49 protein-coding genes (2 of these 49 only partly in view) are annotated in these 57,671 nt (G+C 59.7%); 23 read left to right on the top strand and 26 right to left on the bottom strand.

The window, feature by feature from the left end; genetic code table 11:
* A protein-coding gene (locus tag CKW16_RS04460; RefSeq protein WP_095127387.1) for a dermonecrotic toxin domain-containing protein crosses the window boundary here: on the bottom strand, positions 1-1,015 show its start. It extends 2,960 nt beyond the left edge of the window; 1,015 of the gene's 3,975 nt are visible here — the first part of the coding sequence; its start codon is at positions 1,013-1,015; the stop codon falls past the left edge of the window.
* Positions 1,016-1,240: 225 nt separating this feature from the next.
* On the opposite strand from CKW16_RS04460, the gene CKW16_RS04455 reads away from it, so the two are divergent.
* The 4 genes from CKW16_RS04455 to CKW16_RS04440 all read left to right on the top strand — a co-directional run bounded on the left by CKW16_RS04455 (position 1,241) and on the right by CKW16_RS04440 (position 10,610).
* Entirely contained in the window at positions 1,241-3,544 is a 2,304-nt protein-coding gene (locus CKW16_RS04455) for a YgiQ family radical SAM protein (protein ID WP_095127386.1), read from the top strand.
* A 325-nt stretch (positions 3,545-3,869) separates the two neighbouring features.
* A complete protein-coding gene (locus CKW16_RS04450; RefSeq protein ID WP_095127385.1) occupies positions 3,870-7,145 on the top strand; it encodes a DUF2126 domain-containing protein in 3,276 nt (1,091 codons plus the stop codon).
* A gap of 88 nt (positions 7,146-7,233) precedes the next feature.
* Positions 7,234-9,720, top strand: a complete 2,487-nt coding sequence (locus tag CKW16_RS04445) for a circularly permuted type 2 ATP-grasp protein (RefSeq protein WP_095127384.1) — start codon at positions 7,234-7,236, stop codon at positions 9,718-9,720.
* A complete protein-coding gene (locus CKW16_RS04440; RefSeq protein ID WP_095127383.1) occupies positions 9,720-10,610 on the top strand; it encodes a transglutaminase family protein in 891 nt (296 codons plus the stop codon). Before CKW16_RS04445 ends, CKW16_RS04440 begins: the two co-directional genes overlap by 1 nt.
* 240 nt (positions 10,611-10,850) lie before the next feature.
* Here the strand turns inward: CKW16_RS04440 and CKW16_RS04435 are convergent, their stop codons facing one another.
* Together CKW16_RS04435 and CKW16_RS04430 are read right to left on the bottom strand one after the other, a co-directional pair.
* On the bottom strand, positions 10,851-11,042 hold the full coding sequence (locus CKW16_RS04435) for a hypothetical protein (protein WP_008157021.1): 192 nt from the start codon (positions 11,040-11,042) through the stop codon (positions 10,851-10,853).
* Positions 11,043-11,110: 68 nt separating this feature from the next.
* Entirely contained in the window at positions 11,111-11,698 is a 588-nt protein-coding gene (locus CKW16_RS04430; protein ID WP_095127382.1) for a TIGR00730 family Rossman fold protein, read from the bottom strand.
* Positions 11,699-12,041: 343 nt separating this feature from the next.
* Here CKW16_RS04430 and azu point away from each other — a divergent pair, with 343 nt between their 5' ends.
* Complete coding sequence (azu, locus tag CKW16_RS04425; RefSeq protein ID WP_095127381.1) at positions 12,042-12,488, top strand: azurin; 447 nt, start codon at positions 12,042-12,044, stop codon at positions 12,486-12,488.
* Positions 12,489-12,671: 183 nt separating this feature from the next.
* Here azu and nadE read toward each other — a convergent pair whose 3' ends face one another.
* From nadE to CKW16_RS04410, 3 genes are all read right to left on the bottom strand, one after another.
* A complete protein-coding gene (gene nadE / locus CKW16_RS04420) occupies positions 12,672-13,499 on the bottom strand; it encodes an ammonia-dependent NAD(+) synthetase (protein ID WP_095127380.1) in 828 nt (275 codons plus the stop codon).
* Positions 13,500-13,503: 4 nt separating this feature from the next.
* Complete coding sequence (pncB, locus tag CKW16_RS04415) at positions 13,504-14,739, bottom strand: nicotinate phosphoribosyltransferase (protein ID WP_095127379.1); 1,236 nt, start codon at positions 14,737-14,739, stop codon at positions 13,504-13,506.
* 233 nt (positions 14,740-14,972) lie between these two features.
* A complete protein-coding gene (locus tag CKW16_RS04410; protein ID WP_095127378.1) occupies positions 14,973-15,884 on the bottom strand; it encodes a LysR family transcriptional regulator in 912 nt (303 codons plus the stop codon).
* Positions 15,885-16,058: 174 nt separating this feature from the next.
* Between CKW16_RS04410 and CKW16_RS04405 the strand changes: the two genes are divergently transcribed.
* From CKW16_RS04405 to CKW16_RS04365, 8 genes are all read left to right on the top strand, one after another.
* Positions 16,059-17,549, top strand: coding sequence for an aldehyde dehydrogenase family protein (locus CKW16_RS04405; RefSeq protein WP_095127377.1), 1,491 nt, complete (start codon positions 16,059-16,061; stop codon positions 17,547-17,549).
* Between the two features lie 170 nt (positions 17,550-17,719).
* Positions 17,720-19,003: an FAD-binding oxidoreductase gene (locus tag CKW16_RS04400; RefSeq protein ID WP_008153371.1), complete on the top strand. Its 1,284-nt coding sequence runs from the start codon at positions 17,720-17,722 to the stop codon at positions 19,001-19,003.
* Between the two features lie 364 nt (positions 19,004-19,367).
* The gene (locus tag CKW16_RS04395) at positions 19,368-20,501 is read left to right on the top strand and encodes an ABC transporter substrate-binding protein (RefSeq protein ID WP_095127376.1); all 1,134 of its coding nucleotides are present in this window, start codon (positions 19,368-19,370) and stop codon (positions 20,499-20,501) included.
* A gap of 170 nt (positions 20,502-20,671) precedes the next feature.
* On the top strand, positions 20,672-21,586 hold the full coding sequence (locus CKW16_RS04390) for a branched-chain amino acid ABC transporter permease LivH (RefSeq protein ID WP_095127375.1): 915 nt from the start codon (positions 20,672-20,674) through the stop codon (positions 21,584-21,586).
* 3 nt (positions 21,587-21,589) lie between these two features.
* On the top strand, positions 21,590-22,873 hold the full coding sequence (gene livM / locus CKW16_RS04385; RefSeq protein ID WP_095127374.1) for a high-affinity branched-chain amino acid ABC transporter permease LivM: 1,284 nt from the start codon (positions 21,590-21,592) through the stop codon (positions 22,871-22,873).
* The gene (locus CKW16_RS04380; protein ID WP_095127373.1) at positions 22,870-23,745 is read left to right on the top strand and encodes an ABC transporter ATP-binding protein; all 876 of its coding nucleotides are present in this window, start codon (positions 22,870-22,872) and stop codon (positions 23,743-23,745) included. The genes livM and CKW16_RS04380 overlap by 4 nt, the downstream gene beginning before the upstream one ends.
* Positions 23,742-24,458: an ABC transporter ATP-binding protein gene (locus CKW16_RS04375; protein ID WP_095127372.1), complete on the top strand. Its 717-nt coding sequence runs from the start codon at positions 23,742-23,744 to the stop codon at positions 24,456-24,458. The genes CKW16_RS04380 and CKW16_RS04375 overlap by 4 nt, the downstream gene beginning before the upstream one ends.
* Before the next feature lie 729 nt (positions 24,459-25,187).
* Complete coding sequence (locus CKW16_RS04365; RefSeq protein ID WP_095127371.1) at positions 25,188-25,958, top strand: SDR family oxidoreductase; 771 nt, start codon at positions 25,188-25,190, stop codon at positions 25,956-25,958.
* A gap of 119 nt (positions 25,959-26,077) precedes the next feature.
* Here the strand turns inward: CKW16_RS04365 and CKW16_RS04360 are convergent, their stop codons facing one another.
* The 7 genes from CKW16_RS04360 to CKW16_RS04330 all read right to left on the bottom strand — a co-directional run bounded on the left by CKW16_RS04360 (position 26,078) and on the right by CKW16_RS04330 (position 31,379).
* Complete coding sequence (locus CKW16_RS04360) at positions 26,078-27,211, bottom strand: AGE family epimerase/isomerase (RefSeq protein WP_095127370.1); 1,134 nt, start codon at positions 27,209-27,211, stop codon at positions 26,078-26,080.
* A 177-nt stretch (positions 27,212-27,388) separates the two neighbouring features.
* The gene (locus CKW16_RS04355) at positions 27,389-27,961 is read right to left on the bottom strand and encodes a HupE/UreJ family protein (RefSeq protein ID WP_095127369.1); all 573 of its coding nucleotides are present in this window, start codon (positions 27,959-27,961) and stop codon (positions 27,389-27,391) included.
* A 35-nt stretch (positions 27,962-27,996) separates the two neighbouring features.
* Positions 27,997-28,611, bottom strand: a complete 615-nt coding sequence (gene ureG, locus CKW16_RS04350) for an urease accessory protein UreG (protein ID WP_008157381.1) — start codon at positions 28,609-28,611, stop codon at positions 27,997-27,999.
* A gap of 36 nt (positions 28,612-28,647) precedes the next feature.
* Positions 28,648-29,322 (bottom strand): urease accessory protein UreF, encoded by a 675-nt coding sequence (locus tag CKW16_RS04345; RefSeq protein WP_095127368.1) that lies wholly within the window; start codon positions 29,320-29,322, stop codon positions 28,648-28,650.
* Positions 29,319-29,819 (bottom strand): urease accessory protein UreE, encoded by a 501-nt coding sequence (gene ureE / locus CKW16_RS04340; RefSeq protein ID WP_095127367.1) that lies wholly within the window; start codon positions 29,817-29,819, stop codon positions 29,319-29,321. The genes CKW16_RS04345 and ureE overlap by 4 nt, the downstream gene beginning before the upstream one ends.
* 300 nt (positions 29,820-30,119) lie before the next feature.
* Positions 30,120-30,752 carry a TetR family transcriptional regulator gene (locus tag CKW16_RS04335; protein WP_095127366.1) on the bottom strand — a complete coding sequence of 211 codons (633 nt, stop codon included), beginning with the start codon at positions 30,750-30,752 and terminating at the stop codon, positions 30,120-30,122.
* Positions 30,753-30,908: 156 nt separating this feature from the next.
* A complete protein-coding gene (locus tag CKW16_RS04330; RefSeq protein ID WP_095127365.1) occupies positions 30,909-31,379 on the bottom strand; it encodes a hypothetical protein in 471 nt (156 codons plus the stop codon).
* Positions 31,380-31,753: 374 nt separating this feature from the next.
* Here CKW16_RS04330 and CKW16_RS04325 point away from each other — a divergent pair, with 374 nt between their 5' ends.
* On the top strand, positions 31,754-33,829 hold the full coding sequence (locus CKW16_RS04325) for an AsmA family protein (RefSeq protein ID WP_095127364.1): 2,076 nt from the start codon (positions 31,754-31,756) through the stop codon (positions 33,827-33,829).
* 114 nt (positions 33,830-33,943) lie between these two features.
* Here CKW16_RS04325 and CKW16_RS04320 read toward each other — a convergent pair whose 3' ends face one another.
* Complete coding sequence (locus CKW16_RS04320; protein ID WP_095127363.1) at positions 33,944-34,867, bottom strand: LysR substrate-binding domain-containing protein; 924 nt, start codon at positions 34,865-34,867, stop codon at positions 33,944-33,946.
* 121 nt (positions 34,868-34,988) lie between these two features.
* Between CKW16_RS04320 and CKW16_RS04315 the strand changes: the two genes are divergently transcribed.
* From CKW16_RS04315 to CKW16_RS04305, 3 genes are all read left to right on the top strand, one after another.
* Positions 34,989-35,627, top strand: coding sequence for an FMN-dependent NADH-azoreductase (locus tag CKW16_RS04315; RefSeq protein ID WP_095127362.1), 639 nt, complete (start codon positions 34,989-34,991; stop codon positions 35,625-35,627).
* Positions 35,627-35,932, top strand: a complete 306-nt coding sequence (locus tag CKW16_RS04310; RefSeq protein ID WP_095127361.1) for a multidrug efflux SMR transporter — start codon at positions 35,627-35,629, stop codon at positions 35,930-35,932. The genes CKW16_RS04315 and CKW16_RS04310 overlap by 1 nt, the downstream gene beginning before the upstream one ends.
* Positions 35,933-36,041: 109 nt before the next feature.
* Positions 36,042-36,932, top strand: coding sequence for a triacylglycerol lipase (locus CKW16_RS04305; protein ID WP_095127360.1), 891 nt, complete (start codon positions 36,042-36,044; stop codon positions 36,930-36,932).
* A 95-nt stretch (positions 36,933-37,027) separates the two neighbouring features.
* Here the strand turns inward: CKW16_RS04305 and CKW16_RS04300 are convergent, their stop codons facing one another.
* Positions 37,028-37,915, bottom strand: a complete 888-nt coding sequence (locus CKW16_RS04300; protein WP_095127359.1) for a DMT family transporter — start codon at positions 37,913-37,915, stop codon at positions 37,028-37,030.
* Between the two features lie 96 nt (positions 37,916-38,011).
* On the opposite strand from CKW16_RS04300, the gene CKW16_RS04295 reads away from it, so the two are divergent.
* The 3 genes from CKW16_RS04295 (at position 38,012) to CKW16_RS04285 (ending at position 40,466) form a co-directional block, all read left to right on the top strand.
* The gene (locus CKW16_RS04295) at positions 38,012-38,806 is read left to right on the top strand and encodes a helix-turn-helix transcriptional regulator (protein WP_176471516.1); all 795 of its coding nucleotides are present in this window, start codon (positions 38,012-38,014) and stop codon (positions 38,804-38,806) included.
* A gap of 64 nt (positions 38,807-38,870) precedes the next feature.
* Positions 38,871-39,176 carry a PsiF family protein gene (locus tag CKW16_RS04290; RefSeq protein WP_095127358.1) on the top strand — a complete coding sequence of 102 codons (306 nt, stop codon included), beginning with the start codon at positions 38,871-38,873 and terminating at the stop codon, positions 39,174-39,176.
* 276 nt (positions 39,177-39,452) lie between these two features.
* Positions 39,453-40,466 carry an AI-2E family transporter gene (locus CKW16_RS04285; protein ID WP_095127357.1) on the top strand — a complete coding sequence of 338 codons (1,014 nt, stop codon included), beginning with the start codon at positions 39,453-39,455 and terminating at the stop codon, positions 40,464-40,466.
* A 131-nt stretch (positions 40,467-40,597) separates the two neighbouring features.
* On the opposite strand, the gene CKW16_RS04280 is transcribed toward CKW16_RS04285, so the two are convergent.
* The gene (locus tag CKW16_RS04280) at positions 40,598-41,872 is read right to left on the bottom strand and encodes an Hsp70 family protein (RefSeq protein WP_076028828.1); all 1,275 of its coding nucleotides are present in this window, start codon (positions 41,870-41,872) and stop codon (positions 40,598-40,600) included.
* Positions 41,873-42,169: 297 nt separating this feature from the next.
* On the opposite strand from CKW16_RS04280, the gene CKW16_RS04275 reads away from it, so the two are divergent.
* The 3 genes from CKW16_RS04275 (at position 42,170) to CKW16_RS04265 (ending at position 48,982) form a co-directional block, all read left to right on the top strand.
* Positions 42,170-43,117, top strand: coding sequence for a DnaJ C-terminal domain-containing protein (locus tag CKW16_RS04275; RefSeq protein ID WP_095127356.1), 948 nt, complete (start codon positions 42,170-42,172; stop codon positions 43,115-43,117).
* 23 nt (positions 43,118-43,140) lie between these two features.
* Positions 43,141-43,446 carry a chaperone modulator CbpM gene (locus CKW16_RS04270; protein WP_095127355.1) on the top strand — a complete coding sequence of 102 codons (306 nt, stop codon included), beginning with the start codon at positions 43,141-43,143 and terminating at the stop codon, positions 43,444-43,446.
* 430 nt (positions 43,447-43,876) lie between these two features.
* The gene (locus tag CKW16_RS04265; protein WP_256580442.1) at positions 43,877-48,982 is read left to right on the top strand and encodes an NEL-type E3 ubiquitin ligase domain-containing protein; all 5,106 of its coding nucleotides are present in this window, start codon (positions 43,877-43,879) and stop codon (positions 48,980-48,982) included.
* 118 nt (positions 48,983-49,100) lie between these two features.
* On the opposite strand, the gene ureC is transcribed toward CKW16_RS04265, so the two are convergent.
* From ureC to urtB, 10 genes are all read right to left on the bottom strand, one after another.
* On the bottom strand, positions 49,101-50,801 hold the full coding sequence (gene ureC / locus CKW16_RS04260) for an urease subunit alpha (RefSeq protein ID WP_095127353.1): 1,701 nt from the start codon (positions 50,799-50,801) through the stop codon (positions 49,101-49,103).
* Positions 50,802-50,988: 187 nt separating this feature from the next.
* Positions 50,989-51,297, bottom strand: coding sequence for an urease subunit beta (locus tag CKW16_RS04255; RefSeq protein WP_008011171.1), 309 nt, complete (start codon positions 51,295-51,297; stop codon positions 50,989-50,991).
* Positions 51,297-51,830, bottom strand: a complete 534-nt coding sequence (locus CKW16_RS04250; protein ID WP_095127352.1) for a GNAT family N-acetyltransferase — start codon at positions 51,828-51,830, stop codon at positions 51,297-51,299. Before CKW16_RS04250 ends, CKW16_RS04255 begins: the two co-directional genes overlap by 1 nt.
* Positions 51,831-51,836: 6 nt before the next feature.
* The gene (locus CKW16_RS04245; RefSeq protein ID WP_095127351.1) at positions 51,837-52,370 is read right to left on the bottom strand and encodes a GNAT family N-acetyltransferase; all 534 of its coding nucleotides are present in this window, start codon (positions 52,368-52,370) and stop codon (positions 51,837-51,839) included.
* A 9-nt stretch (positions 52,371-52,379) separates the two neighbouring features.
* Positions 52,380-52,682, bottom strand: a complete 303-nt coding sequence (ureA, locus tag CKW16_RS04240; RefSeq protein ID WP_007907366.1) for an urease subunit gamma — start codon at positions 52,680-52,682, stop codon at positions 52,380-52,382.
* Between the two features lie 173 nt (positions 52,683-52,855).
* Complete coding sequence (locus CKW16_RS04235) at positions 52,856-53,695, bottom strand: urease accessory protein UreD (RefSeq protein WP_095127350.1); 840 nt, start codon at positions 53,693-53,695, stop codon at positions 52,856-52,858.
* Between the two features lie 43 nt (positions 53,696-53,738).
* Positions 53,739-54,437: an urea ABC transporter ATP-binding subunit UrtE gene (urtE, locus tag CKW16_RS04230; protein ID WP_056746278.1), complete on the bottom strand. Its 699-nt coding sequence runs from the start codon at positions 54,435-54,437 to the stop codon at positions 53,739-53,741.
* 164 nt (positions 54,438-54,601) lie between these two features.
* Positions 54,602-55,474 carry an urea ABC transporter ATP-binding protein UrtD gene (gene urtD, locus CKW16_RS04225; protein WP_095127349.1) on the bottom strand — a complete coding sequence of 291 codons (873 nt, stop codon included), beginning with the start codon at positions 55,472-55,474 and terminating at the stop codon, positions 54,602-54,604.
* Positions 55,471-56,550: an urea ABC transporter permease subunit UrtC gene (gene urtC / locus CKW16_RS04220; RefSeq protein ID WP_095127348.1), complete on the bottom strand. Its 1,080-nt coding sequence runs from the start codon at positions 56,548-56,550 to the stop codon at positions 55,471-55,473. The genes urtD and urtC overlap by 4 nt, the downstream gene beginning before the upstream one ends.
* Positions 56,550-57,671 carry the 3' portion of an urea ABC transporter permease subunit UrtB gene (gene urtB / locus CKW16_RS04215; RefSeq protein WP_095127347.1) on the bottom strand. It continues 381 nt past the right edge of the window, so only the last 1,122 of its 1,503 coding nucleotides appear in the window; the start codon falls outside the window, past its right edge; the stop codon is at positions 56,550-56,552. The genes urtC and urtB overlap by 1 nt, the downstream gene beginning before the upstream one ends.

The raw sequence follows: 57,671 nt of genomic DNA, 5'->3' as shown, positions 1-57,671 counted from the left end.
CAAAAGACGGATTACCAAGACGGTTTGCGCCTGACCACAAAGTGCCTGTGGTCAGCGGCGTTCCCTGGCGCTCAAACGGAATGAAGCGATTGAAGAACTTCCGGTAAGAGAGCGCCTCCAGTTTGATTGCCAGGGCTGTTTGGAGATCGCCATACGAGTCATATCGTTTGATCGCGTCATCGGGATCATCGGGAATGTAAAGAACGTGTTTAATCTGAGGCCATTTGTCCCGAAACATCAGGATGCCTGGCAGGGCTATGCCGTCCAGGGTCAGGTGTGAACAGATCAAGTCCTTATGACTGCCGACGGGACTCAATTCGAGTAATAGCGCGTAAAGATCTGTGCTGATGGACTTCTTCATCAGGGCGACGTGGATCGCCGCCTCAAAGGTATTTTGGTCGTCGTTCCTGATCAGGGCTTTTATCTGGTTTGCCGAGCGAGTGGCGGTTGTTCCCGCAGTCGCAGAAGGTTCCAGTATTTCGCTGATGTGTCTCTGGTACTGCATGCCGATGTCCAGCTCGCGACAAACCCTGGCGAAGTGCTCTGGGCTGACAGCGCTTTTTTTCTTTTCGTCGTACCCGGACACATAGATGGCCGATCCCGCTTCAAAACCACCGCTCACGGCTTCGGAAGGTTCGAAGTTCTGCAGAGCGGCGTCTACAAGCGATTGTTCGGTGGTTTTATGGTGTGTTTTGATCAGCCCCAAGAGGTGGGAGTTCTTCCACTCGCGTAGCAGTGTGGATTTTTCAGCGTCCAGCGATCCCAGGTGTCCTGTGAGCTTTTCGCTCAACAAGGTTCGGGCAAAGTTCAAGGGGTTTTTCAGATCTTCGAAGACGGGGGCCAACGCCTGCCTGGCTGCATTGCTTTTGAGCAGGCAGGCGCGAAACGTTTTGCGCTGTTCAGGTGATCCCTCGACTAGCCAGCCAGGCAGCTTGCTCTGGATGAAGCTTGCATGAGCAGATAGGGGGGGCGGGATAGGTGCGGGGACTTTGTTGAGTAAAGTCGAATCGTTCAAGAGAGCTCCGTGGCTCTGGATAAGCCAGCCTGGTAGTTGAAGCGCCAGACTACCCGCGGGATTTTTTCTTGAAGAATATCTATGTAGTGACATGTGCTCAGCGAAATGTGATGTATCGGTCAGGGGCAGACCTGATGGTAAAAGCCGACCGCTATTGTCGGAATTGGTTATTTTTTGTGCTATATTCCGCCCCCGCGATTTTTCATCTCAACACCGGTCATCGTCATGCAAACAGCCAAGCCGTTATTTGACTATCCCAAGTACTGGGCCGAATGCTTCGGTCCAGCGCCATTCCTGCCGATGAGCAGGGAGGAGATGGATCAGCTTGGCTGGGATTCATGCGACATCATCATCGTCACCGGTGATGCGTACGTTGACCATCCATCGTTCGGCATGGCAATTATCGGCCGGCTGCTGGAGTCGCAAGGCTTCCGCGTCGGGATCATTGCCCAGCCAAACTGGCAGTCCAAAGACGACTTCATGAAGCTCGGCGAGCCGAACCTGTTCTTCGGCGTCGCGGCCGGCAACATGGACTCGATGATCAACCGCTACACCGCCGACAAAAAAATCCGCTCCGATGACGCCTACACTCCCGGCGGCATGGCGGGCAAACGTCCGGACCGCGCGAGCCTGGTTTACAGCCAGCGCTGCAAGGAAGCCTACAATCACGTTCCGATCGTGCTCGGTGGCATCGAAGCTTCGCTGCGCCGCATCGCTCACTACGATTACTGGCAGGACCGGGTGCGCAACTCGATCCTGATCGACGCCTGCGCCGACATCCTGCTCTACGGCAACGCCGAGCGTGCGATCGTCGAAGTCGCCCAGCGTCTGTCCTATGGTCACAAGATCGAAGACATCACCGATGTGCGCGGCACCGCGTTCATCCGTCGCGACACGCCGAAAGACTGGTACGAAGTCGATTCCACGCGCATCGACCGTCCGGGCAAGATCGACAAGATCATCAACCCGTACGTAAATACCCAAGACACCCAAGCCTGTGCCATCGAGCAGGAAAAAGGCCCGGTTGAAGACCCGAGCGAAGCCAAGGTCGTACAGATCCTGGCCAGTCCGAAGATGACTCGCGACAAGACCGTGATTCGTCTGCCTTCGGTTGAGAAAGTCCGCGGTGACGCGGTTCTTTATGCTCACGCCAACCGCGTGCTTCACCTGGAAACCAACCCGGGCAACGCCCGTGCGCTGGTGCAGAAGCACGGCGAAGTCGATGTCTGGTTCAACCCGCCTCCGATTCCGATGACCACCGAAGAAATGGACTACGTGTTCGGCATGCCCTATGCGCGCATTCCGCACCCGGCGTATGGCAAGGAAAAGATCCCTGCCTACGACATGATCCGCTTCTCGGTGAACATCATGCGTGGCTGCTTCGGCGGCTGCACCTTCTGCTCGATCACCGAGCACGAAGGCCGGATCATCCAGAACCGCTCCGAAGAGTCGATCATTCGCGAAATCGAAGAGATCCGCGACAAGGTCCCCGGCTTCACCGGCGTCATTTCCGACCTCGGCGGCCCGACCGCGAACATGTACCGTATCGCCTGCAAGACCCCGGAAATCGAATCCGCGTGCCGCAAGCCTTCGTGCGTGTTCCCGGGCATTTGCCCGAACCTGAACACCGATCACTCGTCGCTGATCCAGCTGTACCGCAGCGCCCGTGCCTTGCCGGGTGTGAAGAAGATCCTGATCGCTTCCGGCCTGCGCTACGACCTCGCGGTCGAGTCGCCGGAATACGTCAAAGAGCTGGTGACCCACCACGTCGGTGGTTACCTGAAGATCGCCCCGGAACACACCGAGGAAGGTCCGCTCAATCAGATGATGAAACCGGGCATCGGCAGCTATGACAAGTTCAAGCGCATGTTCGAGAAGTACTCCAAGGAAGCCGGGAAAGAGCAGTACCTGATTCCGTACTTCATCGCTGCGCACCCTGGCACCACCGACGAAGACATGATGAACCTGGCCTTGTGGCTCAAGGGCAACGGCTTCCGTGCCGACCAGGTGCAAGCGTTCTACCCGTCGCCGATGGCCACCGCCACCGCGATGTACCACTCGGGCAAGAACCCGCTGCGTAAGGTCACTTACAAGAGCGACGCCGTGACCATCGTCAAGAGCGAAGAGCAGCGTCGTCTGCACAAGGCGTTCCTGCGGTATCACGACCCGAAAGGCTGGCCGATGCTGCGTGAAGCGCTGACCCGCATGGGCCGCGCCGACCTGATCGGGCCGGGCAAGAACCAGTTGATCCCGCTGCACCAGCCGGCGACCGACAGCTACCAGAGCGCCCGTCGGAAGAACTCGACACCGGCCGGCAGCCATAAAGTGGCCGGGGAAAAGACCACCAAGATCTTGACCCAGCATACGGGCTTGCCACCGCGCGCCAGTGATGGCGGCAACCCGTGGGACAAGCGTGAACAGGCCAAGGCAGCGGCATTCGCCCGCAACCAGCAGGCGGCCAAGGATCGCAAGGACGCGGCCAAAGGCAAGGGACCGAAGCCTGCGCGCAAGCCGGTTGTACCGCGCTAAACACTGCTTGAGCTGAACAGAACGCCAACCTTCGGGTTGGCGTTTTTTTTTGTCTGCTGATCGTTCCCACGCTCTGCGTGGTAATGCCTCAAGGGACGCTCCGCGTCCAGTGACGCGGAGCGTCACGGGCTGCATTCCCACGCAGAGCGTGGGAACGATCGTAGGTATCTCGCCACATTTGCGTGCAATCCTCTCAAACCAAATTCCCGCATCGCCCGATTTTGGTGCTGTACTGCCTCAAGCAACCGGAGAAAGCGCCAGCGCTGCTGGATGGCATAAGTCTTGCGCGCTTTCCAATACGCTTAAGGCTCGCAGGAGGCACGCCGTGTCGATTCATGTCGCATTGCACCACGTCACGCATTACCGCTACGACCGCGCCGTCGAGCTCGGTCCGCAGATCGTTCGCCTGCGCCCGGCCGCCCACAGTCGCACGCGGATACTGTCCTACGCGCTGAAAGTGTCGCCTGAGCAGCACTTCATCAACTGGCAGCAAGACCCCCAGGGCAATTACCTGGCGCGGTTGGTGTTCCCGGAAAAAACCGATGAGCTGCGGATCGAAGTTGATCTGCTGGCGGAGATGGCGGTCTTCAATCCGTTCGACTTTTTCCTTGAGCCCTACGCGGAAAAGATTCCATTCGCCTACGCCGCGGATGAGCGCAAGGAACTGGCGCCGTACCTGGAAACCTTGCCCCTGACGCCGAAGTTCAAGGCGTATCTGGATGGCATCGACCGCACGCCGCTGCCCAGTGTGGATTTCCTCGTCGCACTCAATCAGCGCCTGAGTGAAGACATTGGCTACCTGATCCGCATGGAGCCAGGTGTGCAAACGCCCGAACATACCCTCGAACATGCCTCCGGTTCCTGCCGCGACTCTGCGTGGTTGCTGGTGCAGCTGTTGCGCAATCTCGGTCTGGCGGCGCGTTTCGTCTCCGGCTACCTGATTCAACTGACCGCCGACGTCAAAAGCCTCGACGGCCCGTCGGGCACTGACGTGGACTTCACCGACCTGCACGCCTGGTGCGAGGTCTATTTGCCCGGCGCTGGCTGGATCGGCCTGGACGCAACGTCAGGGCTGTTTGCCGGTGAAGGACACATTCCGTTGGCCTGTAGCCCCGATCCTGGCTCTGCGGCACCGATCAGTGGCTTGGTTGAACCGTGCGAGTGCGAATTCACCCACGAAATGTCGGTGGAGCGGATTTGGGAAGCGCCACGGGTAACGAAGCCCTACACCGAAGACCAATGGCTGGCGATCCAGGCGTTGGGACGGCAGATCGATGCCGACCTGCTGGAGGGGGACGTACGCCTGACCATGGGCGGCGAACCGACGTTTGTTTCCATCGACGATCCGGACGGTGCCGAGTGGAACACTGCGGCACTGGGGCCAGACAAGCGGCGCCTGTCCGCCGAACTGTTCCAGCGCATGCGCAAGCACTACGCCCCCAAAGGCCTGGTGCATTTCGGTCAGGGCAAGTGGTACCCCGGCGAGCAATTGCCGCGCTGGTCGCTGAACTGCTACTGGCGCCGCGACGATGTGCCGATCTGGCACAACAGCGCGCTGATCGCCGATGAGCAGCAAGACTACGGTGCCAATGGCGAGTTGGCCGGACGCTTTCTGGCGAGTGTCGCCGAACGCCTGAAAATTCCGACGCGTTTTGTATTTCCCGCCTACGAAGACAATTTCTATTACCTCTGGCGCGAAGGCACGTTGCCGCAGAACGTCAGCGCCGAAGACTCACGTCTTGAAGAACCGTTGGAGCGTGCACGCCTGCGCAAAGTCTTCAGCCAGGGGCTGGACAAAGTCATCGGTCAGGTCCTGCCGCTGGCGCGCACCGCCAAGGGTGATCAGTGGCAAAGCGGCCGCTGGTATCTGCGCGATGAGCATTGCCGACTGGTGCCGGGGGATTCGCCGCTGGGCTATCGCTTGCCGCTCGGCTCGCAGCCTTGGGTGAAAGCGGCGGAGTACCCGTTCATTCATCCGGTGGACCCGAATCAGGATTTCCCTGCGCTGCCCGACACTGCGCAACTTCAGAGCCAAGGCGAGCCTGCGGTTGCTGATGAACGCACGCCAAAGATCGACGAATCCGCCGACTGGCTGACCCGCACGGCGTTCTGTGCCGAAGCGCGAGAAGGGCGGTTGTACCTGTTCATGCCGCCGCTGGAGCGGGTCGAGGATTATCTGGAACTGGTCAGTGCCATCGAAGCCACCGCCGAGGAATTGCATTGCCCGGTGTTGCTGGAAGGCTATGAGCCGCCGAGCGATCTGCGCCTGAGCAACTTCCGTATCACGCCCGATCCGGGGGTGATCGAGGTCAACGTGCAACCGTCTGCCACGTGGGACGAGTTGGTCGAACGCACCGAGTTTCTTTATGAAGAGGCACGCCAGACCCGACTGACCACCGAAAAATTCATGATCGATGGCCGACACACCGGCACCGGCGGCGGTAACCATTTCGTACTGGGCGGCGCGACACCGGCTGACTCACCGTTTCTACGCCGCCCCGATCTGCTGCGCAGCCTGATCAGCTACTGGCATAACCACCCCTCCTTGTCCTACCTGTTTTCCGGATTGTTCATCGGCCCGACGTCTCAGGCGCCACGGGTCGATGAAGCACGCAACGATGCGTTGTATGAACTGGAAATCGCCTTCGCCCAGATGCCTGAGCCGGGCGAGGAGTGCGCGCCGTGGCTGGTGGATCGGCTGCTGCGCAACCTGCTGATCGACGTGACCGGCAACACTCATCGTGCCGAGTTTTGCATCGACAAACTGTATTCACCGGACGGTGCTACCGGTCGCCTTGGATTGCTTGAATTGCGCGCCTTTGAAATGCCACCTCATGCGCGCATGAGCCTGGCGCAGCAATTGTTGCTGCGGGCGCTGGTCGCTCGGTTCTGGCGTGAGCCTTATGCGCCGCCGAAACTGGCACGCTGGGGCACTGAGCTGCACGATCGTTTCCTGTTGCCGCACTTCATCGAACAGGATTTCGCCGACGTCATCGTCGACCTCAATGCCGCCGGTTATCCCGTGCGCGCCGAGTGGTTTGCGGCGCATCTGGAGTTCCGTTTTCCCAAGGTCGGCGATTACGCCGTCAGTGGTATAGAGCTGGAATTGCGTCAGGCGCTGGAACCCTGGCATGTGCTGGGCGAGGAGGGCGCAGTCGGCGGCACGGTGCGTTATGTGGATTCGTCGCTGGAACGCTTGCAGGTCAAACTCACGGGTCTACCGCCGCAGCGTTATCTTCTGACCTGCAATGGCATCCCGGTGCCCTTGCAACCCACCGGGCGGGTCGGCGAATTTGTGGCCGGTGTGCGCTTCCGCGCCTGGCAACCGGCCAACTGCCTGCAACCGACCATCCCGGTCCACGCGCCGTTGGTGTTCGACCTGCTCGACACCTGGATGCAGCGTTCGCTGGGTGGCTGTCAGTACCACGTCGCCCATCCGGGCGGGCGCAACTACGACAGCTTGCCGGTGAACGCCAATGAGGCGGAGAGCCGGCGGATGGCGCGTTTTTTTCGCATCGGACACAGCCCTGGGAAACTTCCTATACCGAATGTGGAAGTGAACGACGAGCTACCGATGACTCTCGATTTACGACGCTTCTAAACCGTACGCGACGCTCGGACTTTTCGTATATCCGAGCGTCATGAGCCTGCGTTAGTCTGACCGTTCTTTGCTGTCTGCCGAGCTTTCCATGCCTGACCTGCTTGACCGCTACCCGCTGACGGCGGGCACTTATCATGAACTGCTCGACGACAGCGGCGCCGTGCGCCCGCATTGGCGTCGGTTGTTCGACCAATTGCAACGCAGCACACCAACGCAATTGGTGCAGCGTCAGGCGCTGCTGACCCGGCAGATCCAGGAAAACGGCGTGACTTACAACGTCTACGCCGACCCTAAGGGTGCCGATCGGCCGTGGGAACTCGATCTGCTACCGCACGTGATTGCGGCTGATGAATGGCAGCAGTTATCGGCCGGGATCGCCCAGCGGGCACGCTTGCTCAATGCTGTGCTGGCAGATCTGTACGGCCCGCAACGCTTGATCGCCGAGGGCCTTCTGCCTGCTGAGCTGGTTTTCGGTCACAACAATTTCCTCTGGCCCTGTCAGGGCATCACACCGCCCGACGGGGCTTTTCTGCATCTGTACGCCGTAGATCTGGCACGTACGCCCGACGGTCGCTGGTGGGTCACGGCGGACCGCACGCAAGCGCCATCCGGTGCCGGTTATGCACTGGAAAACCGCACCATCGTGTCCCGGGCCTTTCCCGAGTTGTACCGGGATTTGAAAGTGCAGCACCTGGCCGGATTCTTCCGCACGCTTCAGGAAACCCTGGCCCGTCAGGCGCCGAGTGATGACGAAGCGCCGCTGATCGTGCTGCTCACACCGGGACGTTTCAACGAAAGCTATTTCGAACATCTGTATCTGGCGCGCCAGCTCGGTTATCCGCTGGTAGAGGGCGGCGACCTGACTGTCCGGGATGCCACGGTCTACCTGAAAACCTTGAGCGGACTGCGCCGGGTCCACGCGATCATGCGACGGCTCGACGATGACTTCTGCGATCCGCTGGAGCTGCGCACTGACTCGGCCCTTGGTGTGCCTGGATTGTTGGAAGCGGTACGTCGAGGGCGGGTGCTGGTGGCCAATGCCCTCGGTAGCGGCGTGCTGGAGTCGCCGGGATTGTTGGGCTTCCTGCCGAAGATCAATCAATTCCTGTTCGGCGAAGAACTGATTCTGCCCTCCATCGCGACCTGGTGGTGCGGTGAAGCACCGGTGCTGGCTCAGGCCCTGGAAAAATTGCCGGAGTTGTTGATCAAACCGGCTTTCCCGTCACAGAGCTTCACTCCGGTATTTGGGCGCGAATTGAGTGAGAAACAGCGTCAGGAGCTGGCCGAGCGCATGCAGGCCCGGCCTTACGCCTATGTCGCGCAAGAATTGGCTCAGCTCTCTCAAGCCCCGATCTGGCAGGCTGAAGACGGTCATCTGCAACCTCGGGCCATCGGCATGCGCGTGTACGCAGTGGCCAGTCGTGAGGGCTATCGGGTTCTGCCCGGCGGCCTCACTCGCGTTGCCGCCGAGGCTGACGCCGAAGTGGTGTCCATGCAACGGGGTGGCGCGAGCAAAGACACCTGGGTGCTGGGCGATCGCCCGCCGAGCGGTGAGCAGTGGAAAACCCAGCGCACGATCGGTGTGCACGACCTGGTGCGACGCGATCCGTATCTGCCTTCGCGAGTGGTGGAAAACCTGTTCTGGTTCGGCCGTTATTGCGAGCGCTGCGATGACAGCGCGCGGCTGCTGCGGATCATGCTGGCGCGTTACGTCGATGGCGATGATCCGCAAGCCCTGGAGGCGGCGGTCGATCTGGGTGAACGGTTGATGTTGTTGCCCGATGAAGGCGAGTTGCCGGAGCGTTTAATGGCGGCATTGCTCGGCGATGACTGGTCGTTCAGCCTGCGCTCCAACCTGCAACGTTTGCAGTGGGCGGCCTCGCAGGTGCGCGGCAAGCTCTCGCGGGAAAACTGGCAAGCGCTGGTGGAGCTGCAGCGCGAAGCCATGGAGCTGGAAGCTGAAGAGCCGGATTTCGGCGAATTGCTGGATTTCCTCAACCGTCTGGTGATGTCCCTGGCGGCATTATCCGGTTTCGCCCTCGACGACATGACCCGGGACGAAGGCTGGCGCTTCCTGATGATCGGCCGCCGGATCGAACGTCTGCAATTTCTCAGCGCCAGCCTGGCGGCGTTTCTGCGCGGTGCCGGCGCTTTCGATCAGGCCGGCCTGGAATGGCTGCTGGAGCTGGGCAACAGCAGCATCACTTACCGTTCGCGGTATCTGGCGGTGGCGCAACTGATCCCGGTGCTTGACCTGTTGCTGCTCGACGAGCAGAACCCCCACGCCGTGCTGTTTCAGTTGAAACTGGTGACGCGTACCTTGAAACGCTTGAATGACGACTTCGGCGTACCTCGCGAAGCAGGGTTACCGCAGTTGGTGGAACGCTTGGCGCAGTTCGATCTGGGATGCCTGGAGAACTCGCTGTTCGGCGAAGCCAGCGTTCGGGCGGCCATTGAGGGGCTGGCCGACCTGTTGCAAGAGATCGCCGACGCCAGCGGGCAAGTGTCGGATCGTCTGGCCTTGCGCCATTTCGCCCATGTCGATGACGTCAGCCAACGCACGGTGTCCGTCTGATGAGCGCCCATTACCAGATTCTCCACGACACCCATTATCACTACGACAGCCCGGTCTCTCTGGCTCAGCAGCTTGCGCACCTGTGGCCGCGGTCGTGTGCCTGGCAGCGCTGCACCGAGCAGCAATTGCAGATCAGTCCCGACCCGACTTCGCGCCGCGATGAGCTGGATGTATTCGGTAATCCGCTGACCCGGTTGGCGTTTGAGCGGCCGCATGATGAATTGCTGGTCAATGCCCGGCTCACCGTCGAAGTGCTGGCCCGACCTGCGCTGGATTTCAGTCAATCCCCCGCCTGGGAAGCAACCCGCAACGCGCTGACCTACAGCAGTCAGCCGCTCTCCCCCGAGTTGCTGGAAGCGTGTCGTTACCGGTTCGAATCGCCCTATGTGCATTTGAAGCGCAACTTCGTCGAGTTTTCCGAAAGCTGTTTTCCATCGGGTCGGCCGCTGCTGTTGGGTGTACAGGCGCTGATGGAGAAGATCTTCAGCGAATTCACCTTCGACGCAGAAGCGACCCAAGTGGCGACGCCGCTGGTGGAAGTGCTGGAGCGCCGGCGCGGTGTTTGTCAGGACTTCGCTCACCTGATGCTCGCGTGTGTGCGCTCCCGTGGGTTGGCGGCGCGGTACATCAGTGGCTACCTGCTGACCCAGCCACCACCGGGCCAGCCGCGACTGATCGGCGCCGATGCGTCCCATGCCTGGGTTTCAGTGTTTTGCCCGGTGCTCGGTTGGGTGGATTTCGACCCGACCAACAACGTGCAGCCGGCGCTGGAACACATCACCTTGGCCTGGGGCCGGGATTTTTCCGATGTCTCGCCGTTGCGCGGGGTGATTCTCGGGGGCGGCAGTCATGATCCCGAGGTTAGAGTCACCGTGATGCCATTGGAATAACGAAGATCTAATGTGGGAGCGGCGGTGCGACGATTCGACTTGCTCGCGAAAGCGGTCTGTCAGTCACATAGATGTTGGATGTGCCGCCGCTTTCGCGAGCAAGCCCGCTCCCACAGGGGGAATGTGCGGTGATTTCTGGGTGGGGTATTTTTCAGATTGGTCTGTGAGGGTCAGCAACATTGTTGCTGACCCTGGACACAGATCCGGTGGGCCTGATCAGATCATCGGGCCCTGAGGGTCTCAGGCGTCGGGCGCCTGATCTTTCGGTGCTTCAACAGCATCTTCTGCGGCCACTTCACCTTCTGCATCCGGGTTCAGTGCGGCGGCTTCTTCTTCAGCTGTAGCTTTCTTGCGCTGAAGCTTTTCCTCTTTCTTCTGCTCCTTGGCCAAGTCTCTCTGACGTTTGGCGAAGGAATAATTGGGTTTAGCCATGGGCGATCCTCTGGGGTCGAAGGTGAGGTTGAGCGGCGCGTATTCTGCCCTGTATCGATGCCCAGCCGTTAGCTGGGTTTTTGCTCGATCCACTTTGGCACCACTGTCGGCTGCCAGGCATCCAGTTCATCAAGCAGGGTTTGCGGCGACTCGCTCACTTGCAGCATGTCACGGTGCGGTGCGCGAACGAAGCCTTCGCCGACGATATGATCGAGAAAAGACGTCAATTTGCTGTAGAAACCGTTCACTTCCAGCAGCCCCAGCGGTTTGCCGTGGTAGCCGAGCTGGCCCCAGGTCCAGACTTCGAACAGTTCTTCCAGCGTGCCCAGGCCGCCGGGCAGGGCGATAAAGGCGTCACTGAGCTCGGCCATCCGGGCCTTGCGCGCATGCATGCCGTCGACCACTTCCAGACGAGTCAGGCCGCTGTGACCGATTTCCTTGTCTTTGAGGCTTTGCGGGATGATCCCGATCACTTCACCGCCGGCCGCCAGCGCAGCATCGGCGACGATGCCCATCAGCCCGACGGCGCCGCCGCCATAGACCAGAGTCAGCTTACGCTCGGCCAATGCTCGCCCCAAGGCGACAGCCGCTTCACGATAAGCCGGGTTGGTGCCAGTGCTGGCACCGCAAAATACACAAACGGACGCTAAAGACATGCCTTACTCCATGGTCAGGATGGCCACAGAGTAAAGGCAGGCACGCGGCGTTCCAAGGTCTACACTTCGCGTTCAGGTGTTTCACAGGTTCCGCTGGCGCCACAGGCGTAGGCGGCGAGCAAACTGCGCAACAAGCTGTTAAGGGACATGACAGACGCTCCAGATGAGTGAGTACGACCTGATGATAGGGCCGCCCCAGACGTCTGGCTGGTAGATTGTTTCGATAGGTGTCATAGCCCGAAAGTTGTATACAATTTTTGATTCAGGTCATAGGAACTTGCGAAGTTTTCAGGCAGTCTTCTGTCCATTCGCACTTTTGTTAACCCTGCCTTGGAGATTCACCATGTTTGCCAAACTTGTTGCGGTATCCCTGCTGACACTGGCCAGCAGCCAATTGATGGCTGCCGAATGCAAGGTCACTGTCGACTCGACTGATCAGATGTCCTTTGACACCAAGGCCATTGAAATCGACAAAAGCTGCAAGACGTTCACCGTGGAGCTGAAACACTCCGGCAACCTGCCAAAAAACGTCATGGGTCATAACTGGGTGCTGAGTAAAGAGGCTGATATGCAGCCGATCGCCACCGCTGGCCTGGCCGCAGGTATCGAGAAGAGCTACCTGCCGGAAGGTGACGCGCGCATCATCGCCCATACCAAAATCATCGGCGCCAAGGAAACCGACTCGGTGACCTTCGACGTGTCGAAGCTCGATGCTGGCGAGAAGTACGGTTTCTTCTGCTCGTTCCCTGGCCACATCTCGATGATGAAAGGCACGGTTACCCTGAAGTAAGTAGGACCACCGCGTTATCGTTCTTCGCGAGCAAGCCCGCTCCCACATTGGATTTGTGAACACCTCAGATCCAATGTGGGAGCGGGCTTGCTCGCGAATGGGCCTTCAGCATCAACAAATGCTTGAGGCAAAGAAAAGCCCGCTGAGGATCAACGCCTTCAGCGGGCTTTTTTTATTCACACATCAAGGCGCGAACGGCATCACCCGCTTGTGATGAGTCTTTTTATACGTGTCACAAATGATCTTGAACGCTTCCTCACGCACCGGCTCGCCATGCAAAAACGCGTCGATCTCGGCGTAGGTCACGCCGTGGGACGCTTCGTCCGGCTTGCCGGGCGACAGGTCTTCAAGGTCGGCCGTCGGGATTTTTTCCACCAGCGACTCCGGCGCGCCGAAGCTGCGGGCGATGTCCCGGACCTGGTTTTTTACCAGGCCGCTCAGTGGCGCCAGGTCACAAGCGCCGTCACCAAACTTGGTGAAGAAACCCATCACCGCTTCCGCCGCGTGGTCGGTGCCGATCACCAGGCCATGGGCCGCGCCGGCGATGGTGTATTGGGCGACCATGCGCATCCGCGCCTTGGTGTTGCCGAGCACGAAATCCACCGAGACCGCATGCTTGCCTTCGAAGGCTGCGACTTCACTGGCCAGGGATTTGACTGCCGGGCCGATGTTCACGGTGTGGCGCTCGTCCGGGGCGATGAAATCCACCGAAGCCTGGGCGTCGTGTTCGTCGAACTGGGTTTCGTACGGCAGGCGCACGGCGATGAACTTGTAGCTGTTGTCGCCTGTGCGGGTGCGCAGTTCGCGCATGGCACGCTGGGCCAGCAGGCCGGCGGTCAGGGAATCGACCCCACCGCTGATGCCGAGTACCAGGGTCTTGAGCCCGGAATTGACCAGGCAGTCCTGGATGAAGATGATCCGCCGGGTGACTTCAGCCTCGAGGGCGGCCTGGTCGGCGAACGGCGGCTGGACCTTGAGCTGTTCAGCAATCTCACGCTGTTCGGCTTGCATGAATTCACTCCTTGCTAGAAATGCTGGATGTACTGGAAAGGGCGGCAGGTACTTTGAAAACGTGTCGCAAATAGGCGACGAAATTCGGGTCTTTGCAGTGAGTCTTGCCAGGCTCATCGGAAATCTTTGCCACGGGCTGGCCGTTGCAGGCGGCCATTTTAAGCACGATGCTCATCGGTTCAACACCCGGAATATCGCACGTCAGGTTGGTGCCGATGCCAAAGCTGACATTGATCCGACCGCGCAGCGCCCGAAAAATCTCCAGGGACTTGGGCAGCGTCAGACTGTCGGAGAACACCAGCGTCTTGCTCATCGGGTCGATGCCCAGCTTGTGATAGTGGGCGATGGCCTTTTCCGCCCAGAGCACCGGATCACCGGAATCATGGCGCAAGCCGTCAAACAGCTTGGCGAAGTACAGGTCGAAATCGCCGAGAAAGGCATCGGTGGTGATGCAGTCGGTGAGGGCAATCCCCAGCAGGCCACGGTACTCGCGGACCCAGCAATCGAGGGCGGCAATCTGACTGTCGATCAGCCGCGGGCCGAGTTGTTGGTGGGCCATGATCCATTCGTGTGCCATGGTGCCCAACGGCTTCATGTCCAGCTCACGTGAAAGGTGCACGTTGCTGGTGCCAACAAAACGACCAGGGAAATCGTGCTTGAGCACGTTCACCACTTCTTCCTGCACGCGGTACGAGAAGCGACGGCGAGTGCCGAAATCGGCGACCTGCAATTCGGACAATTCCTCCGCGCTGGCGTTGGCGGTCAGCCAGTCGAACTTGCGGTAGAGCTGCTCGCGCGCCTGTTCCAGGACAATCTCACGGTAGCGATAGCGGTTGCGCACTTCGCTGACGATGGACAGCAGCGGCACTTCGAACAGGATCACGTGCAGCCATGGCCCGCGCAGGCGGATGAACAGCTCGCCGTTTTCGATACCGGTGTGGACGTAGCGCAGATTGAAGCGAAACAACCCGAGAAAGCGCAGGAAATCCGGCTTCATGAAGCTGATGCGCTCCATGAAACTCAACTGGTCGGCGCTCAGGCTCAACTCAGCGAGGCGCTCGATCTGGAAGCGGATTTCCGCCAGGTACGGGCGCAAATCTTCACTGTTACGGCAACGAAACTCCCATTCGACTTCAACGTTCGGGTAGTTGTGCAGCACCGCCTGCATCATCGTCAGTTTGTAGAAGTCGGTGTCGAGCAGGTTCTGCACGATGCGATCGCCAAACACGCTCTCGCTCATAACGGGGTTCTCCAGGCTGGCCGCGGCCCGTGGCAGCGACGTTGCAGCTGTTTCAATGAATGGGGCTAGTGGCGCATATCCGCGCAGGGTATTGCCAGCAATTTTTTAGACCGCTGCAGATCCCCCTGTGGGAGCGGGCTTGCTCGCGAAGGCGTCATGCCAGTCAACATTGATGTTGAATGTGCTGGTCCCTTCGCGAGCAAGCCCGCTCCCACAGGGAATTGTGTGAAGCTTCAAATTTGCGGCGCATCCGGGCTATCAATCTGCTCCAGCATCCACTTCACAAAGTCCCGCACTTTCGGCACTTCCGCCGAATGCTCCGGATACGCCAGGTAGTAGGCATCGGTGCTGGGCATTGCGTGCTGCCAGGGTATGACCAGTTTGCCGTCGGCCAATTCCTCTTCCACCAGAAAACGCGGTAACAGCGCCACACCGCAGCCGACCTGGGCTGCGCGGATGCACATGTAAAAGGTTTCAAAACGCGGGCCGTGGTAGCTGTGTTCGGTGTGGTAGCCCTGACTGTCGAACCAGTCGTGCCAAGCCTGGGGCCGGGAGGCGTTTTGCAGCAGGACCAGGTCGGTGAGTTGCGTAGGATCGGTGAACGGCGTGTTCGGCAGGCTGCCCGGTGCGCAGACCGGCACCAGCTCTTCGCCGAACAGCTTCAGGCATTCAGTGCCGGGGCGTGAGCCCTGGCCGAAGTAGAACGCCAGGTCGCTGCGACCTTGCAGCAGATCGTCGGCTTCCTGTTCGCTGCACAGGTCCAGATGAATCGAGGGATGGCGCAGGCGCCAGCCTTTCAAGCGTGGCACTAGCCAGCGCGCGCCGAAGGTCGGAGGCGTCGAGACGCGCAGGACTTCGGTTTCACCGCCGTAGGAGCGCAGGTAGTGGGTCGACATCTCGACCTGCGTGAGGATTTTTCTGACCTCCACCAGGTACAAGTCACCGGCCGGGGTCATTTGCAGGCGTCGGCGCACCCGGCGGAACAACAGGTGCTGCAGCAATTCTTCGAGTTGCGCGACCTGTTTGCTGACAGCGCTCTGGGTCAGGTTCAGCTCTTCAGCCGCCCGGGTGAAGCTCAAATGTCGGGTTACGGCCTCAAAACACTGCAGCGCGGTGATCGACGGCAAGTAGCGTTTATTCAGCATTGGTTGTCCTTTTTCTTGTTTCTTTCTTACCAGCAATTCGCAGCATGAATAAACGGAATGATATCTCTCTTAAAGGTCGTTTGTTGGGTAACGTCGGGAGCGCTAAAACTACAGGCCTCACCAGCCGAATCAATCCGGCTGCACGTTTTCTGTTTTTCGCTTGAGGAGTGACCCATGGTTGCCGCATTGCTTGATCGTCTTGGTGTTAACCCGGCCTTGTACCAGAACGGCAAAGTGCCGGTGCATTCGCCGATCGATGGCAGCCAGATCGCCGCCGTGAACTGGGAAGGCGCCGCTGAAGTCGAGCAGCACATCAGTCGTGCAGATCATGCGTTCGAATTGTGGCGCAAGGTCCCGGCCCCGCGCCGTGGCGAACTGGTCCGCCAACTGGGCGATATCTTGCGCGAATACAAGGCCGACCTCGGCGAGCTGGTGTCCTGGGAAGCCGGCAAGATCACTCAGGAAGGCCTGGGTGAAGTTCAGGAAATGATCGACATCTGCGATTTCGCCGTCGGCCTGTCCCGTCAGCTGTACGGTTTGACTATCGCCTCCGAGCGTCCTGGCCACCACATGCGCGAAACCTGGCACCCGCTGGGCGTCGTTGGTGTCATCAGTGCGTTCAACTTCCCGGTTGCGGTCTGGGCCTGGAACACCGCGCTGGCGCTGGTCTGCGGCAACCCGGTGATCTGGAAGCCGTCGGAGAAAACCCCGCTGACCGCCCTGGCCTGCCAGGCGCTGTTCGACCGCGTACTGAAGAACTTCAGCGACGCGCCGCCGCACCTGAGCCAAGTGATCATCGGCGGTCGCGATGCTGGCGAAGCTCTGGTCGATGACCCGCGTGTCGCGCTGATCAGCGCCACCGGCAGCACCCGCATGGGCCGCGAAGTGGCACCGAAAATCGCCGCACGTTTTGCTCGCAGCATTCTGGAACTGGGCGGTAACAACGCAATGATCCTCGGCCCAAGCGCCGACCTGGACATGGCCGTACGGGCCATCCTGTTCAGCGCCGTCGGCACTGCCGGTCAGCGTTGCACCACGTTGCGTCGTCTGATTGCCCATGAATCGGTGAAAGAAGAAATCGTCACCCGCCTGAAAGCCGCGTACTCCAAAGTGCGTATCGGCAATCCACTGGAAGGCAACCTGATCGGTCCGCTGATCGACAAGCACAGCTTCGAAAACATGCAGGATGCGCTTGAGCAGGCCTTGAGCGAAGGCGGCCGGGTGTTCGGCGGCAAGCGCCAACTGGAAGACAAATTCCCTAACGCTTATTACGTCTCGCCGGCCATCGTCGAAATGCCGGAGCAGAGCGACGTGGTCTGCGGCGAAACCTTCGCGCCGATTCTGTACGTGATCGGTTACAAGGATTTCGACGAAGCGCTGCGCCTGAACAACGCCGTGCCACAAGGCCTGTCCTCGTGCATTTTCACCACTGACGTGCGTGAAGCCGAGCAGTTCATGTCGGCGGTGGGCAGCGACTGCGGCATCGCCAACGTCAACATCGGCCCGAGCGGCGCGGAAATCGGCGGGGCGTTTGGCGGTGAGAAAGAAACGGGCGGCGGTCGTGAATCCGGCTCCGATGCATGGCGCGGCTACATGCGCCGTCAGACCAACACCGTGAACTATTCGCTGGAATTGCCGTTGGCCCAGGGCATTACGTTCGACTAAATCTCGAGTCGAACAGTAATCCCCCTGTGGGAGCGGGCTTGCTCCGGGCGGCGTTCCGACGAATGCAATCTGTCAGTCGACATTGATGTTGTCTGATACACCGCTTTCGCGAGCAAGCCCGCTCCCACACTTGAATTGTGTATCTGTTAGGTTTCTGTTGGAGTCTGGCAATGCCGTTACGCGAAGAGTGTCTGTGGGAAAAACTGACGCCGCAAAGGCCTGACAACGCGGCGCTCAAGGGCGAGGTGACGGTGGATGTCTGCGTCATCGGCGCTGGTTTCACCGGTCTGTCGGCGGCGGTGCATCTGCTGGAAAAAGGCAAAAGCGTCTGTGTACTGGAAGCCCATCGCGCCGGTCATGGCGGATCGGGGCGCAACGTCGGGCTGGTCAATGCCGGGATGTGGATTCCACCGGACGAGATCGAAGCCGGGTTTGGCGAGGCGGTCGGCAGTCAGCTCAACCGCATGCTCGGTGCGGCACCGTCCCTGGTGTTCAGCCTGGTCGACAAATACAACATCGATTGCCAACTGCGTCGCGAAGGCACGTTGCACATGGCGCACAACGCCCGTGGCGAAGCGGACTTGCGCAGTCGTGAAGAACAATGGAAACGTCGCGGCGCGCCGGTGGAACTGCTGACCGGTCAAGCCTGCGAACAAGCGACGGGTACCAAAAAAATTGCCGCTGCGCTGCTTGATCGACGTGCCGGCACGATCAACCCAATGGCTTACACCACGGGGCTGGCCAAAGCGGCTATCGGTCTCGGCGGTCAGTTGTTCGATCATTCCCCGGTGACCCGACTCGAACGTCAGGGCCAACGCTGGTCGGTACAAACCGCTCAGGGTTCGGTGCTTGCCGAGCAAGTCGTGATTGCCTCGAATGCTTATACCGAGGGTGACTGGACGGAATTGCGGCGCAACTTCTTCCCCGGTTATTACTATCAAGTGGCCTCGGTCCCGCTGACCGAAGAGGCTGCACAGCAAATTCTCCCCGGTGGCCAGGGTTCCTGGGACACCCGCCAGGTCCTCAGCAGTGTTCGTCGCGATAAGGATGGCCGTCTGCTGCTCGGCAGTCTCGGCAATGGCAATCAGAAACCGACCTGGTTCCTCAAAGCCTGGGCCGACCGGGTTCAGCAGCACTACTTTCCTTATCTCAAACCGGTGGAATGGGAATGTACCTGGACCGGTTGCATCGCCTTCACCCCCGATCATTTGATGCGTTTGTTCGAGCCGGCGCCCGGTTTAGTGGCAGTCACCGGTTACAACGGCCGGGGCGTCACTACTGGCACTGTCGTCGGCAAAGCCTTTGCCGATTATCTGTGTAACGGAAACCCTCAAGCGCTGCCGATTCCCTTTGCGCCCATGCAGCCATTGGCGGGCGTGGGGTTACGCAGCTGTTTGTACGAGGCCGGATTCTCGCTGTATCACGCAGGCCAGTGCCTGCGGATCGTTATTTGATTGTTGAAATTTGTTGCTGAAAGCGGCGCTTTTTCGCGCAGCGGCTAGCCTGTAAAAGGTGCGGGTTGTAGCAGTTGCGCACCAGCAGTGTGCACTTCGGTGACGCACGTTGTTACAGGCTGGTTGCACGTCGTTTGGCGCCGCGGTTGCAATGATGGCGCGCTCGGGTTGCGCCTTTAAAAATAAATGGTTTCACCTTCAGCGGTTTAGACGGTTGCACGCCCAATGAAAATGGGATCGAAACAGTCGAAATAACAATAAAGCAGCGACTTTTTTCAGAATAAAAAACCGATGGCACGGCCCTTGCTCTGAGCATTCAGGAAGTCGCAGTGCCAACTAAAAAAAAACCTTGGAGCACCACCTCATGTCCCAGACGTTTTACAAAAAAGGCTTTTTGGCCCTCGCAGTGGCAACTGCGTTGGGTGTTTCTGCGTTTGCACAGGCTGATGTGAAAATCGGTGTGGCGGGACCAATGACAGGCGCCAACGCGGCATTTGGCGAACAGTACATGAAGGGTGCACAGGCTGCGGCCGATGCGGTCAACGCAGCGGGCGGCGTAAACGGGGAAAAAATCGTACTGGTCAAGGGCGATGACGCCTGCGAACCGAAACAGGCTGTGACGGTCGCCAAGGACCTGACCAACCAGAAAGTCGCTGGCGTAGTCGGTCACTTCTGCTCCTCCTCGACCATCCCGGCTTCGGAGATCTACGACGAAGCGGGCATCATCGCTATCACTCCGGGCTCCACCAACCCGGCTGTTACCGAGCGCGGCCTGAGTGCCATGTTCCGTATGTGCGGGCGTGACGACCAGCAAGGCATCGTGGCCGGCGACTACATCGTCGACGTGCTCAAGGGCAAGAAAGTCGTGGTCCTGCACGACAAGGACACCTACGGTCAAGGCCTGGCGGACGCTACCAAGGCCCAGCTGGAAAAGCGCGGTGTGAAGCCGGTGCTGTATGAAGGCCTGACCCGTGGCGAGAAAGATTTCAGCACCATCGTCACCAAAATCCGCGGCGCTGGCGCCGACATCGTCTACTTCGGTGGTCTGCACCCGGAAGCCGGTCCTCTGGTCCGTCAACTGCGCGAGCAAGGTCTCAAAGACGTCAAGTTCATGTCCGACGATGGCATCGTAACCGACGAACTGGTGACCACTGCTGGCGGTCCGCAATTCGTTGACGGCGTACTGATGACCTTCGGTGCCGACCCACGCATGCTGCCAGACAGCAAGACCGTAGTGGACGAGTTCCGCAAGAAAGGCACCGAGCCTGAAGGCTACACCCTTTACGCTTACGCTTCGGTCCAGACCCTGGCTGCAGCTTTCAACGGCGCCAAATCCAACAGTGGCGAGAAAGCCGCCGAGTGGTTGAAGAAAAATCCGGTCAAAACCGTGATGGGCGAGAAGACCTGGGACGCCAAGGGCGATCTGAAAGTCTCCGACTACGTGGTTTATCAGTGGGACAAGGATGGCAAATACCACCAGCTGGAAAAACAGAAGTGATATGACTTGCTGATTGCCCGGCGCCTTGTGCGCCGGGCAATCAAAGAACATGTCCGTGCAGTACCTGTCTTTTCTCGTAGAGCTGCACACAACCGTGTTGCGCCGGCGGCTGAACCCCGGTCTGTCGCACCCGGCTTCTGTGCAGTCTCTCAAATGCGTGAGATTGCGTTATGGATGGTATTTTCCTGCAGCAACTGGTCAACGGCCTGACCCTCGGGTCGGTCTATGGCCTGATCGCCATCGGCTACACAATGGTCTATGGCATCATCGGCATGATCAACTTCGCCCACGGCGAGGTTTACATGATTTCCGCTTACCTCGCGGCGATCAGTCTGGCTCTGCTGGCATACTTCGGTATTGAATCCTTCCCGCTGCTGATGCTTGGCACACTGATCTTCACCATCATCGTCACGGCGGTGTATGGCTGGGTCATCGAGCGCGTCGCCTACAAACCGCTGCGCAACTCCACCCGACTGGCACCGCTGATCAGCGCCATCGGTATTTCCCTGATCCTGCAGAACTATGCACAGATCGCCCAAGGTGCCCGTCAACAGGGTGTACCCACACTGCTCACCGGTGCATGGCGAGTTGAAGTCGGGACCGGCTTCGTCCAGCTTACCTACACCAAGATCTTCATTCTGGTCGCAGCGTTTGTCGGGATGGCCGCGCTGACCTACGTCATCAAGTACACCAAGCTCGGCCGTATGTGCCGCGCCACCCAGCAAGACCGCAAGATGGCCTCGATCCTGGGGATCAACACCGATCGCGTGATTTCCTACGTGTTTATCATCGGTGCCGCGATGGCGGCCCTGGCCGGCGTGCTGATCACCATGAACTACGGCACATTCGACTTCTATGCCGGCTTTATCATCGGGATCAAGGCGTTCACTGCCGCGGTACTCGGCGGGATCGGTTCGCTGCCTGGCGCCATGCTTGGCGGGATTATTCTGGGGATCTCCGAATCACTGTTCTCAGGTCTGGTGAACTCGGACTACAAAGACGTCTTCAGCTTCTCGCTGCTCGTTCTCGTTCTGGTCTTTCGGCCCCAAGGCCTGCTCGGCCGTCCTCTTGTGTCGAAGGTGTAAGCGATGTCTTCAACCACTAAAAAAACCATTGATCTCAAAAGAAGCCTGGTTGACGCGATTCTTGCCGGCCTGGTGGCCCTGATTGTGTTCGGCCCGATTGTCGGCGTGGTCCTTGACGGCTACGGCTTCAACCTGGAAACGACGCGGGTGGCGTGGATTGTCGCCATCGTCATGGCCGGCCGCTTTGCCTTGAGCCTGTTCCTGCAAACCCCCAAGGGCCTGAAAATTCTCGAAGGCTTTGAAAGCACCGGCTCCGGGGTTCATGTACTGCCGCCTGACTATAAAACCCGGTTGCGCTGGATCATTCCGGTGGTGATTGTTGTTGCCGTGGTTTTCCCGTTTTTCTCCAACTCCTATCTGCTGGGCGTGGTCATCCTCGGGCTGATCTACGTGCTGCTAGGCCTTGGGCTGAACATCGTGGTCGGCCTGGCCGGCCTGCTCGACCTGGGTTACGTGGCGTTCTATGCCATCGGTGCCTACGGGTTGGCGCTCGGTTATCAATACCTGGGGCTGGGTTTCTGGACGGTGCTGCCGCTGGCGGCGATCACCGCTGGCCTTGCCGGTTGCATCCTCGGTTTCCCGGTGCTGCGTCTGCACGGTGACTACCTGGCGATCGTGACCCTGGGCTTCGGTGAAATCATCCGGTTGATCCTCAATAACTGGTTGACTCTGACCGGTGGCCCGAATGGCATGGCCGCTCCATTGCCAACCTTCTTCGGTATCGAGTTCGGCAAAAGGGCGAAAGAGGGCGGGGTACCGTTCCATGAGTTCTTTGGCATCGCCTATAACCCGGACGTGAAGTATTACTTTATCTACGCGGTGTTGTTCCTGGTGGTATTGGCCGTGTTGCATATCAAGCACCGCTTGACTCGCATGCCGGTCGGTCGCGCCTGGGAAGCCCTGCGTGAAGACGAAGTCGCTTGCCGCTCCATGGGGCTGAACCACGTACTGGTCAAACTCTCGGCGTTCACCATCGGTGCTTCGACGGCCGGTCTGGCCGGCGTGTTCTTCGCCACCTATCAAGGCTTCGTCAACCCGACCTCGTTCACCTTCTTCGAATCGGCATTGATCCTCGCCATCGTGGTACTCGGCGGCATGGGCTCGACCATCGGCGTGGTGATTGCGGCCTTCGTGCTGACCGTCGCCCCGGAACTGCTGCGGGGGTTCGCGGAATATCGCGTGCTGCTGTTCGGCATCCTGATGGTGTTGATGATGATCTGGCGACCGCGCGGCCTGATTCGGATCAGCCGTACCGGTGTGACCCCGCGTAAAGGAGTAGCGCCATGAGCGAAGTCGTACTCTCGGTCGAGAAGCTGATGATGCACTTTGGCGGCATCAAGGCGCTGAACGATGTCAGCCTGAAGGTGCACCGCAATTCGATCTTCGCCCTGATCGGCCCCAACGGTGCCGGCAAAACCACCGTGTTCAACTGCCTGACCGGGTTCTATAAGGCCTCGGGTGGCAAGATCGAACTCAACGTGCGTGGCGAGCGCACCGATGTCATCAAAATGCTGGGCGAACCGTTCAAGGCGACAGATTTTGTATCGCCCAAAAGCTTCATCAGCCGGCTCCATTACAAGATGTTCGGCGGCACTCACCTGGTGAACCGTGCCGGCCTGGCGCGGACGTTCCAGAACATTCGCCTGTTCAAGGAAATGTCGGTGCTGGAAAACCTGCTGGTGGCCCAACACATGTGGGTCAACCGCAGCATGCTGGCCGGTATCCTCAACACCAAGGGGTATCGAAAAGCCGAAAGCGATGCGCTGGACCACGCGTTCTACTGGCTGGAAGTGGTGGACCTGGTGGACTGCGCCAACCGTCTGGCCGGTGAGCTGTCCTATGGTCAGCAACGCCGTCTGGAAATTGCCCGGGCCATGTGCACCCGGCCGCAGATCATCTGCCTCGACGAACCGGCCGCCGGCCTCAACCCTCAGGAAACCGAAGCGCTGAGCGCGATGATCCGGCTGCTGCGCGACGAGCACGATCTGACCGTGGTGCTGATCGAACACGACATGGGCATGGTAATGAGCATTTCCGACCACATCGTAGTGCTGGACCACGGCATCGTCATCGCCGAGGGCGGACCTGATGCCATTCGTAACGATCCGAAAGTGATTGCGGCCTACCTGGGCGCCGATGAAGAGGAAGTGGTGCTATGAGCCAACCCATCCTCGAACTGAAGGATCTGGATGTGTTCTACGGGCCGATCCAGGCCCTGAAGAATGTCTCGCTGCACATCAATGAGGGGGAAACCGTCAGCCTGATCGGCTCCAACGGCGCCGGTAAATCGACCTTGCTGATGTCGATTTTTGGTCAGCCGCGGGCGGCGGACGGGCAGATCATCTATCAGGGTGTGGATATCACCCACAAGTCCTCTCACTACATCGCCTCCAACGGCATCGCTCAATCGCCGGAAGGGCGACGGGTGTTCCCCGACATGACCGTCGAGGAAAACCTGCTGATGGGCACCATTCCGATCGGTGACAAGTACGCCAAGGAAGACATGCAACGCATGTTCGAGTTGTTCCCGCGACTCGAAGAGCGGCGCACCCAGCGGGCGATGACCATGTCCGGCGGCGAACAGCAAATGCTCGCTATCGCACGTGCGCTGATGAGCCGGCCGAAACTGCTGTTGCTTGACGAGCCGAGCCTGGGTCTGGCGCCGATTGTGGTGAAACAGATCTTCGCGACTCTGCGGGAACTGGCGAAAACCGGCATGACCATCTTCCTGGTGGAGCAGAACGCCAACCACGCCCTCAAACTGTCGGACCGAGCGTACGTGATGGTCAACGGCGAGATCCGCATCACAGGCACCGGCAAGGAGCTGCTGGTTAACGAGGAAGTGCGTAACGCTTATCTCGGCGGCCACTAAACGGCTGAGCACATAAAAAACGCCCTGACGCATCCACGTCAGGGCGTTTTTTTATGCCGGTCGTAAAGGTTTTTGAAATTGTGGAAAACAATATTCACAAGCTCTCAAAGCGCGACATAAAGCCGCTGCAAATAGTTGTTTTGTCACGGTTTTGACTTGTCCCCGTTTGCTGTGGAGCTGGCTGTGAATAACGTGGGAGTAGCTGGCTGAAAGCCTTTGAAACCGTGGCTTGCAGAGTTGTGGTTGTTTTTTGATCAGGCGTTTTTGCGTGACCGCGGACGGGCTTTGTCAACCTTTTTGTTGATGACGAAAACGGGCCAAAACAGGGTGGAGCTGCCTGTGGATAAGTCTGTGGTTAAACTCTGGAAAGACTCGGCTGAAGGCCGTAGTTACTGGCTTGGCGCCATCGTCGGTATGACTGGTCAATCGTGCAAAATGCCATGGGCTACACAGCCGACGTTCCAGGGTCAAGCAAAAAAATTTCCAATTTGCCCGCAAAGCCTTGTGCACAGCGGCTTACAGCTTTTTCACTTGCCCCCGGAAACTGTGGACCGGCCTGTGGATAAGGTGCGCGCACATGGCTGAGAGCCGCGGCGGGCAAGGTGTGGCAACGTTTGATCGTTTTTTGTACAGCTCGTAAGGTAGTTGCCGCTGTGGGCAAGGCCGGGCATGCTGGCTGCTGATTTTCTATTCCAGTGGCTGCCGATCAGCCGAAGCAAGGAGAACACGATGTCCAACACCCTGTTTATTACCGGCGCGACCTCCGGTTTTGGTGAAGCCTGCGCCCGTCGTTTTGCCGAAGCCGGCTGGAAACTGGTGCTGACCGGCCGTCGTGAAGAGCGCCTCAATGCGCTGTGTGCCGAGTTGTCGAAACAGACCGAGGTCCATGGCCTGGTGCTCGACGTGCGTGATCGCAAGGCCATGGAGGAGGCGATTGCCAACCTTCCGCCGTCCTTCGCCAAACTGCGCGGTCTGATCAACAATGCCGGGCTGGCCCTGGGTGTTGACCCGGCGCCCAAGTGCGACCTCGACGATTGGGACACCATGGTCGACACCAACATCAAAGGCCTGATGTACAGCACTCGTCTGTTGTTGCCCCGCCTGATTGCTCACGGTCGTGGCGCCGGCATCGTCAACCTCGGCTCCATCGCCGGCAACTACCCGTACCCGGGCAGCCATGTGTATGGCGCGAGCAAAGCGTTCGTTAAACAGTTCTCCCTGAGCTTGCGCTGCGACCTGCAAGGTACGGGCGTGCGGGTGAGCAACATTGAGCCGGGCCTGTGCGAAAGCGAGTTCTCACTGGTGCGTTTTGCCGGTGACCAGGAGCGTTACAACGCGACCTACGCCGGTGCTGAGCCGATCCAGCCGCAAGACATCGCCGACACCATTTTCTGGGTGCTCAATGCCCCGGCGCACATCAACATCAACAGTTTGGAGCTGATGCCGGTGAGTCAGACGTGGAGCGGGTTTGCGATTGAGCGTAATGCTGGCAAGGCTTAAGACCGAGTAGCGCCCATCGCGGGCAAGCCTTGCTCCTACGGGTTTTGTGTCGATTCGCGATAATGCGAACAACACAAAACCCGTAGGAGCAAGGCTTGCCCGCGAAGGCGATTTCTCAGTCAGCGCAGATATTCGACCAATCCGCGATAACACGTCGCCAAGTGATAAGGCGTGGTCGACGGCATGTCCCGACGTGTCACATCACCGTTCTCATCACGACATTCATACCAGCCACCCGCATGCAGAAAACGCTGCTGCAACGCCTGCAATTGGCGCAGCACCGCAGCCTCGCTGTCTGGCCGCAAGGTCAGGGCGCGCAGGTATTCAGCCTGAGCCCAGATTCGCTGCGTAGCGTCCCGAGGTCGGCCGCTCGGTTCCAGGTCAAGCATGGCCCGCACGGCGCCGGTCTGTTGATCAACGCCCAGTTTTTCAGTGAACGCAAAGGCGCGTTCCAGAGAGGCGTTGAGTGTCGAACCGCGCAGCAACGAAGACGATTCCAGCAAGAAATACCACTCGAACTGATGCCCAGGTTCAAACCAGTTATCCACAGCCCCCAGTGGTTTTTCCATCAACACACCGTGTTGCGGGTCGATAAAACGCTTCTGCATCGCTGTGCATAACTCGACGAGCGCGTCTTGCACGGCGACGTCTTCGCGCACCGACAGCGTGGCGAGGAAGGCTTCGGCCAAGTGCATCAGGGGATTTTGCAGCGGCCCGGACTCGAGCGAGGACCAGTCACGGCCGAGGCTGGCTTCGTACAGGCCGTCGCCCGAGGCAAAGCGCTGCGCGACCACTTCCAGTACGGCGTTGAGCACCGATTCCACCAGCGGTTCGCGGACCTTGTCCCAGTAATGGGCGCAGGCGAACAGGATGAAGGCGTGGGTGTAGAGGTCTTTGCGCTGATCCAGCGGCGCACCCTGCGGGTCGACGCTGTAGAACCAGCCGCCATGCTCGGCATCGTGGAAATGCTGCTGCAGGGAACGGAACAGCGCTGCGGCGCGCTCTTCGGCGGCCGGTACCTGGCCGATCAGGCTGGAAAACAGGTAGAGCTGCCGCGCGCAGGCCATGGCGCGATAGCGTTGGGGCGGCAGCGGTTGGTACTCGGCGTCCAGCGCCTCATAGGGCAGCGCCATGTCGGCATTCCAGCCGGGGCCTTGCCAGAGCGGTACGATCACGTCCTGGAAGTGCTGTTGCACCGAGGCAAACAGAGCGGTCAATTCAGGCTGGGAAGCAGAGCGGGAAACAGGCGGCATTGGCTGGCGTCGTCACGGCAGGGTTGATTGCGCGACATGTTAGCAGAGAGAACGCGTCGATCGTTCCCACGCTCTGCGTGGGAATGCCTCATTGGACGCTCCGCGTCCGCTTCGAAAGGGACGCGGAGCGTCCCGGGCTGCATTCCCACGCAGAGCGTGGGAACGATCATGGTCGGCTTAGCTCGCCAACAACCACACGCCAGTCGCCGCCGAGGCCGCACCCGCCAGTCGAACCAACGGTGCCGCCGCTTGCGGCAACAACCGCACTGCTGCATAACCCAATCCATGCAACGCAGCTGTCGCCGCTACAAAACCCGCCGCATACGCCCAAGGGCTCGACATCTGCGGCAACTCCAGTCCGTGCGCCACCCCATGGAACAACGCAAACAAAGCGGTTGCCGCAACGGCGAGGCTCAACGGCGGACGCACTGCCAAAGCCACCGCCAGACCCAGCGCCAGCACCGACGCCGCAATCCCGCTCTCCAGCGCCGGCAGGTTCAGCCCTTCAAACCCCAGCAACCCGCCGATCAGCATGATGCCGACGAATGTGCACGGCAGCGCCCAGCGTGCAGCGCCTTTCTGTTGTGCCGCCCACAAACCGACCGCAACCATCGCCAACAAGTGATCGAGGCCACCGACCGGGTGGCTGATGCCGGCGATCAAACCGTTGTCGCCATGCCCCGGGTGGGCGAAGGCGATGGCCGGGGTCAGCAGCAGGGCCATGGCGCCCAGAATGCGTTTAAGTGTCATGGATAAGCTTCCTTGTTGATAAAAGTTGATGGTGTTCACGCCGCTGTCAGCAGGCCCTGGCGTTCGATGAAGGCGATGATTTCTTCCAGGCCGAGGCCGGTTTTCTGGTTGCTGAAAACGAACGGTTTGCCGTTGCGCATGCGCTTGGTGTCGCTGTCCATCAGTTCCAGCGACGCACCCACCAATGGCGCGAGGTCGATTTTGTTGATCACCAGCAGATCCGATTTGCAAATCCCCGGGCCGCCCTTGCGCGGCAGTTTGTCGCCGGCCGAGACGTCGATCACATAAATGGTCAGGTCGGACAGTTCCGGGCTGAAGGTGGCAGACAGGTTGTCGCCACCGGACTCCACAAGGATCAGGTCCAGCCCCGGAAAGCGCCGGTTCAGTTGGTCCACGGCTTCGAGGTTGATCGAGGCGTCTTCGCGGATCGCCGTGTGCGGGCAGCCGCCGGTTTCCACGCCGATGATCCGCTCCGGCGCTAATGCTTCGTTGCGCACCAGAAAGTCGGCGTCTTCGCGGGTGTAGATGTCGTTGGTGACCACCGCCAGGTTGTAGCGGTCGCGCAGCGCCAGGCACAGGGCCAAAGTCAGAGCGGTTTTGCCGGAACCGACCGGGCCGCCGATGCCGACGCGCAGAGGTTGTGTGTTCATGTGCTTCTCCAAAATAACAGGCCCAAAATAAAGGCCCTAGGAACGGAACAGACGGCTGTACTGGCGCTCATGGGCCATGCATGCCAGGGACAGGCCGAAAGCGGCGCTGCCATAGTGTTCGGGGTTGATTCGGGAGGCGTTCTGTTGGGCTTGTTGCAGCAGCGGCAGCAACTGGCTGGTCAGGCGTTGCGCGGCTTGTTGGCCCAGTGGCAGGGTTTTCATCAACACCGCCAGTTGGTTTTCCAGCCAACTCCAGAGCCACGCCGCGAGTGCATCCTGCGGGCTGATATTCCAGGCGCGAGCGGCCAGTGCCCAGCCGAGGGCCAAATGCGGCTCGGGACGTTGTTCAAGAAAGGCGCGGGCCGGAGCATCAAGCTCAGGCAAACCGTTGAGCAGTTGCTGCAACGAATAGCCCATCTGCCGGCTCTCCTGATGCAACTCGCGGGTTTCCCGGCTGGCGCGATGTTCTTCGCAGCGTTGCAGCAATTCGCCCCAGTTTTCATCAGAGGCGGCCACGCAATGGGCGAGCAACAGCGGCGCTTCGAAACGCGCCAGGTTCAGCAGCAACTGATCGCTGATCCAGCGGCGGGCGCTGTCAGGATCATTCACGCGACCGTTATCCACAGCCATTTCCAGACCTTGGGAATAGCTGTAGCCGCCAATCGGCAACTGCGGACTGGCCAGGCGCAACAGCGCCCAGGCTGGGTTCATAGCCGCACGCCGAACTGATGCAGCTTCGGCGGGTAGTTGAAGTCTTCGTCGCCGTGGCGCGAATGGTGGTGGCCGCCACCGTAGGCGCCGTGTTCCGGCTGGAACGGCGCTTCGATGTTTTCGACCTTGGCATCAAGCTGTTCGAGCATGGCCTTGAGCACGTAGTCGTCGAGCAGGCGCAACCAGCCATCGCCAACTTGCAGGGCGACGTGGCGGTTGCCGAGGTGATAGGCGGCGCGAGTCAGTTCGAAAGCATTGGCGCAGGTGACGTGCAGCAGTTGTTCGGCCCGGGCGCAGACGCGGACGATGCGCCCGTCTTCGGCTTGCAGGTATTCGCCGTCGTACAGCGGTGGCTGACCGCGCTCCAAAAACAACCCGACGTCTTCACCCTCGGCACTGAAACAGCGCAAACGGCTTTTGCTCCGGGCTTCGAAGGTCAGGTGCAACTCGGCGGCCCAGACGGGTTGAGGGTCGATTCTGCGATGAATCACCAGCATCGGAAAGCTTCCAGCAATGGACAATGCTTAGGCTAGAGCAAGGGGCTTGCCAATCGGGTGATACGTAGGAAATGCCTGTCGGTGCTTAGTGGGGGCTACTAGGCTTTGCGGCTATTTGGATGAATTTGGTGCGGGAGAGTGTTGATCGCACCAAATTGCAGCGAGGTCGGTGTTTCATGTGGGAGCGGCGGTGCGACGATTCGACTTGCTCGCGAAAGCGGTCTGTCAGTCACATCAATGTTGGATGTACCGACGCCTTCGCGAGCAAGTCGAATCGTCGCACCGCCGCTCCCACAGGGGTTATTCGGTACTGCCGAGTCCTTGCCAATGCTTCAACCCGATAAAGATAAAGCGTAACTGCTGAGTGATTTTCGCCTGCGGCGTCAGATGCTCGGGCAGCGCCTGTGCCGGCGGATCAATGATGTCCGGCAAGGTTGCAAACACGCTTTTAACAATCAGGTCAGCCATGACGCTCAGGCCGGCGATGTCCAGGTGTTGCAGTTTCGGCATCAAGGACAAGTCGGCCGCCAGGTCCGAGCTGATGTTTTCGCGCAAGCGGCCAATGGCCTGGCGCACTGGCAGCGAACCACCGTACTGCTCGCGAGCGAGAAACAGGAACTGCGAGCGATTGGCCGTGACCACGTCGAGAAAGATCCGCACCGAGGCGTCAATGATGCCGCCCATGACGAACTCGTTGTGGCGCACCAGGCGAATGGTTTCGCGGAAGGTTTGACCGACTTCACTCACCAGGACCAGGCCCAATTCATCCATATCGGCGAAATGCCGGTAGAAACCGGTGGGCACGATCCCGGCGGTTCTGGCGACTTCGCGCAGGCTCAGGCTGCCGAATCCTCGGCCGCATTCCATCAAGTGGCGGGCAGCGTCCATCAGGGCGTTGCGGGTCTGTTGTTTCTGTTCGGCGCGGGGCAGCATCGCAAGGGTGTTTTCTGGATAAGACAGCGGCGCACTCTAGCAAATCGGCTTTGCCGGCGTCGAATGACTATCGGGGGATCAAGCGGGGAAGTGAGGCATCTATAACGTCAAAAGCCCAATCCGGGGATTGGGCTTTTTTTCAGGGCCGGCATAGGCTTAGCTCAAAGCGCTGTTGCGTTCGATGACACGGTCACCACCGCCTTCAGCGAGGGTTTGACCTTGTGGAGTGCGGTCGGAACCGTCAGCAGCCAGGGTTTGACCTTGTGGAGTGCGATCGGAACCGTCAGCAGCCAGGGTTTGGCCTTGTGGAGTGCGGTCGGAACCGTCAGCAGCCAGGGTTTGGCCTTGTGGAGTGCGATCGGAACCGTCAGCAGCAAGGGTTTGGCCTTGTGGGGTGCGGTCGGAACCGTCAGCAGCCAGGGTTTGACCTTGTGGAGTACGGTCCGAACCATCCTGAGTGATCAGGCCTTTTTCTTTCAGGCGATCATTGCCACCTTCGGCGACGGTTTGGCTGAATACCGAGTGGGTGGATTTGACTTGCGGGGTCGCTTGGTCAGCAGCTGGCAGGGCGAAAGCCGTGCTGGCCAGCATTGAGAGGGTAAGGCTAAACAGTAATTGGCGTTTCATGATTGGGTGCTCCGGGGGAGGGCTATAAAGTGGGTACGAGGGCAATGCTACTCTCGATAAGTCGATATAAAAGTTCATAAACGCAATGGTAATAATCAACGGAATTGATTGTTCCGTGAAACGGCTCTAGATCGGGCGTTTCCGTCGGACGTTTTTGCGCTGAGATGGGTATTTTCCACTCACTTGCGCCTTGCAAAAGTGCGGGTCCGGTAACGCATCCTGTCGCCGACCGATTATTTGAGCGTTAAGCAGCATTTCGGTTAAACCTGCGCGCCATTTTCCCAGTCCTAGACTCCATGGCAGGCCGGTTCTGGCCTAACGTTTCAACCGTGCGTCGCAGTCAGGGCGCTCAGTCGTATCAGGAGCTCTGTGCAATGACGCGCACTCGTAAAATTTTTACCTGGACCCTCGCCAGCCTGGTTGTCCTGCTGGCCGTACTGGTTCTGATCATCGCGTTCTTCGATTGGAACCGGATCAAACCAACACTGAATGCCAAAGTTTCCGAAGAGCTGCACCGCCCGTTCGCCATCAACGGCAACCTCGCGGTGGTCTGGCAACGTGAACCCGATGAGGGCGGCTGGCGCGCGTGGGTGCCGTGGCCGCATGTCGTGGCGGAGGACTTGAGCCTGGGCAACCCGGACTGGTCGAAGACACCGCAGATGGTCACTCTCAAACGCGTCGAGTTGCGCATCTCGCCCTTGGCCTTACTGGCGCAGCGCGTGGTGATCCCGCGTATTGACCTGACCGAACCGAATGCTGAGCTCCAGCGCCTTGCCGATGGTCGCGCCAACTGGACCTTCAAATTCGATCCGAAAGACCCGAACGCCGAGCCTTCAAGCTGGGTCGTGGACATCGGTGCGATCGGCTTCGACAAAGGCCACGTCATCCTCGACGACCAGAACCTGAAGACTCAGCTCGACTTGATCATCGACCCGCTGGGCAAACCGATTCCGTTCAGCGACATCGTCGGTGACAAAGCGGCGAAAACCGCGTCGGAAAAGGGCGCTGCGCCGCAGGATTATGCGTTCGCGCTGAAGGTCAAAGGCCAATACCACGGCCAGAAACTCGCGGGCGAAGGCAAGATCGGCGGCCTGCTGGCGTTGCAGGACGCGGCCAGACCGTTCCCGCTTCAGGCACAAGTGAAAATCGCTGACACCAGCGTCGAACTGGCCGGCACCCTCACCGATCCACTGAACCTCGGTGCCCTGGACTTGCGCCTGAAATTGGCCGGCACCAGCCTGGGCAATCTCTACCCGCTGACCGGCGTGACCCTGCCGGACACACCGCCGTACGAGACTGACGGGCACTTGATCGCCAAGCTGCATGAAGCGGACGGCGCGGTGTTCCGTTACGAGGAATTCAACGGCAAGATCGGTCAGAGCGACATCCATGGCAATCTGGTCTATGTCGCCAGCCAGCCGCGTCCGAAGCTGAGTGGTTCGCTGGTTTCCAATCAACTGCTGTTTGCCGACCTGGCCCCGCTGATCGGTGCCGACTCCAACGCCAAGCAAAAGGCCCGTGGCGGCGAAAGCAAGCAGCCGGCGGACAAGGTATTGCCGGTTGAAGAGTTCAAAACCGAGCGCTGGCGCGATATGGACGCCGACGTCGAGTTCACCGGCAAGCGTATCGTCCACAGCGAAAGACTGCCGTTCAACGATCTCTACACCCACCTGATACTCACTGACGGCGTGCTCAGCCTTGAGCCCCTGCGCTTCGGCGTGGCCGGCGGCAACCTGGATGCTCAGATTCGCCTCAATGGCCGAACCGAACCGTTGGAAGGCCGGGCCAAACTCACCGCACGCAAGTTCAAACTCAAGCAGTTGTTCCCGACCTTTGAACCGATGAAAACCAGTTTCGGCGAGCTCAATGGCGATGCCGACATCACCGGTCGTGGCAACTCGGTGGCCAAACTGCTGGGCACCGCCAATGGCAATCTGAAGATGCTGATTAACGATGGCGCTATCAGTCGCCAGTTGATGGAGCTGGCCGGGCTGAATGTCGGTAACTATGTGGTGGGCAAGATTTTTGGCGACAAGGAAGTGAAGATCAACTGTGCTGCCGCCGACTTCGACATCAAGACCGGACTGGCGACCACGCGCCTGTTCGTCTTCGATACCGAAAACGCGATCATCTACATCGACGGCACTGCCGACATGGCGACTGAGCAACTGGACCTGACCATCACCCCGGAATCCAAGGGCTGGCGATTGATATCGCTGCGTTCGCCGCTGTATGTGCGGGGCAAGTTCATCAAGCCTGATGCGGGTGTGAAGGCTGTGCCGCTGATGCTGCGCGGGGCAGGGATGGTGGCGTTGGGTGTGATTGCGGCGCCGGCGGCGGGGTTGCTGGCGCTGGTGGCGCCGAGCGGTGGCGAACCGAATCAGTGCGCGCCGTTGCTGGAGCTGATGAAGGCCGGCAAGGCGCCAGTCACCGTCAAACCCACCCGGTAACCACAGATCGTTCCCACGCTCCGCGTGGGAATGCCTCAACGGACGCTCTGCGTTCGGTCTTTGATGGGACGCGGAGCGTCCCGGGCTGCATTCCCACGCAGAGCGTGGGAGCGATCAGTCAGGTGCCGAAGGCCGCGATCTTGGCAATAGCCCTGACAACGCTGCTTCTTCCTGCAACCACGCAAAAAACGCCCGGACCGGCGGATGCCGTTCGCGCCCCGGCACGCACAGTGCAGCGTAACCGGCACCATCGACCTGAACCTCACCCTTGTACGCCACCAACAAACCACTGGCCACGCTCTCGGACACCAGAATATTGCTCGCCAGCACCAGGCCTTGCCCGGCAATCGCCGCTTGCAGGGCGTAATGCTCTTCGTCGTATTCACGCACCACCGGTTGCCCGGCCAGCCAGGTTTCGCCGGACTTCACGCACCAGGCCTCCCAATCGTATGCGTAAAATTTTGAATTGCACCAGCGAACGCTAATCAACGTCGGCACTCGTCTGGTCGCCAGGGCCACCTGTTCGGGAGAGCCATAGACGCCGAAGGATTCGTCGAACAGACACAACCCATAAAGGTTCGGGTAGTCGCCTTGTGTGTAGCGCACCACCAGATCGACGCTGGCGTCCTGATGCAAATCGATGACGTCGCAATGGGTGTCGAGTCGCAGGCTGATGTTCGGATGCCGCGCATAGAAGCGCCCCAGTCGCGGCACCAACCACAGTGCGGCGAAGGCGGCGATGGTGGAGACCGTCAAGCTCGCGCCACTGCGCTGCGGGCGCAGGGTATCGACGCTTTGTGCCACTTCCAGCAAGGCGCCGTGCAGACTCTGGAACAGGCGTTCGCCTCCGTCAGTGAGGCGCACTTGTCGCGGCAATCGCTCGAACAGCGCGATACCGAGCCAGTTTTCCAGCGAGCGAATCTGATGGGAAATCGCTGTGGGTGTCACCGAGAGTTCTTCGGCGGCGGCCTTGAAGCTCAGTAAGCGAGAGGCGGATTCGAAGGCGCGCAAAGCGGTTAGCGGCAGCGAGGCGAACATGGGAACTCCATGGGTGAAATAAATTCATCCTGAATGACTTTTGCTCATTTGAAGGAAGGCGGCTACGAGCCTCAAGCTAAGAGCCATAAACAATTCGAGTGTAGTCCTTCAGGAGGCTCAGATGAGCACAGTTCTTGCGATTCACGCCAGCCCCCGTGGCGAACGTTCCCACTCCCGGCGCTTGGCCGAGGTGTTTTTGTCGGCCTGGCAGGCCCGTCACCCGCAGTCGCAGTTGACCCGTCGTGAAGTCGGTCGGGCATTGATTCCGCCGGTCAACGAGGCTTTTGTTGCGGCGGCGTTTTACCCTGAGCCCGAGGCGCGGCCGCTGTCGATGCAGGCCGACCTGGCGTTCAGCGATGAGCTGGTGGGGGAATTGCTCGGCCACGATCTGCTGGTGATTTCCACGCCCATGCATAACTTCAGCGTACCCAGCGGCCTCAAGGCCTGGATAGATCAGATCGTGCGGCTCGGGCTGACCTTCAATCACACCCTGGACAATGGCGTTGCGCAGTACCAGCCGTTGGTACAGGGCAAAAAAGCCCTGATTGTCACCAGCCGCGGCGGGTTCGGTTTCGGACCGGGCGGTGAGCTGGAAGCCATGAACCACGCCGATCCATTGTTGCGCACGGCGCTGGGTTTCATCGGTATCACCGACATCACGGTGGTCGCTGCTGAGGGTGAAGAGTCCGCCGAGCGGACTTTTCAGCTCAGCGCCGCCGAGGCAGAACAGCGTCTGCTGGCGCTGGCAGGGGAGTTTTAATGGCTTGGTTTTTTTTGTTGATCGCCGCCGGGTTCGAAATCACTTTCGCCATGAGCATGAAGTACTCGGAAGGCTTTACTCGGCTCTGGCCGTCGCTGATCACCGTCGTGGCGGCGCTGGCCGGGATTTACTTCCTGACCTTGTCCATGCGCGAGTTGCCGGTGAGCATCGCCTACCCGATCTGGACTGCCATCGGTTCGCTGGGCACGGTGTTTCTCGGGTTTGCGTTGCTCGGCGAAAGCCTGACGGCGGTCAAACTGGTGTCGGTCGGATTGATCGTGGCGGGGGTGGTGGGGCTGAAGTAGGGCGCGATGTCATAGACTGGTCGTTGAGTTGTCATCTTCGATGCCGATGCTTGGCTGATGTCTTGCATTCAGCCTTGCGCCACCTCACCGATCACAAGGACGTTCGCCCATGTCGCAAGGTTCCGCCACGCGTTACCCGTTGGTGCTGGTCCCGGGAATGCTCGGGTTTATCCGTCTGCTGATCTATCCGTATTGGTACGGGATCATCTCGGCGTTGCGCCGGGGTGGGGCGACGGTGATTGCGGTGCAGGTCTCGCCGCTCAATTCAAACGAGGTACGTGGCGAGCAGTTGCTGGCGCGGATCGAGGAGATTCTGCGGGAGACCGGGGCCGAGAAGGTCAACCTGATCGGCCATAGCCAGGGCTCGCTCACCGCCCGTTACGCCGCCGCCAAACGCCCGGATCGGGTGGCGTCGGTGACGTCGGTGGCAGGGCCCAATCACGGTTCGGAGCTGGCGGATTACCTGCACAAACACTATCCGGGAGACAGCGCCAAGGGGCGTTTGCTCAGCGTTTTTCTGCGCTGGATCAGTGCGCTGATGAGCCTGCTGGAAACCGGTTATCGCGGACCGAAATTGCCGGTGGATATCCATGCCTCCCATCATTCACTGACGACGGAAGGCGTGGCGCTGTTCAACCAGCGTTATCCACAGGGCTTGCCTGAAACCTGGGGCGGGCATGGACCGGAAGAGGTCAATGGCGTGCGGTATTACTCTTGGTCCGGGACTTTGCAGCCGGGCAAGACCAATCGCGGGCGAAACCTGTTTGATGGGACCAACCGCAGTTGTCGGTTGTTTGCCAGAACCTTCGTTCGGGAGGTCGGGCATTGCGACGGGATGGTTGGGCGTTACAGCTCGCATCTGGGGACAGTGATTGGTGACGAGTATCCGATGGATCACTTCGATATCGTCAATCAGTCGTTGGGTTTGGTGGGCAAGGGCGCGGAGCCGGTCCGGTTGTTTGTCGAGCATGCGGCGCGGCTGAAAGCTGCCGGGGTTTAGCCTCCAGACCGAGTAATCGTTCTTCGCGGGCAAGCCTTGCTCCTACAGGTATCACCAACCCTGTAGGAGCAAGGCTTGCCCGCGAAGGCGTCAGATCAGGCAACCCTGACCTTACGGCCCAACACAGTTGTCCAGCGCTCGGAAAGAATCACCCCACCCAGCGTCAACACCCCGCCCACCAAGTGATACATCGCCAGCTGCTCATGCAGCACCACCGCCGCAATCAGCGCAGTAATCAACGGCAGCAGATTGAAAAACAGCGTGGTCCGGCTCGGGCCCAGGCGCACCACAGCCTGCATCCACGCCAATGGCGCAACCATCGAGGCCAGCAGGCAGGCGTAAAGCACCAGCGGAGTGTTCTGCAGCGTCGGGCCGATCTTCGGTGAAGCGAGGAACATCGGAAACAGCACCACCACCGCCACCCATACCTGCAAGTACAGCAACACCAGCGGCGGCAAACGCAGCTGCCACTTTTTCAGCAGCGTGCTGTAGATCGCGTAGGCCAGGGTGGCGATCAGCATCATCGCGTCACCCAGGTTCACCCCGTGTTCAAGCAGCGCACCAAGGCTGCCGGAGGAGACGACCACCAAAACCCCTGCGAACGACAGCACCGCACCGGCCAGGGCCCCGATGGTCAGGCGCTGGCCGAGGCTAATGATCGCCATGGCCAGCGACATCAGTGGCATCAGCGACAGGATGATCCCCATGTTGGTGGCCGAGGTCAGACTCGCTGCGAAGTACGCCAGGCTCTGGTAAACCGCCATGCCGAGCACGCCGAGCACAAAAATCTTGCCCAGGTTCGGGCGGATCGCTGGCCAATGGGTGATCACCGGTTTGAGCATGAAGGGTGTGAACAGCAGCCCGGCAAGCAGCCAGCGGTAAAAGCCGATCTCGGCGGGGAAGATCGCCCCGGCCGACATCTTGGTGATCACGGTGTTGCCGGCCCAAATGAAAATGGCCAGCAGGGGATAAGCGTATTGCATCAGAGAAAACCAGAACGTTAATGAGGGGTGATTATCGCCTGTCTGGATACAAGCCTATACTTCGATCCAGACAACCTGCCCCTGATGACGGACAGCATGAACAGTAAACACATCGATCTGCTCGACTTCAGCGAACTGCCTGCCCCGGTGTATTTCCGTTATGCCGACTTTGATGCGCATCGTTATGCCTCGGCGCACCGTCATCCATGGGGCACGCTGGAGTATTCGGCCCACGGCGTATTGCACATGGAAATCGGCGGCAGCCGCTTCATGTCACCGCCGCAATACGCGGTGTGGGTGCCTCCGCAGACCGAGCACAGCTTCTATAGCCATCAGCCGATCAACTATCGCGCGGTCTGCCTGGCTCCGCCGATGTGCCAGGACCTGCCGCAACAGGCCTGCACCCTGGCCATCAGCGACATCCTCAAGGCGATCCTCAAAGACTTTGCCGCGCGCGATGTGAAGATTCCCAAGCACGACGCTGACAAACGTCTGGCTCAGGTGTTGGTGGATCAGCTGCAACAGGCGCCCATCCACGAGTGCTATTTGCCCTACGCCAGCAGCCCCGGCTTGCTCGGGATACTCGAAGCCTTGCAGGCCGAGCCCGGTGATAACCGGCCCTTGGCGGAGTGGGCTGCGCAGATCCATGTCAGCGAACGCACCCTGGCGCGGCGGTTCGTGCATGAGTTGGGCATGAGTTTTGGTGAGTGGCGGCAGCGGTTGCGGTTTCTGGCGGCGATCGAAGCGCTGGACAGCCATCGCAGCATCCAGGAGATCGCGTTCGACATGGGCTACAGCACCGGATCAGCGTTTATCGCGATGTTTCAACGCCAGGCGGAGTGCACGCCGGAACAGTATCGACGCAGTCACCTTGAGACCAGGAAGGTGTAACAGGTGTTGTCTACACTCCAGAGCGAGGCCGTGCTCGTCGGTGCGGCAACAAGGAGAAAACTCCATGAAGATGTTGCGTGTCCCTTTGTTGATGATCGGTTTGCTGTTCTGCGCCCAGGGTTTTGCCGCCACCGAGCAACAGAACAAGATGACCACCTGCAATGCTGACGCTACCGCGAAAAGCCTAAAGGGAGATGAACGCAAAGCTTTCATGAGCAACTGCCTCAAAGCTGCACCCGCCGCCGATGCCGCTAAACCCCTGACGCCTCAGCAAGAGAAAATGAAAACCTGCAACGCCGATGCCGCCACTCAGGCGCTCAAGGGCGATGCGCGCCAAACCTTCATGAGTGATTGCCTGAAGAAAAAATAAACAACGTGGTCATGGGTGGAGCCGGGAGATTTGTGGGGCTGTGAGGTCCCCTTCGCGAGCAAGTCGAATCGTCGCACCGCCGCTCCCACATTCGACCGCATTCCATCTGGAAGAACTCGGTCTAATGTGGGAGCGGGCTTGCTCGCGAAGGGGCCGGGAAGGGCACTGCAAAAAGTCGCCAGCGCCCCCACTAAGGTCGACCTACACAATCCCTAGTGCTGGCATCGGAACGCTGGCAGACTGCCAATCCTTTTACGCCGTTCGTTTTGAGGCTGTATGCCAACGTTTTCTCAACGCCAAGTCTTGTTGTCAATCAGTTGGGTCATCATCTTTGGTGGATTGTTGCTGGTGATCCCGCTGCGATTACTGCCGAGTTTGCTGGCCGGGCTGCTGGTGTTCGAACTGGTCAACATGCTCACCCCGCAATTGCAGCGGCTGATCGAAGGTCGGCGTGCGCGCTGGCTGGCGGTGGCGTTGTTGGGGACGCTGGTGGTCAGTGTGTTGTCGCTGATCTTTGCCGGTGCCTTCAGCTTTCTGCTGCATGAAGCGGAAAACCCCGGCGCTTCTCTCGACAAATTCATGGGTGTGGTTGATCGGGCGCGCGGGCAACTGCCGCCGTTCATCGACGCCTATCTGCCCGCCAGCGCCGCCGAGTTCCGCGTGGCGATTGGCGAGTGGGTGAGCAAGCACCTCAGCGACTTGCAGCTGGTGGGCAAGGACGCGGCGCACATGTTTGTGACGCTGTTGATCGGCATGGTGCTGGGGGCGATCATTGCCTTGCAGCGCGTGCCGGACGTGACCAAGCGCAAGCCATTGGCCGCCGCGCTGTTCGACCGCTTGCACCTGCTGGTCCAGGCGTTTCGCAACATTGTGTTCGCCCAGATCAAGATTTCCCTGCTCAACACCTTCTTCACCGGGATTTTCCTGGCGGTGGTCCTGCCGATGTTCGGGATCAAGCTGCCGCTGACCAAAACCCTGATCGTACTGACGTTCCTGCTCGGCCTGCTGCCGGTGATCGGCAACCTGATGTCGAACACCCTGATCACCATCGTCGGTCTGTCGCTGTCGATCTGGGTGGCCGTGGCGGCGCTGGGTTACCTGATTGTTATCCACAAGCTCGAATACTTTCTCAACGCGCGCATTGTTGGCGGGCAGATCAGTGCCAAGTCGTGGGAGTTGCTGCTGGCGATGCTGGTGTTCGAGGCCGCGTTCGGCCTGCCGGGGGTGGTGGCAGGGCCGATTTATTACGCGTACCTGAAGAGTGAGTTGAAGCAAGTGGGGATGGTTTAACGACCACCCGATCGTTCCCACGCTCTGCGTGGGAATGCATCCCGTGACGCTCCGCGTCACAGCTTCAACAGCGGACGCAGAGCGTCCATGGCGGCATTCCCACGCAGAGCGTGGGAACGATCACAGCAGGATCAATCCATCGTGCCGTAGCGCTTCATCGCTTCAATCGCCAAGCCACTGCCGATGCTGCCGAAGATGTTTCCTTCCACATGCCGCGCATTCGGCAACATCGCCGAGACGCTGTTGCGCAGTGCCGGAATTCCGCTCGAGCCCCCTGTGAAAAACACCGTATCCACCTGATCGACCCGCACGTTGGCGTCGTTCAACAGCTGGGTCACGCTGTTGCGCACGCGCTCCAGCAAGTTGTCGATGGCCGATTCGAACAGTGCCCGGCTCAACTCCACGCTCAAACCCGGTTCGATGCGGTCCAGCGGCACATGGCGGCTGTCGGCATGGGTCAACTGGATCTTGGTTTCTTCCACTTCCATGGCCAGCCAATGGCCGGCGCGCTGGTCGATCAGCTTGAACAGGCGATCGATGCCGCCGGTGTCTTCGATGTCGTAGCGCATGCTGCCCAGCGCCAGGGTGGACTTTTGCGAGTACACCGAGTTGATGGTGTGCCAGGTCGCCAGGTTCATGTGGTGGCTGGTCGGCATGTAAGCGCCGCTCTTCATCCGGCTGCCGTAGCCGAACAGCGGCATCAGGCCTTGCAGGCTCAGTTGCTTGTCGAAATCGGTCCCGCCGATGTGCACGCCGCCGGTGGCGAGGATGTCGTCGTGACGGTTGTCGTGGGTGCGGCGTTCAGGGGACAGGCGTACCAGCGAGAAGTCTGACGTACCACCGCCGATGTCGACGATCAGTACCAGCTCTTCTTTTTCGATGGTCGACTCATAGTCGAAGGCCGCCGCAATCGGTTCGTACTGGAATGAAACATCCTTGAAACCGATGGCGCGGGCCACGTCCACCAGAGTGTTTTCGGCTTCCTGGTCGGCCAACTCATCGTCGTCGACGAAGAACACCGGACGGCCGAGCACCACTTCATCGAACTCCCGACCGGCGGCAGTTTCGGCGCGCTTCTTCAGCTGGCCGATGAATAAACCGAGCAGGTCCTTGAACGGCATCGCCGTGCCCAGAACGCTGGTGTCGTGCTTGATCAGCTTGGAGCCCAGCAGGCTCTTGAGCGAGCGCATCAACCGGCCTTCATAGCCTTCCAGGTACTCGTGCAGCGCGAGGCGGCCGTACACCGGGCGGCGTTCTTCCATGTTGAAGAAGACCACCGAAGGCAGGGTGATCTTGTCGTCCTCCAGCGCGATCAGCGTTTCCATGCCGGGGCGCAGCCAGCCGACGGTGGAGTTGGACGTGCCGAAGTCGATACCACAGGCACGGGCTGGAGATGCGTTTTTCATGTCTTTCGAGTTCCGGTTAAAAAACGGCCGCGCAGTGTATGTCAGTGCGGCGCAGATTCGAAGGCCGACTATCTGCTAAATCACCACGAATAGCGCCTTGATAAGCTGGCCCGATGCCCCAAACTTGTCTGCATCGACCCTGGCAGCCATTTGGCGGTCGCAAGAACTGCCCACCGCTGCCGATAAACTTCTGATGCGCTGCCCGGTCACAACCTTGAGATCGGTCAACCTCGCGGCTGCCTATAAGCGCATGCTGCCGGTGGTGGCGCGATATCGATAACGGATGGTGATCCTTAGATGGACTTCAAAGACTATTACAAGATTCTCGGTGTGGAACCGACCGCGGACGATAAGGCGATCAAGGCCGCCTATCGCAAGCTGGCGCGCAAGTATCACCCGGACGTCAGCAAGGAAAAGGACGCCGAGTCCAAATTCAAAGACGCCTCGGAAGCCTATGAGGCGCTGAAAAGCGCCGACAAGCGCGCCGAATACGACGACTTGCGCAAATACGGCCAGCACGGCCAACCGTTCCAGGGCCCGCCGGGTTGGCAGGGTCGTGGCGCAGGCGGTTTCGGTGGTGGTCAGGACACAGGCGATTTTTCGGACTTCTTCAGTTCGATCTTCGGCAACCGTGGCCCTGGTTTTGGTGGTGGACAGTCTGGCCGTAGCGCCGGACGTCGAGGGCAAGACGTGGAAATGGAACTCGGGATTTTTCTGGAAGAAACCCTTTCGAACGAATCGAAGAAGGTCACCTTCCAGGTGCCGCAGTACAACGCTGCCGGCCAGCATGTCAGCAACACCAGCAAAAGCCTGAACGTGAAGATCCCGGCCGGCGTGGCCGACGGCGAGCGCATCCGCCTCAAGGGCCAGGGTGCACCAGGCACTGGTGGCGGGGCCAATGGCGACTTGTTCTTGATCATTCGCTTTGCGCCGCACCCCAAGTTCGACGTCGAAGGCGAGAACCTGATCATTACCTTGCCGCTGGCTCCGTGGGAGTTGGCATTGGGTACAGAGGTGGCAGTGCCTACACTGACAGGCAAGATCAACCTCAAGGTTCCGGCCGGCAGCCAGAACGGCCAGCGCATGCGCGCCAAGGGCCACGGGTTGCTGAACAAGGCCGGTCATCGCGGTTATCTGTTTGTACAACTCAAGGCCGTCATGCCTAAAACCTCGGACGACGAGGTCAAGGCGCTGTGGCAGGAACTGGCGAAAAAAGCGGCTTTCAACCCCAGAGAACACTTCTGATCCAAGAGACGGAGTAGCCCATCATGAGCAACCCCCTGATCGTTCAACTGGACATGGCAGAATTCTGTGAGGCGACCGATTTGTCGGACGTCTACGTGATCGAAATCGTCGAACACGGCATCCTCGAACCTCAGGGCAAGCAGCCCAAGGATTGGCGTTTCAACGATTATGAGCTGGCACTGGCCAAACGTGCCGCCAAGCTGCGGCACGATCTGGAGCTGGAATGGGAAGGCGTCGCCCTGGCGCTGGACCTGCTGGAAGAAGTGCAGCAACTGCGGGCCGAGAACCGCATGCTCAAGCAGCGGTTGGCTCGGTTGATCGTCGAGTAATTGTTCTGATGCTTTTGTGGTGCTTTTGAGGCCGCTATCGTCGGAACGCCGCCCGGAGCAAGCTCGCGATGAAGGATAACGCGGTCTCCCGGCATCAAAACAAGGGTGTTATATATGTATGTTTAACTCTTTAATAGTTGAACAATCACGCTATTGAATGGCCGTCGGCCCAGCAGTTTTTTAGTCTTTTATTTCAGGGGGTGGCGCTTAAGCTGATCACTCCTATCGTTACTTTGGTTGTTACATAATGTCTGAATTAAAAGGGTTGGAAAGTGTTGGGCAAGAGTTGGTCAATCCAGTTATCCATAAAGGCTCTCACCACGAACGTATTGTCCAGGCACTGCCCAGCGCCATAACAGAAGCGCCGGTGAGTCGACTGTTATCACTGGACGGTTTAAATGATTTAAATACAATTTTTCCCGATTGGTACATGAGCGCGTCCAGCCTCAATCGGCGCTACCTCTCGCAACTGGTCGAGGAGCGCTGGCGCTTGCAAGCGAAGGTCGATGGCCCGCTGAAAAGCCTGCAACAGGACATTCAGGCGTTCGCCAAACCCTTGCTGTCCACGCTCATCAGGTCGAATTTCAACACCCGTGTCGACGTCAGCCAACTGACGGTGAAGTTGTATGTGCCGGACAAGATTCTCCTGGCGATCGACCGTGGCGCCAGCTATCTGCGCGAATCCACGCTGCTGGAGGCGGCATTGCATAACTTCGAAGAGCCGGAAACCGCTGAAGATCATTTCAGGACCGGTTCCGGTGTGTATTCGAGGAACTTCAAAGGAGAGTTGAAATTTGAAGCAACAATGACCACCCAAAAAATCGCCACGCTGTGTCGGCGCCTGGATCTGGGGGCACAGTATCAAACCCATATAAAAAGCATTCTGTTGCCGGCTGATCCAAAGGCCCGGCAGTTATTGGAAGAGCATGCGCTGGCCGCGCAGAAAGCGTCCTTTAATCTGGACGCGCTGATGGCTTATTTGAAAAAAGATATCAGCGAGTATGCCTACGGCAAACTTCAACAGGTGCGTGATGGCAAAAGCGATATCACCTTTCATGGTCAGCCACTGCACCGGCATCGGCTCTCGCTGATGGGTTTCACGTTGCACGGCATCGTGTTGTTCAGTGCGGTGAGCCAGCCGTCCAGGCTCAAGTCGTTGGTCGACGGCTTGACGCCCGACGGTCTGAAGTTCTGGAGCGACTGGTCGCAACGCATGCCGGCGCTGACGGGTAGTACTTACGACGCATACAAACTGCTGCAGTCGTTCCTGGCCAACGGCCCTGCCGGTGTGCATGAGGACATGCTGCGCCGCGAAGATATCTATCAGCAAAGCCGACTGGATGGACCGGTGATTGCCTACGTGCCGGACGATCCGCTGCACCCGCTGAAAGAGTACAACTCCCTCGCCGACTTCATGAAAGAGCTGCTGAGCCAGCTGCGCGATACGGAGTATCAAGCGTTTTTCAGTCGCTTCGTGAGGCAAAAGGACAAGGGCAAATTCTTCGCCCGGGTCAAAGAGCGGCTGACGCGTGTTGTCTGGCAACAACGCGAGCCGTTGGACATGGGCCCCTGGTGGCGGGAAACCGCAGTCGAAAACCCGACCGCAGAGCCCATCACCAACCTGATTGGCGGGGACTTGTGGCAATGGCTGTATGTCGACAAACGCAATAAAGCCATCGCCGATGCGCGCGTGATCGCGGTGCCGACCGGCGATGAGGATGCCACCACGCGCTGGAAACGCCTGACCAGCTATCTGGACATTGGCTGGAACATTTTCAACTTCGTCGGGATGCTGATCCCGGGCGTGGGTGAAGTCCTGTTGGGGGTGATGGTCGCGCAGATCGCCGATGAGCTGCTGGAGGGTATCGAAGACTGGAGCAAGGGCGACCGGGAGGAGGCCGGGGCGCACATCAACGGGGTGCTGATCAACTTTGCCCAATTGGCGCTGATGGGCGCCGGGCATGTGCTGCCCCGGGGGGCCGTCGCAGCGGTCAAGCCCAGCGCGCTGATCGACAGCCTGCAACCGGTGGAACTGCCCGGAGGCAAGACCCGCCTGTGGAAACCGGACGTCGGGCCTTATGCGCACCCGGTGGCGCTGCCGGCCAATGCCGTGCCCAACGACATCGGCCTGATTGAACAGGGCGGCAAGCAGTGGCTGCGGCTGGAGGAAAAAAACTATCAGGTGAGCCAGGACCCGGTGACGGGTCAGCATCGACTGGAACATCCGCAGCGCCGCACGGCCTACAAACCAGTGGTGGAGCACAACAAGACCGGTGCCTGGAAGGTCGAGACCGAGCGGCCGCTGGAGTGGGAAGCGAAACGGTTGATGCAGCGCATGCACACCACGCTCGACGGATACTCTGCGCAGACGTTAGGCATGATTCAACACGTGAGCGGGGTAGACGAAAACCTGCTGCGCCGGTTGCACGTCGAGCATGAAACCCCGCCCGCGCTGCTGCGCGATACCTTCTTGCGCTTCAATACCTATGCCGATGCTGAACGATTCCCGCAGCACATCGCGGCTAACCAGATTCCAGAGACGATGATTGGCTTTGTGCCAGAGGTCACGGTTGAACTGCCGCGCTGGCCCGAGAACCGGGCGCTGGAAGTTTTCGAGGCGTCGGATCGTTCCGGGACCTCCGTCAAACACGGCAATGCAACGGCATCCGAGCCGATGACGATCAAGGTCAGTCGTTCCGAAGTGGCTGCCGGAAAGCTGCCCGAGCGAGTCATTGAATCGCTGAACGAAACCGAGATTCGCGACCTGCTCGGCGATGAGGTCGCGGTGGGTACACCTGAGCGTATTGATGCGCTACGCAAGCAGTTGGTCGTGCAGGCAGGGAAGCACAAGAAAACCGTATTCGATGCACTTTACAAAGGCCGCGATGTTTCCAGCGACCCTCGTGTGCAACGAGTGCTCAATAACGTTCCTGAGTTGCCGGCCAGCGTTACGCTGGAACTGCTGGAGCATGCCGAGCCGGCCGATCTGCAACACCTGAGCGAAAAACAGCGTCTCTCGCTGCGCTTGCGTCAACAGGCCCGGGCGGTGCGTGACCGGGTGCGATTGAACCGTGCGTATGAGGGCCTCTATTTTGAGGAGCTGGCCAGTGCCGACTCGCGCAGGCTCGAACTGGGCTCCTTGGCCGGCCTGCCAGGATGGTCCGATGAGGTGCGGATCGAAATTCGCGAACTGGGGTTTGCCGGGAAACTGCACGCCAGCGTGGGGCCGGAAAATGCGCCGATCCGCAAGGTGCTGATTCTTGAGGAAGACGGGCGTTACCAGACGCGGGACGCGGATGATCGGCATTTGCACGGCGCCGATGAGTTCTATGCTTCGGTCTTGCACGCCCTGCCGGATGCGCAACGCAACGCGTTGGGCTATGGCATTCACGAAGGCGCACGGCTCAAGTTTGCGATACAGCGCTCACCCCTGAGCCATGATCGGTTCGCGTCGACGTTGCTCGAGCATCCGATTCGTAAACCGGCTTACGATCCGCACACAATGAAGCTGCCTGGAGGCATGGACGGCTATCGAGGCGTTTCCGGGGAGTCGGATGCACGGCTTCGCGTGCGCAGCCTTTACCCAACCCTCACAGATACAGAACTCGATGCGTTTATTGAAACCCTGCGCCAACGAAATACCTCGGTTGGGCTAGAGGTCCAGGCGCTTGAGATCGAATTCAACCAGATGGTTTCAGCCCTGAAGCGCTGGGTGAACGGGCCGACCCGGGATTTTCGTTTGAGCCCCAGCGGTTTTGCCGAAGTGGAAGCCAGGAATACCCTCGCCAAAAAGATCAGGCAGTGTTGGCAGCGTACTGGTCCAAGGCACCTGGATGCGAGTGGGAGGGTTCTTGGGCAGACATTGGACCTGAGCAATTTTGAATTGCATATGCACATCGATCGTATGCCCCGACTGGCGGCCAACTTCGATCACGTCACGCGTCTGTGGTTACGCAATACCGGGCTATCGAATGTCGAGCAACCTTTTCTTCGTTCCTTTCGCAAGGTGCACGTGCTGGACCTTGCGCGGAACAAATTGACGTCGCTGCCATCGAGCATCGCCCATATGCCGCACCTGACAGACCTGGATCTCACGCGCAACCGGATTGTGCTTAACATCCTCGATCGCGAGATGCTCAGAAACCGTACCCTGTTGAGCAGTTTACGTCTGGGTGAAAACCCGTTGGGGTTGTTACCGAACATCAGTCTCATGCCTGACTTGCATACCCTGGTGCTGACTCATACAGGGGCCACCACGTGGCCGCCCGGGCTGTTTGACCGACCACGGTTCAGGCACTTTTTCCTGGACCTGCGTTACAACGTGTTGACGGACATTCCGCGCGTTACGCCGGGCACGTGGGGCGCAGAGCTGTTGGGGCGTACCTGGCTCAGTCGCGAGCCCGCGTGGATGTCAGCTGAAAATCTGGAACGCCTCAAAGACTATGTTCGGTCGGCGGGCATGGACCCTGAGCGTCCTTACCCTCCCATGGGTGTGCGCACCAGCATCCAGTGGGAGGAAGGATTGACCCGGCGTGATTGGGTCAGCAAGCAAGAGGTCTGGAACGCGGTTGAGGATGAATTCAACTCAACGGATTTTTTTGAAGAACTCAATGCCCTGACCCAGTCCGCCGACTTCACCGCCAGCAAGGTCTATCGAGCCGATTTGACGGCTAAGGTCTGGCGAATGCTGGACACCATGGCTGAGAACGCTCCATTACGAGAGCAGTTTTTCAGGGAGGCCAACATGCGATCCAACTGCGTCGATGGCGCCACACAGCTTTTCAACGTCATGGGTGTGGAGGTGCTGGTCCACGAAGCATTGGCGCTCGGCAATAACGGTTTGATCGAGGCTGAGCTGGTGAGCCTGGCAAAGGGCAAGTCGCGCCTGGATGAAGTCGAGAGAATCGCCAAGCGTCATATCGTGGCGCGCGAGGCGGCGGGTGAGCAATTCCGACGTTTGGACGCCGCACGTAATGTCACAGGCACCATCGATGAGGTGGAGGTTCACCTGGCCTTCATGACGGACCTGGCGCAGCGGCTGGATCTGCCGTGGCAGGCGCGCGGCATGCAGTTTCGCAAGATCGCAGGCGTCACCAGCGAAATGATCGAGGGCGCCTATCAACGGGTTTTGGGGCTGGAGGAGGGTGACCTGCTGCGTAACTCGATTGCCGAGCAACCTTTCTGGAAGTCCTTCGTCGAGCGCTTGAATGGCTCGCGCTTCAGGGCGATTGATCGCAAGACCATTACCACCACCGAGTTCAAGGTTGCCCTGGATGAACGGGCCGACAGCGCAACTCTGTCGCTGGAGGAAAAGGCTGGTTTGAAAGAGCGAATCCGCGTACTGGCCGCTGAGCTTGGTGAGCCGGAAAGTGCCTTCGCCCCCGGCCAGATCATGACCGACGAGGCCTATGCCCAAGCGCTGGAAACGATCAAGGCCGAGCGTGAAGCCTTGCTGTTGCAGCTGACCCAGGAAGCCATGGACCGGGCGAAGCTGAATCGGGTTGAAATACCTTTTACGGTTGCCCCGGGCAACTGATATCCGACCGTCAAGAGCTGGTGCAAACGCCGTTCTGATCCATTACTGAGCAGCCCCCAAGAGGCAAAAAGCCCCGAGTGCCGCATTGTGCACTCGGGGCTTTTGTGCGCTTGAGGCGTCAGAACAGGAAATAGCGCTGAGCCATCGGCAACACATCCGCCGGTTCACACCACAGCAAAACGCCGTCAGCCTTGACCTGATAAGTCTGCGGATCGACATCGATGTCTGGCAGGTAATCGTTGTGTATCAGGTCGGTTTTCTGCACGTCGCGGCAGCCTCTGACCACGGCGATTTTCTTCTTCAGACCCAGGGCTTCCGGCAACCCGGCATCCGAAGCAGCCTGGCTGATGAAGGTCAGGCTGGTGGCGTGCAATGAGCCGCCGTAGCTGGCAAACATCGGACGGTAATGCACCGGTTGCGGCGTTGGGATCGACGCGTTGGCATCGCCCATCAGGCTGGCTGCGATGGCGCCACCCTTGAGGATCAGTGTCGGTTTGACCCCGAAAAACGCCGGGCGCCAGAGCACCAGATCGGCCCATTTACCCACTTCGACCGAGCCCACTTCATGGCTGATGCCATGGGTGATCGCCGGGTTGATGGTGTACTTGGCGATGTAGCGTTTGGCGCGGAAGTTGTCGTTGCCTTCGCCATCACCGGGTAGCGGGCCGCGCTGTTTTTTCATCTTGTCGGCGGTTTGCCAGGTGCGCGTGATCACTTCGCCAACGCGGCCCATGGCCTGGCTGTCGGAACTGATCATCGAGAACGCACCGAGGTCGTGAAGGATGTCTTCGGCGGCGATAGTTTCGCGACGGATGCGGCTTTCGGCGAACGCTACGTCTTCGGCAATGCTTGGGTCCAGGTGATGGCAGACCATCAGCATGTCGAGGTGTTCGTCGATGGTGTTGCGGGTGAACGGCCGGGTCGGGTTGGTCGAACTCGGCAGCACGTTGGCAAAGCCGCAGGCCTTGATGATGTCCGGGGCATGACCGCCGCCCGCACCTTCGGTGTGATAGGTGTGGATGGTGCGGCCCTTGAAGGCGGCGAGGGTGGTTTCGACGAAACCGGATTCGTTGAGGGTGTCGGTGTGGATCGCCACTTGTACATCGTACTGGTCGGCGACGTTCAGGCAGTTGTCGATGCTCGCCGGGGTGGTGCCCCAGTCTTCGTGCAACTTCAGGCCGATGGCACCGGCCTTGACCTGTTCGATCAGCGGCTCCGGCAGGCTGGCGTTGCCCTTGCCGGTGAAACCGATGTTCATCGGGAAGGCGTCGGCAGCCTGGAGCATGCGCGCCAGGTGCCACGGGCCGGAGGTGCAGGTGGTGGCGTTGGTCCCGGTGGCCGGGCCGGTGCCGCCGCCGATCATGGTGGTGACGCCGCTCATCAATGCTTCTTCGATCTGCTGCGGGCAGATGAAATGGATGTGCGTGTCGATGCCGCCCGCGGTGAGGATCATGCCTTCACCGGCGATGACTTCGGTGCTGGCGCCGACTGCGATGGTGACGTTCGGCTGGATGTCCGGGTTGCCGGCCTTGCCGATGGCGGCGATGCGGCCGTCCTTGAGGCCGACGTCGGCCTTGACGATGCCCCAGTGGTCGATGATCAGTGCGTTGGTGATCAGCGTATCGACGACCTCTGCGGCGAGTAATTGGCTTTGACCCTGGCCGTCGCGGATGACTTTGCCGCCGCCGAATTTCACTTCTTCGCCGTAGGTGGTGAAGTCCTTTTCCACTTCGATCCACAGTTCGGTGTCGGCCAGACGGACTTTGTCACCGACGGTGGGGCCGAACATGTCGGCGTAGGCTTGTCTTGAGATTTTCATGCGCTTGCCTTGGGATTCAATTGTGTTTGAGACCGCTCGCGTAGCTCGCTATCGCGGGCAAGCCTCGCTCCTACATGATCGTTCCCACGCTCTGCGTGGGAATGCCGCCATGGACGCTCTGCGTCCGCCGTTATGTGACGCGGAGCGTCACGGGATGCATTCCCACGGGGACCGTGGGAACGATCAGTCAGTCGAGATCACCCATGATCCGCCCCGCAAACCCGAACACCCGGCGATGCCCGGCCAGGTCTACCAACTCGACCTCACGGCTCTGTCCCGGCTCGAAGCGCACGGCGGTGCCGGCGGGGATGTTCAGGCGCATGCCGCGGCTGGCGGCGCGGTCGAAGGTCAGGGCGTCGTTGGTTTCGAAAAAGTGATAGTGCGAGCCGACCTGGATCGGACGGTCGCCGCTGTTGGCCACCTTCAGGCTGAGGGTGCGGCGGCCAACGTTGAGTTCGATGTCACCGGGCTGGATCTGGTATTCACCAGGAATCATCAATGGGCTCCTTGGAGAATCTTGTAGTAGAGGGCGGTCGGTTTGTAACGACCGCTAGGGTCGCAGGCATAGTCGGGGATTTCGCCGGCGCGGGTGTAACCCAGGGCCTTGTAGAAGTCTTCGGCGGGAGAGCCGGCCTCGGTGTCGAGGTAGAGCATGCCGCGCTTGTGCTGGAGGGCGGCCGTTTCCAGCGCACTCATCAACTGCTGGCCCAGACCCCGGCGACGCGCATGTTCACGCACCAGCAGTTTTTGCACTTCGGCGCGGTTCAGGCCATTAGCCTTCTGGCACAGGGTCAGTTGCACACTGGCCTGCACTTGCTCGTCCTTGACCACCACCCACAGCAGCACGTTGCCCTTGTTCAGGTTCTCCTGCACATCATCGAAATAGGCTCGGGCCTGGGTGGCGTCAAGATTGGCCATGAACCCGACGCTGGCGCCATAGCCGACGGCGTCGAGCAGCAGATCAATCAAACCCTGACGATAGTGCGCAAAGCTTTCAACATTGACGCGGCGCAGTTGGGCGGCGTTCATGGGCAATTACTCCTTGTTGGCAATCGGCGGCTCCGCGCCAGGATTGAGGGTCAGTTGCATAAAAGTCAGGTCGAGCCAGCGACCGAACTTGGTGCCCACCTGAGGCATCTGGCCGGTCGTCACGAAACCGGCTCGTTCATGCAGGCGAATAGACGCGGCGTTACCACTTTCGATGGCGGCGACCATCACGTGTTTGTCGCAACCTTTGGCACGCTCGATCAACGCGATCATCAATTGCGGGCCGAGACCATTGCCACGCTGGTCGCTGCGCACGTAAACCGAATGTTCGACGGTGTGGCGGAACCCGTCGAACGGCCGCCAGTCACCGAATGAAGCGTAGCCCAGTACCGTGTTGTCGCCGTCGACGATCACCAGAATCGGGTAACCCTGGGATTGCCGGGCGCTGAACCAGGCCTGGCGGTTATCCAGGTCCACGGCCTGTTCGTTCCAGATGGCCGTGGTGTTGAGCACGGCGTCGTTGTAGATGTCGCGGATCGCCGGCAGGTCAGCATGCAGTGCATCGCGAATTTCGTAAGTCATGACGCGGCCTCAGGCGATCGGTTGGTGAACGGTGACCAGTTTGGTGCCGTCGGGAAAGGTCGCTTCGACCTGGATCTCCGGGATCATTTCCGGGATGCCTTCCATCACTTGTTCGCGGCTGAGCAGGGTGGTGCCGAAGTGCATCAGCTCGGCCACGGTCTGGCCGTCACGGGCACCTTCGAGCAGCGCTGCGGAAATGTAGGCCATGGCTTCCGGGTAGTTGAGTTTCACGCCGCGCGCCAAACGCCGCTCGGCCACGAGGCCGGCGGTGAAGATCAGCAGCTTGTCTTTTTCGCGTGGGGTCAGGTCCATCGTTTGGAATCCATATCGGCAGATTAAAAAGGTATTCGGATCTGTAAACACAAAACCTGTGGGAGCGGGTTTGCTCGCGAAAGCGGTGTGTCATTCAACACTGATGCTGACTGGCACACCGCTTTCGCGAGCAAGTCGAATCGTCGCACCGCCGCTCCCACATTGATCGTGTTTCAGGTGCTCCATATTCTTGGGGGGACGGCTTCTCGGTCGAGCAACGCAGGCCTGAGCAATCGCCACAAATCAATCAACCAGCCTCGCGCCAACAGCGCTTCACTGGCCAGGCAACGTGCGACTAAAAGCCCCGGCAGCTGGGTCAGATCTCCGCGCACGTCATGGGGCAGCGAACGGCACTGCTCCATCAAATCGCTACCGATATCCCCGGTCACCAACAACGTCGCAAACACCGGTTGCCCATCCAGGCCAATCGGCGAATCGAGCAAACCATCGCCTCCGACAATGCGCTGGCGTTCATGCCAGAGCAACTGACCGTCGCGGCGGATATCCAGTTGCGCCTGAAAATGCCCGAGGTCGAAACGCTCGCCACTGGCCGGGCGACCTAGCGCCACCACATCCCAGTAAAACAACCGCGCATTGCCTTCCAGATCAATCGAGGTGCTGAGCTCCGCCTGGGCGTCGCTGAAGATAATCGTCTCTTGTGGCAACCATTCCAGTGTCGCACCGCTCGCCACTTTCAAATCCAGCTGCTGATAAGCGGGCCCCGCTGCGCGATACCACTTGGCCGCGCCGGGGCTGGTGATTTGCGCCCAGGCATCGCGGCCGACACTGGCCGAGATGTCCAGCCGATCGCCACCGGCAATCCCGCCCGGCGGGTGCACGATGATGTGCTGGCAAACCTCCGGCCCTTCGGCATACAGGTGCTTCTGCACCCGCAGCGGGCCTTTGTGACGGCGCTGAACCGGGCGCGTACTGTCGCCGAATCGGGCGTAGCCGAGTTCCAGCTCAGCGTGCCAGCTCGGGGTAAACAGGGCAGTGGGAACAGGTAGATTCATGATCTCTAATTATCGTTAGGACGCTATAGATTAGATCGTAGCCTTATATCGTAACCAGACCGCGTACACCCTCGGCCTCCATATTTTCTCCGCGACCCTGTTGCACGATTTCGCCCCGGGACATCACCAGGTACTGATCGGCCAGTTCGGCGGCGAAATCGTAGAACTGCTCCACCAGCAAAATCGCCATATCACCACGGGCCGCAAGCTTCTTGATCACTGCGCCGATTTCCTTGATCACCGATGGCTGGATGCCTTCGGTGGGCTCGTCGAGAATCAGCAAGCGTGGACGGCTGGCCAACGCTCGGCCGATCGCCAATTGCTGTTGCTGGCCACCGGACAAGTCGCCGCCGCGGCGCTGCTTCATCTGCAGCAGCACTGGAAACAGCTCGTAGATGAACGCCGGGACTTCCTTGGCTTCAGCGCCGGGAAATCGCGACAGGCCCATCAACAGGTTTTCTTCCACGGTCAGCCGGCCGAAAATTTCCCGACCCTGAGGCACGTAAGCGATCCCGGCGTGAACCCGCTGGTGTGGCTTGAACGCGGTGATCGGTTTGCCTTCCCAGTTCACCGCGCCTTCTTTGGCCGGCAGCAAACCCATGAGGCACTTGAGCAGGGTGGTCTTGCCCACGCCGTTGCGCCCGAGCAGGCAGGTGACTTCGCCGACTTTCACCTCAAACGTCAGGCCCCGCAGGATGTGGCTACCGCCGTAATACTGGTGCAGCTTGTCGACTTGCAGCATCTCAAATTCTCCCTCAGTGATCGTTCCCACGCTCTGCGTGGGAATGCATCCCGTGACGCTCCGCGTCACCCGTGCGCAGGACTTGAACCCTGCATTGTCAGCGGGACGCGGAGAGTCCCCGGCGGCATTCCCACGCAGAGCGTGGGAACGATCAATTTGCAGGTCTAGCGGCCGAGGTACACCTCGATCACGCGCTCATTCTCCTGCACCTGTTCCAGTGACCCTTCGGCCAGCACGCTGCCCTGGTGTAACACGGTGACGTGGTCGGCGATGGAGCCGACGAAGCCCATGTCGTGTTCCACCACCATCAGCGAATGCTTGCCCGCCAGGCTCTTGAACAATTCGGCGGTGAATTCGGTTTCGGCGTCGGTCATGCCCGCCACTGGCTCGTCGAGCAGCAGCAGTTGCGGGTCCTGCATCAGCAACATACCGATCTCCAGAAACTGCTTCTGACCGTGAGACAACAAACCCGCCGGACGATTGACCGAAGTGGTCAGGCGAATGGTCTCCAGCACTTCGCTGATGCGATCTTTCTGTTCGCCACTCAGGCGAGCCCGCAGGCTGGCCCACACCGATTTGTCGGTTTTCTGCGCCAGCTCCAGGTTTTCAAAAACGCTCAAGGCTTCGAACACCGTCGGCTTCTGGAACTTGCGACCGATGCCGGCCTGGGCGATCTGCACTTCGCTCATCTGCGTCAGGTCGAGGGTTTCACCGAACCAGGCCTTGCCGTGACTGGGGCGAGTCTTGCCGGTGATCACGTCCATCAGCGTGGTCTTGCCCGCGCCGTTGGGGCCGATGATGCAGCGCAATTCGCCGACGCCGATGTACAGGTTCAGATCGTTCAGCGCCTTGAAACCATCGAAGCTGACGCTGATGTCTTCAAGCGTCAGGATCGTGCCATGGCGGGTGTTCAGGCCGGGGCCGACGCGTTGGCCGAGGCCGATGGCGTCACGGCTGCTGCCGGCGTCCCTGTTCGGTTCCAGTGGTGGAAAAAACGCCGGTTCGAGCATGAATTCAGCCGTTGCAGTGACTCTCATTGTTCACCCCTTTTCTTCAGCAGACCGATCACGCCTTTGGGCAGGTACAAGGTCACGACGATGAACAGCGCGCCGAGGAAGAACAGCCAGTATTCCGGGAAGGCTACGGTGAACCAGCTCTTCATTCCGTTGACCACACCGGCACCGAGCAGCGGGCCGATCAGCGTGCCGCGACCACCCAGCGCCACCCAGACGGCGGCCTCGATGGAGTTGGTCGGTGACATTTCACTCGGGTTGATGATCCCGACTTGCGGCACATACAACGCACCGGCCAGGCCGCACAACACCGCGCTCAACACCCAGACAAACAGCTTGAAACCGCGCGGATCGTAACCGCAGAACATCAGGCGGTTTTCCGCATCCCGCAGGGCGGTCAACACGCGACCGAACTTGCTCTGCGCCAGACGCCAGCCGATAAACAGGCTTGCCACCAGCAACACCACGGTGGCGAAAAACAGTACGGCGCGAGTCCCCGGTTCAGTGATGCCGAAGCCGAGAATGGTGCGGAAGTTGGTGAAGCCGTTATTACCGCCAAACCCGGTTTCGTTGCGGAAGAACAGCAGCATCCCGGCGAAGGTCAGGGCCTGGGTCATGATCGAGAAATACACGCCCTTGATCCGCGAACGGAAGGCGAAGAAACCGAACACCAGCGCCAGCAACCCCGGCGCCAACACCACCAGACACATCGACCAGAGGAAACTGCTGGTGCCGGTCCAGTACCACGGTAATTCGGTCCACGACAGGAACGTCATGAATGCCGGCAAACCATCACCGGAAGCCTGGCGCATCAGGTACATGCCCATCGCATAGCCGCCGAGGGCGAAGAACAGGCCGTGGCCGAGGGACAACAGACCGGCGTAACCCCAAACCAGATCGAGGGCCAGCGCGACAATCGCGTAGCAAAGAATCTTGCCCACCAGCGTCAACGTGTAAGCCGAGACGTGAAACGCGCTGTCCGGCGACAACAACGACAGCAACGGCAACGCCAGCAACAGAACGAGGATCACTACGCCTATGGCTATCGTGACTTTGGGGCCGGCCTTTTGCGTGGCCGTGAGCATCAGGGGCTGGTTCATCAGTCGATCACCCGTCCTTTCAGTGCGAAGAGGCCTTGCGGACGTTTCTGGATGAACAGAATGATCAGCGCGAGGATCAGGATCTTGCCGAGCACGGCGCCGATCTGCGGTTCGAGAATTTTGTTGGCGATACCGAGGCCGAACGCGGCGAGCACACTACCGGCCAACTGACCGACACCGCCGAGCACCACCACCAGAAACGAGTCGATGATGTAGCTCTGACCGAGGTCCGGGCCGACGTTGCCGATCTGGCTGAGGGCTACGCCACCAAGGCCAGCGATGCCTGAGCCGAGGCCGAAGGCGAGCATGTCCACGCGCCCGGTCGGCACGCCGCAGCAGGCCGCCATGTTGCGGTTTTGGGTAACGGCGCGAACGTTCAGGCCCAGGCGCGTCTTGTTCAGCAGCAACCAGGTGAGCACCACCACAAACAGCGCGAAGGCGATGATCACAATGCGGTTGTAAGGCAGCACCAGGTTGGGCAGCACTTGAATCCCGCCCGACAACCACGCCGGGTTGGCCACTTCGACGTTCTGCGCACCGAACACCAGCCGAACCAGTTGAATCAGCATCAGGCTGATGCCCCAGGTGGCGAGCAGGGTTTCCAATGGCCGGCCGTAGAGGTGGCGAATCACCGTGCGCTCCAGCGCCATGCCGATGGCGGCAGTGACGAAAAACGCCACCGGCAACGCGATCAGCGGGTAGAACTCGATGGCTTGTGGGGCGAAGCGCTGGAACATCAGCTGCACCACGTACGTCGAGTACGCGCCGAGCATCAGCATCTCGCCGTGGGCCATGTTGATCACGCCGAGCAGGCCGAAAGTGATCGCCAGACCGAGTGCGGCAAGCAACAGGATCGAACCCAGCGACATGCCGCTGAAGGCTTGGCCGAGGATCTCGCCGATCAGCAGTTTGCGTTTGACCTGAGCGAGGCTGGTTTCGGCAGCGGTACGTACGCCGGCGTCGGCTTCGACACCGGGTTGCAGCAGGCTTTCGAGGCGGGTGCGCGCCAGTGGGTCACCGGTTTCACCGAGCAGACGCAAAGCGGCAAGGCGCACGGCCGGGTCGGTGTCCACCAGTTGCAGATTGGCCAGGGCCAGGCTCAAAGCGGCATGGACACTTTC

Origin of the sequence: Pseudomonas sp. Irchel s3h14 (assembly GCF_900187425.1) — a bacterium.
Lineage (GTDB): Bacteria > Pseudomonadota > Gammaproteobacteria > Pseudomonadales > Pseudomonadaceae > Aquipseudomonas.
Note: the sequence above shows the minus strand (reverse complement) of the source record. Positions and strands in the feature narration are given on the sequence as shown.

Coding starts and splice junctions, on each gene's coding strand:
- CKW16_RS04455 (WP_095127386.1), top strand. CDS start 1,241: ATGCAAACAGCCAAGCCGTTATTTGACTATCCCAAGTACTGGGCCGAA.
- CKW16_RS04325 (WP_095127364.1), top strand. CDS start 31,754: ATGACGCGCACTCGTAAAATTTTTACCTGGACCCTCGCCAGCCTGGTT.
- urtD (WP_095127349.1), bottom strand. CDS start 55,474: ATGAGAGTCACTGCAACGGCTGAATTCATGCTCGAACCGGCGTTTTTT.
- CKW16_RS04435 (WP_008157021.1), bottom strand. CDS start 11,042: ATGGCTAAACCCAATTATTCCTTCGCCAAACGTCAGAGAGACTTGGCC.
- ureC (WP_095127353.1), bottom strand. CDS start 50,801: ATGAAAATCTCAAGACAAGCCTACGCCGACATGTTCGGCCCCACCGTC.
- CKW16_RS04310 (WP_095127361.1), top strand. CDS start 35,627: ATGGCTTGGTTTTTTTTGTTGATCGCCGCCGGGTTCGAAATCACTTTC.
- azu (WP_095127381.1), top strand. CDS start 12,042: ATGTTTGCCAAACTTGTTGCGGTATCCCTGCTGACACTGGCCAGCAGC.
- ureG (WP_008157381.1), bottom strand. CDS start 28,611: ATGAACACACAACCTCTGCGCGTCGGCATCGGCGGCCCGGTCGGTTCC.
- CKW16_RS04380 (WP_095127373.1), top strand. CDS start 22,870: ATGAGCGAAGTCGTACTCTCGGTCGAGAAGCTGATGATGCACTTTGGC.
- CKW16_RS04295 (WP_176471516.1), top strand. CDS start 38,012: ATGAACAGTAAACACATCGATCTGCTCGACTTCAGCGAACTGCCTGCC.
- CKW16_RS04365 (WP_095127371.1), top strand. CDS start 25,188: ATGTCCAACACCCTGTTTATTACCGGCGCGACCTCCGGTTTTGGTGAA.
- CKW16_RS04390 (WP_095127375.1), top strand. CDS start 20,672: ATGGATGGTATTTTCCTGCAGCAACTGGTCAACGGCCTGACCCTCGGG.
- CKW16_RS04395 (WP_095127376.1), top strand. CDS start 19,368: ATGTCCCAGACGTTTTACAAAAAAGGCTTTTTGGCCCTCGCAGTGGCA.
- CKW16_RS04330 (WP_095127365.1), bottom strand. CDS start 31,379: ATGAAACGCCAATTACTGTTTAGCCTTACCCTCTCAATGCTGGCCAGC.
- CKW16_RS04250 (WP_095127352.1), bottom strand. CDS start 51,830: ATGAACGCCGCCCAACTGCGCCGCGTCAATGTTGAAAGCTTTGCGCAC.
- CKW16_RS04255 (WP_008011171.1), bottom strand. CDS start 51,297: ATGATTCCTGGTGAATACCAGATCCAGCCCGGTGACATCGAACTCAAC.
- CKW16_RS04345 (WP_095127368.1), bottom strand. CDS start 29,322: ATGAACCCAGCCTGGGCGCTGTTGCGCCTGGCCAGTCCGCAGTTGCCG.
- CKW16_RS04305 (WP_095127360.1), top strand. CDS start 36,042: ATGTCGCAAGGTTCCGCCACGCGTTACCCGTTGGTGCTGGTCCCGGGA.
- CKW16_RS04235 (WP_095127350.1), bottom strand. CDS start 53,695: ATGAATCTACCTGTTCCCACTGCCCTGTTTACCCCGAGCTGGCACGCT.
- CKW16_RS04320 (WP_095127363.1), bottom strand. CDS start 34,867: ATGTTCGCCTCGCTGCCGCTAACCGCTTTGCGCGCCTTCGAATCCGCC.
- CKW16_RS04315 (WP_095127362.1), top strand. CDS start 34,989: ATGAGCACAGTTCTTGCGATTCACGCCAGCCCCCGTGGCGAACGTTCC.
- urtC (WP_095127348.1), bottom strand. CDS start 56,550: ATGAACCAGCCCCTGATGCTCACGGCCACGCAAAAGGCCGGCCCCAAA.
- CKW16_RS04410 (WP_095127378.1), bottom strand. CDS start 15,884: ATGCTGAATAAACGCTACTTGCCGTCGATCACCGCGCTGCAGTGTTTT.
- CKW16_RS04445 (WP_095127384.1), top strand. CDS start 7,234: ATGCCTGACCTGCTTGACCGCTACCCGCTGACGGCGGGCACTTATCAT.
- livM (WP_095127374.1), top strand. CDS start 21,590: ATGTCTTCAACCACTAAAAAAACCATTGATCTCAAAAGAAGCCTGGTT.
- pncB (WP_095127379.1), bottom strand. CDS start 14,739: ATGAGCGAGAGCGTGTTTGGCGATCGCATCGTGCAGAACCTGCTCGAC.
- CKW16_RS04275 (WP_095127356.1), top strand. CDS start 42,170: ATGGACTTCAAAGACTATTACAAGATTCTCGGTGTGGAACCGACCGCG.
- urtE (WP_056746278.1), bottom strand. CDS start 54,437: ATGCTGCAAGTCGACAAGCTGCACCAGTATTACGGCGGTAGCCACATC.
- CKW16_RS04300 (WP_095127359.1), bottom strand. CDS start 37,915: ATGCAATACGCTTATCCCCTGCTGGCCATTTTCATTTGGGCCGGCAAC.
- CKW16_RS04360 (WP_095127370.1), bottom strand. CDS start 27,211: ATGCCGCCTGTTTCCCGCTCTGCTTCCCAGCCTGAATTGACCGCTCTG.
- ureE (WP_095127367.1), bottom strand. CDS start 29,819: ATGCTGGTGATTCATCGCAGAATCGACCCTCAACCCGTCTGGGCCGCC.
- CKW16_RS04285 (WP_095127357.1), top strand. CDS start 39,453: ATGCCAACGTTTTCTCAACGCCAAGTCTTGTTGTCAATCAGTTGGGTC.
- CKW16_RS04355 (WP_095127369.1), bottom strand. CDS start 27,961: ATGACACTTAAACGCATTCTGGGCGCCATGGCCCTGCTGCTGACCCCG.
- CKW16_RS04265 (WP_256580442.1), top strand. CDS start 43,877: ATGAGCGCGTCCAGCCTCAATCGGCGCTACCTCTCGCAACTGGTCGAG.
- ureA (WP_007907366.1), bottom strand. CDS start 52,682: ATGGACCTGACCCCACGCGAAAAAGACAAGCTGCTGATCTTCACCGCC.
- CKW16_RS04375 (WP_095127372.1), top strand. CDS start 23,742: ATGAGCCAACCCATCCTCGAACTGAAGGATCTGGATGTGTTCTACGGG.
- CKW16_RS04440 (WP_095127383.1), top strand. CDS start 9,720: ATGAGCGCCCATTACCAGATTCTCCACGACACCCATTATCACTACGAC.
- CKW16_RS04290 (WP_095127358.1), top strand. CDS start 38,871: ATGAAGATGTTGCGTGTCCCTTTGTTGATGATCGGTTTGCTGTTCTGC.
- nadE (WP_095127380.1), bottom strand. CDS start 13,499: ATGCAAGCCGAACAGCGTGAGATTGCTGAACAGCTCAAGGTCCAGCCG.
- CKW16_RS04245 (WP_095127351.1), bottom strand. CDS start 52,370: ATGACTTACGAAATTCGCGATGCACTGCATGCTGACCTGCCGGCGATC.
- CKW16_RS04280 (WP_076028828.1), bottom strand. CDS start 41,872: ATGAAAAACGCATCTCCAGCCCGTGCCTGTGGTATCGACTTCGGCACG.
- CKW16_RS04335 (WP_095127366.1), bottom strand. CDS start 30,752: ATGCTGCCCCGCGCCGAACAGAAACAACAGACCCGCAACGCCCTGATG.
- CKW16_RS04400 (WP_008153371.1), top strand. CDS start 17,720: ATGCCGTTACGCGAAGAGTGTCTGTGGGAAAAACTGACGCCGCAAAGG.
- CKW16_RS04405 (WP_095127377.1), top strand. CDS start 16,059: ATGGTTGCCGCATTGCTTGATCGTCTTGGTGTTAACCCGGCCTTGTAC.
- CKW16_RS04270 (WP_095127355.1), top strand. CDS start 43,141: ATGAGCAACCCCCTGATCGTTCAACTGGACATGGCAGAATTCTGTGAG.
- CKW16_RS04430 (WP_095127382.1), bottom strand. CDS start 11,698: ATGTCTTTAGCGTCCGTTTGTGTATTTTGCGGTGCCAGCACTGGCACC.